Consider the following 56,650-nt stretch of genomic DNA (forward strand, 5'->3'; position numbering starts at 1 on the left):
CTCTTGCGACGGCAGTTCCGCTGCAGCAGCAGAATGGAGTGAGTGTCTGCAAAGCATTCGGCGTAGCGTCGCCGGTGCCGAAACGGTCCGTGGCTTTTTTCCGCCTTGCCGTCCTGAATGAAGCCGGTCGCGGCGTTCGCAATTACAATCGCCAGAATTACCCCGGCACATGGGGGCTTGATTCCGGACAACTGCGATGCCATCCCCAATCATGAGGCATGTCGCATCAGGCCACCCTTTCGTGGGGAATTTGCACGATTAGGCAAAAGCCCTTGCCGGGAGTGCTGTCGATGGTGAAGCTGCCACCCAGAAGGCGTGCCCGCTCCCGGATGCCAAGGAGTCCCAGCGATTTGCGTGGCCCGCTTGCGGAGGAGACCTTGTCCCAGCCCACCCCATTGTCTTGCACCCGCAACACAAGTTGGCCCTCTGACTGGGTGAGCTGAATATGCACGGTGGTCGCGTCGGCATGCCGGACGACATTGCTCAATGCCTCCTGGACAATGCGGAACATGGCGATTGCCGTCTGCGCGGGGACGTCAGCCTCGGCACCGTCCACGCTCACCGCCAATCCGTACCGGTTGGCAAAATCATCGGCCAACCACTCAATGGCAGGAATCATTCCCAACTCGTCCAGCAAGGCCGGCCGTAGGTCACTGGCAATGCGTCGGACCGAGGCAACAGTATTGTCGATGACGCCGTTTATGGCACCAATCTCGTCTAGCAGTCCTGCTGTGTCACGGCCCTCATCGACGTCCGCGCCGAGCATAGCCATGTCCATCTTAAGCGCGCTCAGGCGCTGGCCCAGGTCATCGTGCAGCTCGCGTGCAATGCGGCGCCTCTCCTCCTCGCGGGCAGCGAGTATCCCATCTGAAAGCTGTTGCAGTTCTTCCCGTGAGCGGCGCAGGGCCGCCTCCGCGCGTGCCCGCTCCGTGATATCACGCAGCATCACGGTATATAGCTTCGTGCCTTCGTGGGCCGTTTGCGAGATGGATGCTTCGATAGGGAATTCAGTGCCGTCACGACGCAGAGCGTAGAGTGCCCGTTGACGTCCCATCTGACGATCCGATACGCCCGTGATCCCAAACCGACGCACGTGCTCCTCATGAGCGGCCCGGTAGCGTTCGGGAATGAAGTCGCCGAGGGGGCGGCCAATCGCGAGTTCGGCGGGCCAGGCGAACAGCGTCTCCGCCATTGGATTGAACAGCACTACGCGTTGTTCATTGTCCACGGTGATGATCGCTTCCATGGAGGAGCGGATAATTCCCGCCAATCGCGCCTCGCTTTCCTTCACAAGCTGAAGGCTTCGGTGCAGGGCTTCCTCAGCACGCACGCGTTCGGTGATATCGCGCAGCATCACAGTGTATAACTTGGCCTCGCCGACAGAGATCTGTGAAATGGATGCTTCGATAGGGAACTCGCTTCCGTCCCGACGCATGGCGCACAGCGCCCGTTGGAGTCCCATCTCGCGGTCCGAAACGCCCGTGATCCCAAACCGGCGCACATGCTCTGCATGGGCGGCCCGAAAGCGGTGGGGAATGAAGTCGCTCAGGGAGCGCCCGATTGCGAGTTCGGCCGGCCAGGCGAATAGCGTTTCTGCCATGGGATTGAACAGTACGACGCGCTGGTCACTGTCCACGGTGATGATCGCTTCCATCGAAGATCGGATGATCCCCGCCAACTGGGCTTCGCTATCCGCCACGCGTTGGATATCACTACTCCCTGTAAGCTTCCTCAGCCGGTTCCAGTAAAGTCCCACGGCGAGTCCGATGCCCGCGCCCGTCAAGAGCACCAACGGCGCCAGGAACTGCCGATACCATTCGACGGTAGCCATCAAGAAGCATCCCCCCGCGAGGAGGAGAACGGCCGTCACACTGCCAATCGCCATGGCAAGGGAGTGAGAACGTTCGGACGAAGGCTGCACCTTGCCCGCGGGCGCCAAAGGGTTGCTCATGGAATGGACGATGATTGTCTGAGAGTGCTTCTCGCCCCCAAAATATATAGGGCGACACCGGCCAAAGCGCAATTTGAACCGAAAATGCGCCGTAATCGCCGCGTGCATCAAGGAGTGAGCGAATACGGCAGTACCGCCGACAGCCACTGCGGGTCCGCGCCGTGCCGAATCATCTCCGTGGCGCCGCGAACCGCGGCCCCTGCAGCCATCGACTATCTCCAGGGCTGGCTGGCGCGCCCTGCCTGCGGCCGAGGCTATTATCGGCCCGGTGCCTGTTGGACTAACATCACCATTACACAGTGCCTGATTCGGCGTGCAGCCGGGATTGCGCAGCCGCCAGCGCGGCAGGATCTGCGATCGCCTGAAGGCATCAGCGGGAGTATCCCAGCAACCGGCGCCAGTTACGCAGGGGATCGGGTTCGCCATGCACATCGGGTTTCGCAAGTTTGACCTCGGCTTGCTGCCAGTCGCGGCCGGCACGCTGGGCGCTGGCTTGCTGCTTTTTGCCTTCGGCGAAGCGGTCGCCGCGAGGCTCGCTTGGGCGGTTGGCGCGCTGGTCGTCGCCGGCGCGCTGATCGTCGCCATCGTGCGGTCGCTGCGCCGGAAGGAAGCGGGCGTCGATGTCCTGGCGCTGCTGGCGATCGGGCTGGCGCTGGCGCTTGGCGAATTCCTCGCGGCTGCCGTACTGGCCCTGATGATCGAGAGCGGCAGGGCCATTGAGAACTATGCGCAGGCCCGTTCCGAGCGGGAGATGTCCGCCCTGCTCAGCCGCGCCCCGCAGTCCGCCAACCGCTTCGAGGACGGAGAATGGCGCGCGGTTTCCCTCGATGTGGTCAGCCCGGGGGATCGCCTGTTGGTCCGGCATGGCGAAGTCGTACCCGTGGACGGCGCATTGCTGGGCCAGGCGACGCTGGACGAATCTGCCCTGACTGGCGAGTCGCTGCCACGGCAGCGACTCCCTGGCGAGACCGTGCGCAGCAGTGTGCTGAACGCCGGCACCCCGTTCGAGATGGTGGCAGCGACCACCGCGGCAGACAGCACCTTCGCCGGCATCGCCAGGCTGGTGCGCACCGCCCGCGCGGAGCGCCCGCCCGCGGCGCGGTTGGCCGACCGTTATGCACTGTGGCTGGTGCCTGTCACCCTGCTCGTCGCCGGGCTTGCCTGGCTTGCCAGTGGTGAACTCGCGCGGGCGCTGGCGGTGCTGGTGGTCGCCACCCCTTGTCCGTTGATCCTGGCCGTTCCGGTGGCGATTGTGTCCGGGGTGTCGCGTTGCGCCGGGCGCGGCGTGCTGGTCAAGGGCGGCGGCGCGCTTGAAAGGTTGTCGCAGGCGAGCATCCTCTTCTTCGACAAGACCGGGACGCTGACGGGCGGAAGGGCCCGCCTGGCGGCCATCGAGAGCGCGCCCGGATGGCCGGCGCCCGACGTGCTGCGCGTCGCCGCTTCGCTGTCCCAGGCCTCCGGGCATGTTGTCGCCGAAGCCATCACGACCGCGGCGCGCGAGCGAGGCCTGGCCCTGGACCTGCCGTCAGGCGTGACCGAGACCGCCGGTGCTGGCATTGCCGGGCGGGTTGGCGAGCACGTGGTGGCGGTGGGATCGCCCGCCTTTGCCGGCGGCGGCGATGCCGGGCCACCGTGGTGCCAGGCCATGTTGCAGCGCGCGGCCTTCGAAGGCGCCTCGGTCTCGCTGGTCACGGTCGACGGCGTGCTGGTTGGGGCACTGCAGTTCGTGGACCTGATTCGCATGGACACCCCGCGCGCGTTGCGCTTGCTGCGCAAGGCGGGCATACGGCGCCTGGCCATGCTCACGGGAGACCGGCTCGACGTCGCCGAGACCGTCGGCGCGATGCTGGGCGTGACCGAGGTCCATGCCAACCTCACCCCCTCGCAGAAGCTTGCCGCGATCGAGGCGGCGCGCCACGACGGCACTGTGCTGATGGTGGGCGACGGCGTGAACGATGCACCGGCGCTGGCCGCCGCGGACGTCGGCGTGGCCATGGGCGCACGAGGTGCCGCGGCATCGTCGGAAGCCGCGGATGTCGTGCTGCTGGTGGACCGGCTTGACCGGCTGGTGGACGCGGTGCGCATCGCCCGCCGGTCGCGCCGGCTGGCCGTGCAAAGCGCCATGGCCGGCATGGGCCTGTCGTTCGTCGCGATGGCGGTCGCCGCGTTCGGCTACCTGCCGCCACTGGCCGGCGCCATGCTGCAGGAGGTCATCGATGTGCTGGTCATTGCCAATGCGCTGCGCGCCCTGCGCGCCGACCCGTCGGTGCCGGCGGAACGCCTGTCCACGGCCGACGCCGAGCGCCTGAACCAGGAGCACGCCGCGCTGGCGCCGCTGATGGAACAGATCCGCAGCCTCGCGGACAGGTTGCCAGCCATGCCTGGCCACGCCGCGGGCACGGAACTGCGCCGCTTGTGCGCATCCCTCAGCGGAACACTTTTGCCCCACGAACAGCACGATGACGCGCAGCTCTATCCGCAACTCGCGCTGCTGGTCGGAGGCGAGGATCCGCTGGCGGCGATGAGCGCGATGCACCGCGAGATCTTCCGGGTGATCCGGCTACTGCAGCGGATGGCGGACGACTCACCGCCGGATGGGCCAGACGCCGGCAGGGTCAGGGAGTACCAGCGGCTGCTCTACGGGCTCGAGGCCGTATTGCGGCTGCACTGCGCGCAGGAGGACGAGCTGTTCCATGCGCTGCGCGAAGATGCGCCCACGGAGTGACGTTCTGCGCCGACGGTGGTAATTGATGGCGAAGCTGAGATGGCGTCACCAGACGGCGGTAACCGCGACGTTGCCGCGCGGCGAGCTGCAAAGCAGCCAGTCGTCCTCCAGCGTCCTCACGGGCAGGCGAAACGTCATGTCGAGTGCCTGGCCGTCGACGGCGATATCGCGGGTCCGGACCCAGCCCTGATAACCAATTGCCAGCCGATAGACGCCCGTGGGAAGCCGGAGATAGAACATCGGCCCGGTTGCGCTCGCATGCAATATCGAGCGCCCGTCCTGACTGGACACGAGGATGGCAGCATCCGGCAGCGGATCCCCGCGTGCGGCGTCCACCATGGTCAGACGTACGTTGAAGCGGTCCGCGATGGCGAGCATCGCGTCCATGCCGGCTTCGCTGTCCCCGCCCGACACATACGAGACGCCATATTGGGCCATTGGCTGCAAGTATGATCCGGCTTGCCCGTAGCGGAACGCACAACCCGCAGCAGCTACGGCAATCATCAGGGACGAGAGCATGCGTACAAAGCTCCACGTAATCTCCATTTTCGCCCCTCCGACAACGCATTGAAATGCCCGTAGTGGCGGTGATCTTCGGTTACCGGAAGGTAGCGTCCGGCCGGACATACGGGTTGATGCCTGTCAACGATCGCCGAAGTCACCGGCCAACGCAGGGTGAATGCTCCTCCTCTCCACAATGGCTGGGAAATATCGGGTTATACCGCCGCGCCCTTGTCAGGTTCCGCTGACAGCCCGGTGCGCACGGCGGACAAGCGCCGTCGCGATGCGCGTACAAGCTGCATGGCAGCAAGCCGACACGTTTTTCGGAACCGGCTGATTTCGGCGTCGCCGGCCGGCAACGATACTGCAGGCATACACGGGGCACACGGTTGCCCTCATCGGCAGGAAAACCGGGACCACCGGGGCAGGAGCGACCAGCACAACAAAGGCAACAAGGGGAAAAGCGATGAGCGACGATCACCACATCGGACACGCACAGCGCCTAGCGGCAATCTCCGCGGACATTCCTCTTGGCGCGCATCTGAAGACGGACCGCCGTGGTTATGTCCACCACGGCATTTATGTCGGCAACGGCGAGGTGGTGCACTATGTCGGGTTCAAAGGTTTCCTGCGTTGCGGCCCCGTCGAAAAGACCACCCTCGCCGGCTTTGCCGGCGGCTACGGCTTTCGCGTCGAGCCGGCCACGCAAGCGAGGTACGTCGAGGCGGAGATCGTACGGCGCGCGACTGCGCGGCTTGGAGAGGACGATTACCGCCTTCTTACCAACAACTGCGAGCACTTCTGCATCTGGTGCCTGTCTGGCGAGAGCCGCAGCGAGCAAGTGGAGGCGCTGCTGAGCCACCCGTGGCGCGCACTGCTGGCTATCGTGGGCGTACTCTGTAGCGCGGCGGGCATCCTGGGGCAGGATCTGGCCGACGTGACAGCATAGGGCGCCGCGGGGGCGAGTTGGCAGCCGGAGTCTGCGTGCCGAGGCTGCAGTTGAGGTGGCAGTTCACAACAGCGCAAGGGCGCAGGCGGCAAGGGACATGGAAAGTCAATGGGACGACGCGGCGTTGATGGCCGCCTTGCAGCAGCCGGACGCCTACCCCCACCCGGCGCCGGCAGTACAGGTCATCGAGACGCATATCTCCCGTGTCTTCCTGGCCGGGGACTTTGCTTACAAGGTGCGCAAGCCGGTGCGGTTCGACTTTGTCGACTTCTCCACCGCGCAGGCACGCCGCGACGACTGTGAGACCGAACTGCGCCTGAACCGCCGGTTCGCACCTGCCCTGTATCTGGATGTGGTGCCGATCCTGGCGGGCCCCACGCCCGGCTCGGTGCGCATCGGTGGCGGCGGCATACCTATCGAGCATGCGGTCCGGATGCGGCGCTTCGACCAGCAAGACCTGCTCAGCGCAAGAATCGTTGCGGACCGGCTGGAGCCGGGCCATATCGATGCGCTGGCGCGCAGCATTGCATCCTTTCACCAGGCGCAGCCCCCTGCCGCCCCTTCCGATAGCTTTGGCACGCCGGCCCGCATCGACGCGACGCTTGCGGAGTGCCTGGGCGGCATTGGCCGGCTGACGTCGGCCACGCACCTGGCCAGCCGCGTGGCCCTGCGGGCGCGCAGCGAGGCCACCCGGCTGACGGATGCGTTCCGGGCACGCCTGCGCAACGGCCATGTACGCGAGTGCCATGGCGACCTGCATTTGGGCAACATCGTGCTGCTGAACGGCGTGCCGACCCCATTCGACTGCCTGGAGTTCGACGCCGCCCTGCGCTGGACCGACACCATCAGCGACCTGGCCTTCCCGGTCATGGACCTGCTGCACCATGGCCGACCGGCGCTGGCCTACCGGCTGCTCAACGGCTACCTGGAGCAGTCGGGAGACTACGGCGCGCTGGCCGTGTTGCCCTTCTATCTCGCCATGCGGGCCCTGGTGCGCGCGCGCGTGCTGCTGGAGCGCGGCTGCCAGAAGCACGCCGCGGGCGCGTCCATGGCGCCGGCGCAGGCCGAGGCAGGCAGGCTGCTGGCGCTGGCATGGCGATGCCTCAGCCGCCGTCGCGGGCCGATGGTGCTGATGCATGGCCTGTCCGGCAGCGGCAAGTCCACGGTTGCGGCACAGATGAGCGAGGCCGGGTCGATGGTACGCGTACGCTCCGACGCGGTACGCAAGGGCCTGCACCGCGGCGTGATGCCCGCGGGTGGCTGGTATGCCGCGAGCGAAACGGCACGGACCTACCGACGCCTGCTCGCCGTCTGCCGGCTCGGCTGCCGCGCCGGGTTCCCGATGCTTGCCGACGCGACTTTCCTGGTCCGCGCCGAGCGCGAACGCTTTGCTGCCCAGGCGCGCCGCCTTGGCGTGCCCTTCGCCATCGTCACCTGCGAAGCCAGCCCTGAGACGCTGCGCGCCCGCATCGCCGCTCGTGCCCGGGCGGGCGGGGACCTGTCGGATGCCGACGACGGCGTGCTGGCGTGGCAGATGCGTGTCCAGGAGCCGCTGACCGAAGCCGAGCGTGCCTGCGTCGCCTCGCCGGGCAGCGTTACGGGCCCCGCCGCACCCGGCTGCGGCTGACGCCAGAGCTCGGCGCCGCCATCTAAAGCAGCGCCAGCCCCCCTTGCTTTCACACCAGGGAAGGCCCCATCGACGCTGCTTGACGGAGCGCAATCCACGGCCGGGGGCAGCGCCTACATTCGTCCATACCGGTGCCATGCGCAGAGCGCTCGCGCCGCTCTTTGCAACAAATGCGAGCATCCCATGGACGAACTGAAGCGCATCCCCTACCAGCCCATCAAGGACCTGCTGCCACGCCCCGCCTCCGGCACGAGCGAGCGGGTCATCGCCCTGCCACAGCCGGACCGCACCAATGGCCTGCCGCTGATGGGGGCGCTGTGGCAGCGCATGAGCACCCGCGAGTTCGACGAGCAGCCGCTGCCACTGCAGCAGCTGAGCGAGCTGCTGTGGGCCGCGGCGGGCGTCAACCGCTCCCAGGGCGGCGGCCGCACAGCCCCTTCGCCGCACGGCGAGGCGGTGATCGACGTCTACGCGGCGCTGCCCGCCGGCCTCTACCGCTACGACCCGATCCACCATTGCCTGGTGCTGAAGCGCGCGGCAGACGTGCGCAGCATGACCGGCTACCAGGACTTCGTCGGCATGGCGCCGCTGGACCTGGTCTACGTCGCCAACCATGGCCGGATGCAGGACGTCCCGCCCAAGCTGCACGAGACCTTCGCTGCCGCCGCGGCCGGCGCCATGGTCCAGAACGCCTATCTCTACTGCGCCTCGGCCGGGCTGGGCGCGGTGGTGCGCGGCTGGCTTAACCGGCGCCAGCTGGCCGAGCATATGTCGCTGAACGAGGACGAGGAACCGATCCTGTCCCAGACCATCGGGCGTCCGGCTCCGCATGACAGCGCGCCGGTCTAGGCATCCTGGCCGGATCGCCACCACCTGACAACAGGAGACACCGACATGATCAAGAACCTCGGCAGTGCGGAACAGATCCGCAATGAAATTCTGCGGCGTCTGCAGGAAAACGCCGACCTCGGCGACATCTGCCGCGACTGCGACATCCCGTTGCCGCAGCGTGTCGACGCAACTGCCAACGGCGGCTGCAACTGGACCATCGACGCCTTCCCTGCTGTCCCGCCGGCATGCCTGGCCACGGTCAAGGCAGTCACGACCGAAATGATGCGCGAGTACGACCTGCGCTAGCCGGTCAGCGCCAGCCTCCCGGCCGCTGCCGGGGGGCGACCGTCGTTTTCGCGGTGGCGGCCCGCCAGGCGCTCAGTTGCCCTCGGCGGCATCCTCCGACTGTCACGCATAAAGCTGCTCGTGCCGGCGCTGGCATGCGGTACAGCGCTTCGCGGTCGGATATGCCTGCAGGCGCGAGAACGGGATCAGCTGCTGGCAATCGATGCAGGTGCCGTACTGGCCGTGCTGCATCCGCGCCCGCGCGGCGGCGATGTCGGCCAGTTGCATGCGGTAGTGTTCCAGCATCGCATCGTCCTGCCGCTGCAGGATTTCTTCGTCGGCAAGGTCACCCTCGTCCCGCGCCTCACGCTGCGCCAATGGTGTCATCGGCGTGTCGGCGGAACCAACGGCGGCATGGATACGCGCTTCGTCCGCGTCAAGCTGCGCCGCCAGCGAGACGGTTTCCTGCGCTGTGAGCTTGTTCATGACGGATCTCCTGAACCCGCTGGCGCCTGGAGTGCCAGCCGGATGCCGGCTGCCAGGCGCTCTGCTACGGGAATGCGGCTGGATGGGTGCGCAACGGTGTCGCACGTGACAATGTCGGCCGCGACCGCTTGCAGCCTGTCCGGAAGAGCTTGTCCTGGCGCATGTACGCGAGGTATGGCGCCACCAGTCCGACCCGCACGGCGCCGCCTTCCCTGGCTGCGGCAGCGTGCCACAGCAGCGGCACCAGCCTGGCATCCGGACGGTCCAGCGTGCACACGACCATGGCTTCGCAACCGGCCACTGGCTGCAGCAGCCTGACGTAGGATTCGCCGTCGGGAAAGCGCCGGACCTCGGCCTCGCCCGGCCGGCCGGGCAGGCAGGCAGGCGGTGATGGCCGCGGCCTGCCGTTCATTGCCGGGCATGGCGAACACGATTGGGTCCATGCAGGCATCCTTGCAGGCTCGCATCCAGGCCTGCCGTGCCCGCGCTAACGGCGGGTGACGGCCAGCGCGACCAGGGCGCCAGCCACGGCCGCGACAGCGGCGACGGAGCCCATGCTCTCCCAGGGATGTGCGTGGACGTAGCGATCCGTGGTGTCGGCCCATTGCGAGACACGCATGCGCGCCGCCTGGCGTTGCTCGGCGAGGCGGCCCTGGAGCGCGTGCAGGCGTGCGCTCAGCTGCGCGCGTGCCTGCGCGGTCTCCACGCCGGCTTCGTCGGCAACATCCCGCAACAATGCCTGTACATCCGCCAACAGCGTGTTGGCATCACGGGCTAGTGCTTCCTTGTGCGGCAAGAGCGCGGCGCGAGTATCGTTCATTTCATTCTCCTTTTCACTGAGTCATCGCCGTGCATCGCACGGCACCATGGAAATCCTGTCGAACTACAAGTTCCCGCCAGCCGCTGCAAAATGCTGGCAGAACCATTTTCCGGCGAGCTCGCCGACCTGTTCCAGCGCACCCGGCTGCTCGAACAGGTGAGTGGCGCCGGGAATCACCTCCAGCCGCTTCTCGCATTGCATCCATGCGGTGGCGCGCGCGTTGAGCTTCAGGACCACCGGATCCGCTTCGCCTACGATCATCAGCGTCGGGGCCTGCAGTTGGCGCAGCGCCTCGTGGCCTGCCAGGTCCACGCGGCCTCCGCGCGCCACCACCGCGTCGATCCGCATGCGCGGCGGCGGCTCAGCGGCGGCACGGATGGCCGCGGCAGCCCCCATACTGGCGGCGAAGTAGCCGAGCCGCAGGTGGCGATCGCGCGTCAGGTGCGCGACCGTGACCGTGGCAGCTTTGAGGCGTTCCCCGAGCAGGGCGATGTCGAATCGCTTCGACCTCCCGGCGTCCTCGTCCGGCGCCAACAAGTCAAACAGTAGCGTGCCCAGGCCCACCCGATTCAGCGTCGCTGCGACCCCGCGGCTGCGCACGCTGTAGCGCGAACTGCCGCTGCCATGTGCGAACAGGACCAGGCCGGATGCCGCTTCCGGCAGGGTAAGGTCGCCTGGCAGCGCGATGTCGCCGATATGGATCCGCACCTGTTCGATGGTGATGTGCTCCATGAGACTTCCCTCCCCCCCTCTTCCTGTCCTTGCCAACGGCCGCGCCACCATCGCGTCCTGTGCCAGTGCACGTTCAGTTCGGTCTCGGCGATGCCGAGGTCCATCGTCAGCGCTCCCCGCAGGCATGTTGGATGGGGTTGCCGATGTCCCGCGCCAGTTGCATTTCCTTAGTCGTGCTGACGACGGGGCGCGTTCACACTGTTAAAGCTATGCGCCTGCGCGGCCATCGACTTGGGCTGGATCAAACAATGACCAGACACCTGCAGGCGACACCGCCTACATGACCCGCCGTAGCAGGTCGCGCAATGCCCCTCTTCCACCTGGATGAGACCAAGGCGCTGGAGCCGCTGGAGCCCGGGCATCCCGTGCCCGTACTGGACAGCGACCGGCCGGAATGAAGCGCGCCTGTCACAGGCGCCGGGCGCCACCCCGGGCTTGCGTTGCATCAACGTGCGGACCTGCACGGCAACTACCGTAGTAGCAAGCCCGACCCACTGATTGTCAATGCGGAGTTTTTCATGCCTGCCAGAACACTTATCTTCCACCAAGGCGCGCGCCGCATGATGCTGAGCGGCGTGGAACAACTGGCCCACGCGGTCAAGGTCACGCTGGGCCCGGGAGGCCGCAACGTGATCGTGGAGCGGCCCGACATGGTGCCGCTGGTCGCCAATTCCGGCGTGGTCGTGGCGAAGTCGGTGACGCTGGCCAATCCGTTCGCCGACATGGGCGCCCGCCTGCTCTGCGAGGCCGCGGTGCGCACCAGCGAGATCGCTGGCGATGGCACCACCACTGCGACCACGCTGGCCCACGCGATCGTGGCTGAGGGCGTGAAATACGTCGAAGCCGGCCACGACCCCATGCAACTCAAGCGCGGCATCGAGGCCGCCGGCAAGCTGGTCGCCAGCGCCTTGCTGGAAAGCGCCCGGCCCTGCAGCAGTACCGGCGAGATGCGCCAGATCGCCATGATTTCGGCCAGCGGCGACCAGACCGTCGGCACGCTGGTGGCGCAGGCTGTCGAGCGGGTCGGCAAGGATGGCGCAATCAGCGTGGAGGATGGCTCCAAGCTGGACGACGCACTCGACATCGCCGACGGCGCGCTGATCGATCGCGGCTACCTCTCGCCCTTGTTCGCGACCAACGAGAGCCGTGCCGTCGTGCTGGATTCGCCGCTGGTGCTGCTGTGCGACGCGAACATTGCCGCCATCGCGCAACTGCTGCCGGTCCTCGAGGCCGTGAGCCACGCTGGCCGGCCCTTGCTGGTCATCGCCAACGATGTGGAGGGCGAGGCCCTGGCCACGCTCGTGGTGAACAACCTGCGCGGCGCGCTGAAGAGCTGCGCAGTCAAGTCACCGGGTTTCGGCGACTCGCGCACCGAGCAGCTGGGCGACCTGGCCGCGCTGACCGGCGCCACGGTGGTCTCACCGCAGGCCGGCATCTCGCTCGAGCACGTCACGCTGGAACAGCTTGGCGAAGCCCGCCGCGTGGAGGTCAACAAGGACACCACCACCCTGATCGGCTCCGGTGACGAACGCCCGCGCGTGGCCGAGCGCATTGCCGCCCTGCGCCTGCGCCTGGACGAGGTGCGCTCGGACTATGAGCGTGAGGCGCTGCAGCGGCGCCTGGCCCGGCTGGCCGGCGGCGTGGCTGTGATCAAGGTGGGTGCGGCCACCGAGAGCGCGCTGCACGAGCGCAAGAACCGCTTCCAGGATGCTTTGCACGCCACCCGCGCCGCGGTGGACGAAGGCATCGTCGCCGGCGGCGGCGTGGCGCTGCTGCGCGCCCGCGCTGCCCTCGAAGCCTGGCAGGCACCGAACGCCGAGCAGGCCGCCGGCGGCCACATCGTCCACGCGGCACTGGCCGCGCCGATGCGGCAGATCGCCGCCAACGCCGGTGCGGATGCCGACGCAGTGGTGCACCAGGTATGCGTCGGCTCGGGCACGCTCGGCTACGACGCCGGCACCGAGCGCTATGGCGACATGCTGGAACTCGGCGTGATCGACCCCGTCAAGGTGGTACGCACGGCCCTGCAAAATGCCGTGTCGATCGCCTCCCTGCTGCTGACGACGGACTGCATGATCGCGATTCAGCGCAGCCCCGCCGGCCAGGGCGATGCCGGCATGCGCACGGGGTCGTCGATGTTCGGCGAAGAATACTGAGCAACGGTGCAGGCCTGAGCTAGCCGGGCCTGACTTCGATCTGGTTGACGACCGCGCTGACGCCCGGTGCAGACCAGGCCGCTTCGAATGCCGCCTCGCGCTCGGCCAGCGTGCGCAGAGTGCCGGTCAGCGTCACCGCGCCATCCCTCACCGTCACGGTTACCTGGTCGGCGTCGCTGGCAGCCTGGCGTGCGATGGCCGCCTGGATCCGTGCCGCCACGTCCTGCTTGTCGGCACGAGGCCGGATGGCGAGCGCATTGGTGACCCCGACCACGCCGAACAGTCCGGCCACGGCGTGCTCGGCGGCGGTGCGCTGGTAGTACCAGTCGACATCGCCGCTCAGGGTCACCACGCCGTGTTCGACCAGGATCCGGATACGGTCGGCCGGCACCGTCGCATCCCAGGACAGCACGTTGGCAGCGGCCCGGGCGATGTCGGCATCGGTGCGGCGCGCATCGTCGGGCAGGTGAACGTCCAGTTCCACGGCCAGCGCCCGCACGCCGGGAATGCGCCTGACGGCCGCTTCCGCCGAGTACTTCTCGGCAAAGGTTCCAAGGTGCCCGGTCAGCGTGACGACGCCGTCCTGGACCTGGACCCCGATCTCGTTGCCATGGACCGCAGGATCCCAGATCAGCGCCTCGGTCACGTCCTGCTGCAGCTGCCTGTCGCCCTTCATGGGTGCCCCCCGCTTGTGCGTGTCTTTACCGCCCTTTCAGGCAAGCCACGACCTCCGCATCCTCGACCTGCGAGAAGTCGCGGTAGAACTCCCCCACTGCCCGGAAGCCGGCCGGCGTCTCCAGGCATACCACCTCGTCGACATAGGGCTGCAACAGCTCCAGCGTCCGCGGTGGCGCCACCGGCACCGCGCAGACGAGCCGCGCGGGCTTCTGCTCGCGGATGGCGTGCAGCGCGGCGATCATCGAGGCCCCGGTCGCCAGGCCGTCGTCCACGATGATGACCTGTCGACCGGTGGCGCGGACCGGTTCCCGGCCCGGCGTGTAGGCGGCGCGGCGCCGCCGCAGCACCTCAAGCTGGGCCGCGCGCTCGCGGTCGATGTATTCGCTGTCGGCGCCTGCCGCGGCGGCATAGGGCGTAAGATAGGTCCACCCGCTCTCGTCTACGGCGCCGATGGCGAACTCCGGGTTGCCCGGTGCGCCGAGTTTGCGCACGAGCACGACGTCAAGGTCCGCGCCGAGCGCATCGGCAATGATGGCGCCCATCGGCACCGCACCGCGGGGCACGGCCAGCACCAGCGGCCGTTTTCCTGCGTGGCCAGCAAGCGCACGCGCCAGTTGTGCGGCGGCATCGGCCCTGTCAATGAATGGCATTACCCCCCTCCTTTGGCTGCCTGGGTGGCGGCTTACGCCGGATAGCCCACGCTCTGGGCCAGGATCACGCGCTGGTCGGGCGCCAGCCGCATGGCAGTGGCCAGCGCGCGGCGGTCCAGCAGCCCGCGCGCCACCGTGGCCAGCCCGGACGCGGCGCAGAAGAGGTAAACGTTCTGGCTGATATGCCCCGTATCCAGCGCGGTATAGAACTGGCGCAGCGGCTTGTCGGTCTCATCGAGCCTGGAGAGCCGGCTGACATAGACGAGATTCAATGGCGCCTCGGCAACATAGTCCTGCAGGCCGGTCGCCGCGCGCAGGTCTGCGCCGACGACCAGCCGAAGGCGCCAGTCCGCCGGTTCAAGCACGTACAGTCCGTCGCGCAGCGCCGCGTACAGGTCGATTTCCTGCCAGTTGCGGGTCGAGGGCGCAGTGCGCAGGCCGGTGCCCGGGCGGTTGACGCCGAAAGCCGCCCACAGCAGGGACGACAGCAGTGTGTCATCCAGGTTCCGCGGAGCAAAGTGTCGGGTCGAGCGGCGCTGCAGCAGCGCCGTCAGCAGCGGCATGCCGCCTTCGGTCTGCGGTGGCGGCAGCTTCAGGTATTCCGCGCCGGCTTCGGATAAAACGATGGGATGTGTCACGTCGTGCTCCGGATCGATGGGGTCGGCAACGCCCCCCTGGGATTAACGTAGGCGGCAAGCCGGCCCTGCCATTTGGGATGGATCAAAGGAAAGCCCGTTTGCTCGCGGCATGTAGCAGGACAGCTCGGTCCCGGCTCCTGATCGGCCTTGCCTCTGCGGGTGTCCGGCCACAATGCGCAGGCCGCCGGCCATGCGACCCCTGCGCTCTGACGAACCCGGCGCGGCTTGGCGATGCCGCGCGCCGCCCGACGCATTGCGCACTCCTTGCGATACGTCAAGCCCCGCCAAGGTTGCCCTCCTAGACTTATCCAGACCTGCGCGCCCCGGGGCAGGCCAGCCGCTTGACTATAGGAGTTCCTCCATGCCAGACCAGACCGATCCCGCCTTCGAACTCGCGCGCTGCGCCGAGCAGTCCGCCCTGCGCATTTGGCTGCGCTGGGAAGAATCGCGCCAGATGCTGCTCAGGCTCCGCCTCAAGGCCCTGGACGAGGACATCAAAGGCACCCGGCAGGCGCTCGCCCGCGTCAACGATGCGCCAGACTGGAACGCCTTCCATGGCCTGCCCGCTCAGATTCTGGCCGCGCAGGTCGAGCGCAACGCCGCACATGCACGCGACATTGGCGGTCTTTACATAGAAATGGCCTCGGCCTTCATGGAGCACCTGCGCGAGTCGACCGAAGCCTGGCAGGACTACCAGCGCAGGGTCATGGTGGAGGGAGGCGGCTACGCGCCCTTTGCGGAATCGGCGCGCGAAATGTTCGACAACGTCGGCCGCCTGATGGCCGTCCCTACCCCAGGCGCGAAGGCCCCGGCGCGCCCGGCCGGCGCGGCACGGAGCTGACGAGATGGCCGGACAACGCATTGCCCTGGTAACGGGAGGCATGGGTGGCCTCGGCGAAGCAATTGCCGTGCGGCTGCTGGCCGACGGCGCGCGCGTCGTCGTGACGCACTCCGTACACAATGACCACGTGGCCCAGTGGCTCGGCACGCAACGCTCCGCCGGCCGTGAATTCACGGCGTTCCCGGTCGACGTGACGGACTTCGCGTCCTGCCAGCGCTGCGTGTCACAAGTGCGCAGCGAGCTCGGCGGCGTCGATATTCTGATCAACAATGCCGGGGTCACGCGCGACCGGACCCTGCGCAAGATGGATAAGGCTGACTGGGACTTCGTGCTGCGCACGGACCTCGACTCGCTCTTTCATATGACGCGGCCGCTGGTTGAGCCGATGTTGGCGCGCGGTTGGGGCCGGATCGTCAATATTTCTTCGGTCAATGCCTCGCGGGGCGCCTTTGGCCAGACCAACTATGCCGCCGCCAAGGCGGGGGTACATGGCTTCACCAAGGCGCTGGCGCTGGAACTCGCACGCAAAGGCATCACCGTCAACACCGTTTCGCCGGGCTACCTGGATACGCACATGGTGACGGACATGCCCGCCGAGATCCTCGAGCGGGACGTGTTGCCGACTATCCCGGTCGGCCGGCTAGGCAAGCCGGCCGAGGTCGCGGCGCTGATCTCTTACCTGTGCAGCGACGACGGGGCCTTCGTCACTGGCGCGAATTTTGCCATCAACGGCGGGCAACACCTGCAATGAGGATCGACGACAGGACGTCACCGCCCAGCCTGTCGGCCATGCCGGAATGCGCGCCGCAGGCCGCCATACCGGCGCAAGTCTGGATGGACAAGCAGATCCGCGCCGGCCTGGCCCGTGCCACCGGGGGCCTGTCGGTGATCTCGGCAAGTCTGGCCGGACTCGACTGGGCGCTGCAGCTCGGCATCTCCCCGGCAAAGATTGTGCAGGCATGGCAGGTGTGGCTGCAGCACAGCATCGAGGACTGGCCACGGCTGTTGCCGACCGCGGCCGAGCCGCCGTCCGTTGACGTCAGCGATCAGCGCTTTGCCGATGCCGGCTGGCAGGACTGGCCTTATCGCTGCTGGCGCGATGCGTTCATGCGCAACGAAGCCTTCTGGGAGTCGCTGACGCAGGATATTGACGGCCTGTCGCGTCATCACCAGCACATCGTCGCCTTCTGCGCCCGGCAATGGCTTGACCTGCTCGCGCCCGGCAATGTTTGGTGGATGAATCCGACCATTGCCAGGACCGCCTCGAGCACCTTCGGCGCCAACTTCCTGCAAGGCGCCCATCACTGGCTGCAGGACGCCAGTGAGCTGTTGTCAAAGGTGCCTGGACTGCCTGCGGGGCGCCCCGCGCTGGAATTTCTACCCGGGCGCGACGTGGCGCGCACGCCTGGCAAGGTGGTGTTCCGCAACGCACTAATTGAACTGATCGAATATGCGCCCGCCCTTGGCGCCAATACAGTCTGGCGCGAGCCGGTGCTGATCGTGCCGTCCTGGATCATGCGGTACTACATCCTCGACCTGAAGCCCGAGGATTCGCTGGTGCGCTACCTGGTCGAGAGCGGCCATACCGTGTTCATGATTTCATGGAAGAACCCGGACGCCTCGGCCCGCGACTTCGGGCTTGACACCTATCTGGAGGCCGGGCTTCTGACCGCGCTCAACACCGTGCACGCGCGCTGCGACGGCGCGCACGTCCACGCCGCCGGGTATTGCCTGGGCGGCACCCTGCTTGCCACGGGTGCCGCCATGCTGGCCCGCGACGCCGCCGGCGGGCCACTGGCCAGCATGACGCTCTTTGCGGCAGAGACCGATTTCCATGATCCGGGCGAACTGGGCCTGTTCATCGACAAGAGCTCGCTCGCCACGCTCGACGCCCTCATGTGGAGTCAGGGATATCTGGACGGGCCTCAGATGAAGTCTGCCTTTCAGATGCTGAACGCCCAGGACCTGATCTGGTCGCGCGTAATGAGCGAGTATTTGCTCGGCCAACGTTTGCGCGCCAACGATCTGGTCTCCTGGAACCGCGACACCACCCGCTTGCCTTACCGCCTGCATTCGGAATGCCTGCACAAGCTGTTCCTGGGCAATGAGCTGGCCACCGGCAAGCTGTGCGTGGGCGGACAGCCCGTCGCCCTGTCGGACCTCGACCTCCCGCTTTTCGTGGTTGGCACCGAACACGACCACGTCTCGCCCTGGCGCTCCGTGTACAAGCTGCACTTACTGACCAAGGCTGAACTGACCTTCTTGCTGACCTCGGGCGGCCACAACGCAGGCATCGTGTCCGAGCCGGGCCACCCGGGCCGGCGCTACCATGTGCATACGCGATTGCCCGCCGCGCCCTACCTGAGCCCGGAGCAATTCCTCAACGTGGCTGTGTACCGCGACGGTTCCTGGTGGCCGGCGTGGCATGACTGGCTAGTGGCCCACTCGACAGCGCGCTGCACGCGACAGGCGCCGGGCCAGGGGCTCGCGGACGCTCCTGGTACCTACGTGCTGGAACCCTAGCCTCTTGTTCACTGTGCTGCGCCTGGCAACCTTGCGAGCGGGCAAACTTTCGGGTAGCCGGATCGAATGGAAACATGCCGTCGGACACGGGAAATGCCGGCCGACGCCTAAGGAACTCATTCCAGAAACCCCGCGCAAGCTGGTGGAGTGTTCGGTTGTGTCCCACATCCCGCTCCCTGGCAGCAGCCGAACCGCACCGCACCTCACTTCATCGCATCGCCGAGGCGCTGCGGCAATATCAGTGCGACATCAGGACCGGCACTGTCATCGACTCAAGCAACGTGCGGGTGACACCGCCAAGGACCAGCTCGTGCACCCGGCTGTGCCCGTAGGCCCCCATGACGATCAGGTCAGCATTTCGGTCCGCGGCGTGTGAGAGTAACATCTGGCCGACGTCTTCGCCGTCTTCCGCTCCAAGCGTGCAAAGCTGCACCGCCACGCCATGCCGACCCAGCCAGTCCACGGCATGCTGAGGCGGCGAAACCCATGTCCCCTTCAGAACCCCAGACGGTGTCCACGAGACCACCTCCACAGTGCCCGCGCGCTGCAGGAGCGGAAGCGCATCGCGGATGGCCCGCGCCGACTCGCGGCTGCCGTTCCACGCCACCATGATGTTCTTGCCAACGCTCGGGAACCGGCCCGCATACGGAACCACCAGCACCGGCCGCCCGCATCCCAGCACAATGGATTCAACAAAGCCGGGCTCGGCGTAGGCGGCTTCATCAGTGGGATCGCGCTGTCCGAGGATGACAAGATCCGCCCGATGCGCCTCTGCCTGGACCGTTGCCGCCGTGGCCCAGTCCGGCGCCCGCCATTCCGTAATGACGGTTACCTCGTCCGTTGCGCCCATCAGGGCGTGACGGGCCCGCTCGCCGACCTGATGCCGCCATTCGGTGTAAGAGGCAAGATTGCGGTCACCGTCCACCAGGTAGCGCACGGCGGTGGGATCCGGCTTGCCGACGGCTAGCAGGCCAACCAGCGTGGAATGAAACTCCAGCGCCAGCCGGGTGGCGAGGTGCAGCCGGTCGTACACGCGGCGGCCGGCATCGAGATGAACCAGGATCGTTGCGTAGTCCATGGATTGACTCCATCAGGCAGCCCCGGACGGAGCTTTTCTTGAATCTATATCGCCACCCCGCCCCGGATTTGTCGTGCATCAAGCCGTCTTCGTGTCCGCGCTACAGGCAATACCGCTGGCACCAGGTACGAGTTGGCCCAGGCTGCCTGCCGCCAGCGCGGCGGTGCGTGGCTTCGGCGGCCGCAGCAGGTCCGGTACGGCGGTACACGCTGTGCATAGCGGCACCAACGCGCAGGCGGCAAGCCTGCGCCATCCTGGCCGTTTCTCCGGTGTGCATGACTGCAAGCGATTCTTCATGGGTAGCTCCTTGTAAGGACGCGCACCGCCCGGTGGCGGCTGCCGCCGGCCAGGACGTGCGCCTCACACCGCGAAGCGAAAATGGCCGCTGTGCAGCACGATGTGCCGCGCACCTGTCATCTCGAACAGCGCTCCCGCGACGCGTTCAATGTCCTGGCGGTTGCTCATGAATGCCGGCAGCAAATCTTCACTGCGGTACGAGCGTGCGCCGAAATGATCCTCAAGCGCCTCGGCAGTGATCTCATAGGTCGCCGGTGTGCCATCCACCTTCACGGCACACCGCAGGCTTGGCCCGGTCGGGCAGTAATCCGGCGTCTCGCCGGAAAAGTCGATCGTATGCATAGCTCTCTGGCGTAATGCCCTCCAAAATCTGTTCGCCTGCTTACGCTTCCTCGGCGCGGAGAAGCAGGACGGGCGCGACGGCCAGGTTGATCACGCTTCGCGCGACGCTGCCCATGACGAGTCGCCGCACTCCCCGGCGGCCGTGCGTACCCATCACAACCAGATCAGCGCCCCAGCCATTGGCTTCGGCAGCGATCGTGGCAGCAACGTCGCCCTCGACCATAGGCTTACCGAGCAGCCGCGTTACGTGGCGAATACCCGCTGCGGCAAGCCGGCCGGCGGCGGCAGCGAGAACGCTTTGCCCCGCCGTCGTGAGGTCCTCTATCAATCTCACCGGATCCAGATTGCTGGCATCCAGAAACGGGCTGCGGTCATCGACCACATGGACCACCTCCACTTCGGCGTTGGCGGCGCGCGCGATGATCATGGCCTGTTCCAGGGCAAGTTCCGATGCGGCGCCGCCGTCCATGGCGACAAGGATGCGCTGGTACATAGCGGTTTCTCCGGCGATGGGAGCCTGTGGCGACTCGGGTCTGGACTGGTTAAATGCAGCGTAGGGCAACCGGCGCAACTGCTGTTGATACGTGTCAAAGCCGCGGTACCGCGCTCCAACCGCCGCTGGTCGCGCGCGCATCGGCAGTCTTCGCGCAGGGGTTGCGGCTCGCGGATTCAGGCCTGCCCACGCCGAGCGGCTCGCCTGCTTGTCCCCGAACGAAGCCTGAGCGCTTCTTCTTCCCCTTCCAGTTCCGTCGCTTCTCTTTCGCGGGATCGTCCCTGAACCGCCGCGAACTTGCTTGCGCGGTGTCGTGCCCGCGGCGACACGTCCGAGCGGCAGGCTCAGCGACGCGGACAGGGTGTCGTGGCGCAGAGCAGCCAGTCGTCCTCGAGCGTATTGACCGGCAGCCGGAACGTCACCTCGAGCGGCTCGCCAGCGACGACGATGTCGCGCATCTGGTCCCGCCCCTGGTAGCCGACCGCGAGCCGATAGGCACCCGGCCTGAGTCGCATATAGAACAGCGGCCCGCTAGCCGTAGTGTGCAGCACCGGGCGGCCCTCCTGGCTGGCCACGACCACCGTGGCACCGCCCAGCGGCTTCCCGCGCCCGGCATCCACCATCGTCAGCCGTACATTGAAACGCGCGGCGATGGCCAGCATGCTTTGCATGCCCGCCTCATCGTCTCCACCCGATACGTAGGAAACGCCGTGCTGCTCCATGATCTGCACGCCAGCGGGCGCGGCGCGAGTGGCGCAACCCGCCGCCGCAACGGCAATCGCCAGCGACGACAGGCCGAGGCCTAGGCTTCTTGAAACCTGCATTTGCGTCACTCCGGAAGAATTATTGGGGTTTTCGCAGGCCGGAACCGAACGGTCAGGGCGTATCGCCGCGCGACTGCTGCCGAACGAGCAGCACGGGGCGAACCGTCTTGCTGACCACGTGCTCCGAGACCGAGCCCAGCACCATGCGCCGCACGCCGCGATGGCCGTGTGTGCCCATGACGATCAGGTCCGCGCTCCAGTGGTCCGCTTCCGCGATGATCGCCTCGGCAATCTTCGCAGGGGTGCCGGGCGTCTCGGCCAACCTGCTGCTCCAGCGCACGCCGGCGGCACTGAAGCGCTCGCCGGCACGAGCCAGCACCTGCTTGCCATAGGCAATGATGTCGGCCATCAGCCAGTGCCGGTCACCCGGGCTGACCTCGAAGAACAGGTCGCTGTCGTCGACGACGAACATGGCGCTGACCTCGGCGTCGGTGGTCAGCGCCATCGACACGGCCTGCTCCAGGGCATTCAAGGATGAACGGCTGCCATCGAGGGCTAGGAGAATGCGGCGGTACATGGCGACCTCGGCTTTGGCTGTGGTTCATCCCAAATTAGCGGTCGCAAGGACATGCGGGTTGATGCCAGTCAACCAAGCCAGCCACACCGCTGTGATTCGGCTCATGGCAGTGCTGCTGCACCAGGGGTGGCCGACAGCAACGTGTCGGCCGATACTGGCGGCCGCGCTCAGGTCAGCACCTGCTCGGCGGGTACATGGGCGTAGCCATGGGCGCTTGCGACGGCCGCATAAGTCACACTCCCGCGACAGATATTCAGCCCGGCCCGCAGGTAGGGGTCGTCTGAGAGCGCGCGGGACCATCCCTTGTCGGCAAGGGCCATCGCATGACCGATCGTGGCGTTGTTCAGGGCAAAGGTGGAGGTCCTCGCCACCGCTGCCGGCATGTTGGTCACGCAGTAGTGCAGCACGCCGTCCACCACATAGGTCGGATCCGTATGGCTGGTCGGGCGCGATGTCTCGGCGCAGCCTCCCTGGTCTATCGCCACATCCACCAGCACCGAACCCGCTTTCATGCGCGCGACCATCGCACGCGTGACCAGCCTGGGCGCCTCGGCGCCAGGCACCAGCACCGCGCCGATGACCGCATCGGCCGAGAGCAACGCGCGCTCGATACTGTCAGCGCTGGAGTAGACCGTCACGACTCGATTGCCGTACACGGAGCCGAGATGCCGCAGTCGTTCGATATTCTTGTCCAATACCGTCACGCGCGCCCCCATGCCAACCGCGATCTGGACAGCATTGGCGCCCACCACGCCGGCGCCGATCACCACGACATGTGCCGGCGCGACGCCCGGGACGCCGCCGAGCAGCAGTCCCATGCCGCCGTTCGGCTTCTCGAGGTAGGCTGCCGCCACCTGGACCGACATGCGGCCGGCGACCTCGCTCATGGGGGCCAGCAGCGGCAGACCACCGTCAGGCCCCGTAACCGTCTCATAGGCGATGCAGACCGCGCCGGATTGCAGCAGCGCGGCAGTCAGCTCACGGTCCGCGGCCAGGTGCAGGTATGCATAGAGGATCTGCCCGGGCCTGAGCAGCGCCAGTTCGCGTGGTTGTGGCTCCTTGACCTTGACAATCATCTGGGCCCGGTCGTACACGGCCTTCGCATCGGCAGCCAGCTTCGCGCCAGCCGCTTCGTATTGCGCGTCGGAAAGGCCAAGCGCGGCCCCGGCCCCGGCCTGGACCATGACCTGGTGACCGCGGCTGACAAGTTCGCGCACGCAGGCAGGCGCCAGGCCAACCCGGTACTCGTTGTCCTTGACTTCTTTAGGCACGCCGATCCACATGGCCTTTGCTCACGCGGGTGGTAATTCCGGCAGATTCCGCACCAGGTGCTTGAATCCTCAGTCCACGGCCGGATGCACCGAGGCCTGTCCGTGGCCACACGTACGGCGACACCTGCATGGCAGCCTCGATGTCGGCAGATATCGAAATAATTATAGGGCCCAAGGGTTACATAGCTGCCCAGCCATTTCACATCCAAATATCGCCATTCTCGCCCCCTCGGCGGACGCCGCAAGATGTGATTGATGTTTGCCATCACCACTTGCCGGAAGCACCACCACCGCCAAAGCCGCCGCCACCGCCGCCGAATCCCCCGGGGCCCGACCGGCCGCCATATCTTCCCGAGCGGCCGCCGATAGCCAGCAAGCGCATGTGCGGGCCACCCATCAGCGTGAACAAGAGCGCGATTGCCCCTGCAACGATGCCGGCAAAGATGGCGCCAGAAAGCATCCACGCGACCACTCCAACGGCCCCACCCGTCGCGACTGCACCCGGGAAGCGCCCCAGCATGGAACGCAGTAACCCACCCAGAACCAGAGTGAGCACAAGCAGGATTGGCATCAGTTGCCGGACGGGGTCACCCGTATCCCCTGCTCTTTCCTCCGGAGGTGGCAGTGGCTCCCCTTCGATGACCCCAAGCATGCGGTCGATGCCCGCAGACACACCGCCATAGAAGTCGCCCCGCTTGAATCGGGGCACGATATCATCACTGATGATGCGCTTGCTCGCGGCGTCAGTCAGGACGCCTTCGAGCCCGTAACCCACCTCAATACGAAGCGTGCGGTCGTCCTTGGCGATGATGAGCAGCGCGCCGTCATCAACGCGGTTACGTCCCAGCTTCCATTGCTCGACCACGCGAAGCGAATACTGTTCGATGGTTTCCGGTTGGGTAGTGGGAACCATGAGAACTGCAACCTGAGCTCCCTTCCTGGCTTCGAAGGCCTGCAGCGTCTGGTCCAGGGACGCCTGCTGTGCGCGCGTTAGCGTACCAGTCAGGTCAGTCACTCGCGCCGTCAATGACGGAACGGCAACCTCGGCGATGGCTCCGGGAAACACGAAGGCAGTCAGCACCAGAAGCAGGCCTCGCGCGGCCGTGCGCAGGTTCAACTGGCACCACCGAGGGCGCTGGCCGCAGCGGCCCAGACTAATGGCTGGCATGACGAGCACCGCCCACATCTTGCGCACGGCACACCTCCGCAACGAAAGGTCTCTTGACTTCCCTCAGCGGACCCAGGTGTCAGCAGCTGACAAGATCCGTATGTCCGAAGCCCTTGGAATAGTCGAGCACGGAAATGACTGTCGGGGTCACCCTGAATATTCGGACGTCCTCCGCGGTTGGCATCGGCACTGGCAAGGCAATCTGCTCCGGATACTTCAATGGGAACATCCGGAGGATTCTCTCCGCTACGGCCACATCGACCACCGGTTGCGCGTGCGCCGCCATGGACAGGCCGGTAATCGCCATGAGATCTGGCGTGTCGTGATCAATTGTCAGCGAGACACGGTCATCCAATGCCAGATTGGCCGCCTTTTGGCTGCCCGGACCACAGAGGAAGTAGAGCGTGAGACCCTCATTCACATAACCCACAGTGGTAGCCTGAGGCCAGCCATCCGGCCTCAAGGTGGCAAGCGTCATGATCCTGTGTTGGTTCAACAAGGTCAGGATCTTCTGTCTGGTCTCTTCGTCCATATTTGGTCACCTGTTACGCCAGTACAAACAACACCAACGGGGCCGGCACGGCCGGGGGAGCGATCTCCAGCCGGCACGTTCCTGGACAAATGCCCCGCATCTTCTTCATTCCACGACAGCAATGGCTGGTTCAGGCCCATGTCTTGCCTCTCCCCCCAGCTACCTCGGCTTCGGCTATGGGCTATTTCCAAAGTAGCGGTCGCAAGCGCATGCGTGTTGATGGCTGTCAACGAAGCCCAGAGTCCCCTTGGCCGGCCGACCGCCCGCCCGCTGACCCGCATCAACCGGCCTACCCCCCGCCTAAGCCGGAAGCAATGTCTGCGCTCCCGCACCCGGGAACCGCTTCCGGCACCTGGTGATGGGCAGCGTGGCCGAGGGGGAGGTGTGCAGATCGACGGTGCCGGTGCTGCTGGTGCGGGCGGCCGCTGCCGGCCGCCCACTGGAGCTATTCGATGCGGAAGGGGTCATGCGCCAGGGCGTAGCTGAACGCATATTCCAGTTCGCCGGACGCCTGGGCATGCAGCGTACAGAGCGGTGCGCCGGCTACGACCTCGTCGCCGGCGCGCACATGCAGTTCCAGCCCGGCCACCTGCCGGCGCGGCGCCCCGGCCAGCTTCGCCGTGCGCGCGACGTGCCGGTTGTCGACGGACGTCACGATGCCGCTGCGGGCTGCGACCACGTCGCGCCGGAACACCGCCTGCCCCGGGGTGCGCAGCCCCCCTTGCGCTTCACAGATCGCCTGGAACCGGGCCCAGGCGGCACCACTGTCGAGCAGGCTGCCGGCCAGCAGCCGTCCCTGCCCGGGCGGTATTGCACCGCAGAACTCCAGCAGCTCGCCCGCCAGCAGCAGCGAGCGTTCGCGCAGGTCGGCGGGCGCCGTCGGCTGGCACTGCAGCACGGCCAGCACGTCGAGCGCCTCGAGCGCAGGGCCGACGCCCCGGCCCACCGGCTGCGAGCCGTCGGTGCGCAGAATCCGGAGCTTCAGCCCGAACGCGTCCGCGACCTTGGTCATGGCGAGATCCAGGCGCCCCAGATCGCTGTCTTCGCGGATCTTGGCCGTCGGCCCCACCGGCACGTCGATCAGCACGTGGGTGGAGCCGGCGGCAATCTTCTTCGACAGGATTGAGGCCACCAGCTGCGCATCGCTGTCGATATCCAGCGCGCGTTCCACGCGGATCAACACGTCGTCCGCGGGACTCAGGCTCAGCGCGCCGCCCCACACCAATGCAGCCCCGACCTGTTCTACCACGCGCCGCAGTTCCGTCGAATCCAGCGTCACGCGGGTCAGGGCTTCCATCGTATCGGCGGTGCCGGCGGGTGAGGTGATCGCGCGCGATGAGGTCTTGGGCAGCAGCAGCCCGGCCGCTGCCGCGATAGCCACGACGACCGGCGTGGTGCGATTGCCCGGCAGCCCACCGACGCAATGCTTGTCGGCAACCACCTCGCGGTCCCAGTTCAAGCGCTGGCCGGACCGGACCATGGCCCGGGTCAGGTCGACAGTCTCGCGCAGGCTCATGCGACCGTCCGCGCAGGCGGTGAGGAATGCCGCAATATGCACGTCGGCGTACCGCCCTGCACTGATGTCGCCGATGATGCCGTCGAGCTGGACGCTGTCCAGGTGGCAGCCATAGATCTTGGCACGCAGTGCGCGCACCGACTCCAGCGCGGGCGCATGGGTGACATGCACGACATCGCCGGCGCGTGCCGAAAGCGTCCGTGCCGCGCTCAACGACAGGCTCGCTTCGCCCGTGTTCAATAGCGGCGCGCCCAGCAGCGTCAGCGTGGCGATCAACGACCTGTCGCCGATCTGCACGCGCACGCGCGCCTGCGCGGAAAAGCCCTCGGCGCGGCAGACGGGGCAATCCGGATGCATATAGATGACATGCTCCTGCCACGTATCGATCTCGAGCGGCCGGAACACCAGCGCCCCCACTTCGCGGGGCGCGGCGGCGGCCACGACATCGCCGGGACGGCCGGGAATTCCGGGATCAGAACTGGCATCGTTCACGTCATGCCTTGCCGCGTATGACGCCGCTAGCGAGCGTCCAGGGCGTCCAGATTGAGCAGCTCGATGGACTTGCCCTGCACTGTCAGCAGCCCTTCCTGCTGGAACTTGGACAAGGTCCGGCTCACGGTTTCCAGGGTCATGCCAAGGAAGCTGCCGATGTCTTCACGAGTCATGCGCAGCACAAAGGACGTGGCCGAATAGCCGCGTTCGCGGTAGCGTGCCGAGACGTTCAACAGGAATGCCGCCACGCGCTGCTCGGCGGACATGTTGTTGCCTAACAGCATCATCTGGCGCGATTCCCTCACGATCTCGGCACTGAACATCTTGTGCAACTGGCGTTGCAGCGGCTTGATCTCGCGGCATAGCGCCTCGAGCTGGTGAAACGGGATCACGCAGACCACGCTGTCTTCCAGGGCAATCGCATCGCAGTTATGGGTTTCCTGGCAAACGCCGTCCATGCCGATTGAGTCCCCGGCCATGTAGAAGCCGGAGATGGTCTCCTTGCCCCGCTCCGGTGCCACCACGGTCTTGAACGAGCCGACGCGGACCGCATAGAGGCTGCGGAACGGGTCGCCCGCCCGGTACAGCCGTTCGCCCTGCTTGACCGAACGCCAGCTCCGCACGACGGAGTCCAGACGGGCCATTTCGCCGGCCTCCAGGCTGGCGGCCATGCAGATGTTCCGCATCATGCAAGTTGTGCACCGCGCCCGCGCGGGATCCGGCGCCGGCTCCGCAAACGTCTCATCCTCACGCCTGGAGAGCGCGACGGACATGTTGGGGGCGTCACAAACAGCATCAGCTTCAGTATGCAAGTCAAACATGGTTGTCTCCAGCCTGCCGGCCTTTCCCTTATCCCGACCCTCGCCTTCACCCGTGTCGTCTGGCGGACCGCATGTTCGTGCGCGCCGCGATGTGTTTGACTGAAGTATTGGCCTGCCCGCGCTCCGCGCCTAGAAGGCTGCGCTGAGTTGCGTGTCAGAAATGCAGCGTCACTTGTCAGGGTTCCCTGACGCCGGTCATGCCGAACGCCCTGGCTGTCCAAGCTGGCGCATGTGACGTCATGCCGTTATCCCGTGCAAGCAGTCGGGGCAATGTGCCGGCGTTTGATGCAAAGCAAACCGCAACCGCCCCGGCTTGCCAAAGTAAGAAAACACGGCGCGCACGGCGCCGTCATCCAGGAGACCATGATGAGCAACATCAAGCGCTACGACCCGTTCTCGATCGAACCGCTCGGCGACATGCTGCAGAGCATGCTACGCAATTGGCGGATCGGGCCAGACACCGAGCTGCCATTCAAGGTCGATGTGGCCGAGTCCGACAGCAGCTTCACCATTACCGCCGACCTGCCAGGCGTGAAGAAGGAAGACATCAACGTCAGCGTAGACCGTGGGACTGTGATGATCTCCGCCAAGCTCGAGAAAGCTTCCGAGGTAAAAGAAGGCGACCGCGTGATCCGCCAGGAGCGCTACAGCGGCTCGATGCAGCGTGCCTTTACGCTGGACGGCAACATCGACACGGAAAAGATCGATGCCAGCTTCCAGGACGGCGTGCTGCGCCTGGTGCTGCCCAAGAAGGAAAGCTCAAGCCAGCAACGCATTACCGTCCGTTAGGCAACGTTGCGCAAAAAAGGAGACCGGGATGCTAGTCCAGGATATTTGCTCAGCGAAAGCCGTGCATGTCCCGCTGTCCTGCACCCTGCAGGAAGCTGCCGTCCAGATGCGGGACCGCCACGTCGGTGCGCTGATCGTGACAGAGAACTCACCGGCAGGGACGCGCGCGGTCGGCATGGTCACGGACCGGGACATCGTCATCGGTGCGACAGCCACCGGTGCGGATCCATGCCGGACCGACGTGGTCGAGGTGATGACGCGTGGCCTGGTGGCGATCCAACGGGATGCCGTTGTCGCAGAGGCAATGCAGTTGATGCTGACGCACGGCGTACGACGCCTGGCGGTGCTCGATGGCGAGGCAGTGACCGGAGTGGTTGCGCTCGATGATCTGTTCGCCGCTCTCGCAACCGACTGGGGCATGCTGTTTTCGCTGGTGCGCAAGGCGCAGGAACGAGAGCGTTCTGGCAGCGCACAGGCTCTATCGCAAACGTAGCGCCCAGAGACGCACCGGGGCCAACCCGTGGCGCCGCTTGCGGCGCCCTGCCTTTGAAGAGGCCAAGCATGAAAACAGATCATCAGATCCAGAAGGACGTCACCGAGGAACTCGACTGGGATCCGGCGATTGACGCGGCGTCCATCGGCGTCGAGGTCCATGAGGGCATTGTCACGCTGGACGGACACCTGTCCAGCTATGCGGAGAAGCTCGCCGCCGAGCGCGCCGCGGAACGCATTTCAGGCGTACGAGCGGTCGTCGTCAAGCTCGACGTGCATCCGCCCGGCGCCTTCCTCGACGAGGCCATTGCCGAGGCGGCTCGCGGTGCGTTGCAATGGCACGTGCATGTGCCCTCGGACGTCATCAAGGTCCGCGTCGAGCGCGGCTGGGTCACGCTGTCTGGCAACGTCGACTGGGGCTATCAGAAAAAGCTGGCCGAACGCACGGTCAGCCAGTTGCGCGGCGTGATCGGCGTCGTCAACAACATCCGGATGAATGAGAAGACCGCGCCCCCCGACGTGGAGAAGCGCATCGAAGAGGCGCTGCTCCGCCATGCCGTGCGCGAGGCCCACCATATCAGCGTCAAGGTCAAGAACGGCACCGCCACGCTGAGCGGCCACGTGGATTCGCTGGCCGACCGCCGCGCCGCCATCGGTGCCGTATGGTCGGCGCCGGGCATCTCGGCGGTCATTGATCAGCTGGAAACGCGGCCGTGACGCCGATGCCGCGTGCCCGCGCTGGCACGCACGGAGCAGGCGGCACGCGCCGCGATCGCGCCCGAGGGCGCCAGGCAAACAGGAGACAACCAACATGAAAGGCGATATCCAGCTCAAGCAGCATGTGGTCGAGGAACTGGCCTGGGACCCGGCCGTCGATGCCACCGAGGTCGGTGTCCAGGTCAAGGACGGCGTGGTGACGCTGACCGGCCATCTCAGCAGCCATGCCGGCAAGTACGCTGCCGAGAAGGCCGTCAGGCGCGTGCCCGGCGTGAAAGGCCTGGCCGTCGAAATCGACGTGCGCCTGCCCGATGACGCGCAGCGCACGGACGCGGACATCGCACGCGCAGCGAGCAACATCCTGGCGTGGACCTCGGTGCTGCCCGCGGATCGCATCCAGGTGATGGTCGAGGACGGCTGCGTCACGCTGACCGGCACGGTCGACTGGAACTACCAGCGCCTGGCCGCCGAGCACGCGGTGGGCGGCCTGTACGGCGTGGTCAGTGTAGCCAACGCCATCGTGGTCCAGCCTGCGATCGCGGCCCACGACGTGAAGGAACGGATCGCCAGGGCCATCGAGCGCCAGGCGGCGGACGACGCGACCCATGTCGCGGTCGACGTCAAGGACGGCGTGGTGACGCTGCGCGGTAGCCTGCGCAGCTGGGCCGAGCGCGAGGCCGCTTCCGAAGCCGCCTGGGCGGCGCCTGGGGTGAGCGAAGTATCGAACATCATCCAGGTGAATCTCTGACTTCCCGACCGGGCCCTGTCGGGAGGGTTGCCGCCGGTTGCCATGAGGGCCAGCCATGACTGTCCGTAATCTCGATGCCCTGTTCCGTCCGCGCTCGGTCGCGCTCATCGGCGCGACGCTGCGGCCGCATAGCGTGGGGGCAACGGTGCTGGCGAACCTGTCCGCGGGCGACTTCACCGGCCAGCTGTACCTGGTCAACCCGAAGTATGCGACGCTGGCGGGCCAGCCCTGTTACGCGCGCGTCGGCGCGTTGCCGGCACCGCCGGACCTGGCGGTGCTATGCACGCCCGCGCCCACCATCCCGGGGCTCATCGCCGAGCTTGGCGCCGCCGGCACGCGCGCGGCTATCGTGCTGACCGCCGGCTTCGAGGGTCCCGAGGACAGTGCCGCAGGCGCCCTGCGGCAGGCCATGCTGGACGCGGCGCGGCCCCATCTGCTCAGGATTCTCGGGCCAAACTGCGTCGGGCTGCTCGCTTCGGGAATCAGCCTCAATGCCAGTTTCGCGCCCGGCGCGGCCCGGCAAGGCAAGCTGGCATTCGCCACCCAATCCGGCGCGCTGGCCACCGCCGTGCTGGACTGGTCGCGCTCGCGGCAGATCGGCTTTTCCCATTTCATCTCGCTGGGCAACAGTGCCGATGTGGACGCAGCCGACGTGCTCGACTACCTCGCCGGCGACGCCGGGACGCATGCGATCCTGCTCTACGTGGAAGCGATCCGCCATGGCGCAAAGTTTATGTCTGCGGCACGCGCCGCCGCCCGCAACAAGCCGGTGCTGATCGTCAAGGGCGGACGCTCGGCGCAGGCTGCACGCGCCGCCGCGTCCCACACAGGCGCCATGGCGGGTGCCGACGACGTCTACGACGCCGCCATCCGGCGTGCCGGCATGCTGCGCGTGGACAGCACCGAGGGCCTGTTCGACGCCGTCGAGATGCTTGCCCGCATGCAAGGGCTGCGCGGCGAGCGCCTCGCCATCCTGACCAATGGCGGCGGCGCCGGCGTGATGGCGACGGATGCGCTGGCGGATGCCGGCGGGACCCTGGCCCGACTGTCAGACCAGACCCTGGCCCGGCTGGACTTGGTGCTGCCCGCCACTTGGCCGCGCGCGAATCCAATCGACATCATCGGCGACGCGCCCGTCGAGCGCTACCTGCAGGCCTACGCCATCCTGTGCGAGGCGCCCGAGGTTGACGCTGTGTTGATGATCCATGCGCCCACGGCCATCGTGCCAGCCGCCGAGATCGCAGCCGCGCTCGTCAGCGCGCCGTCGGGCGGCAAGCCGCTGCTGACCGCATGGCTCGGGGCGGATGCCGTGCTGCAGGCACGCCGCTTGTGCCGGCATGCCGGCGTGCCGACCTTCGATACCCCGGAGCGGGCAGTGCGCGGCTTCCTGCAGGCCTGCGAATACCACAGGAACCAGCAATTGCTGATGCGCACGCCGCCCGCAGACGACACGTACACGCAGGCCGACAAGGAACAGGTGCGCACGATCATCGGCAATGCCCTGCGCGCCGGCAGGGCGTTGCTGACCGAACCGGAGGCCAAGGCCGCGCTGGCCGCCTACGGCGTCCCCGTGGTCGCGACCCGGACCGCGGCAAGCGTCGATGAGGCTGTCGACCAGGCCACACGGATCGGATATCCGGTAGCGCTCAAGATCCTGTCCCCGGACATCACGCACAAGTCTGCCGCGGGCGGCGTTGCACTGGACCTCGCCGATGCCGCCGCGGTGCGCAGCGCCGGCAGCGCCATGCTCGAGCGGATCTGGCAGCAAGCCCCGGAGGCACGGCTGGAGGGCTTCACCGTCCAGCCGATGGCCGGGCACGGCGATGGCTTCGAGCTGATCGTCGGCGCCGCCACCGATCCCGTGTTCGGCCCCGTCTTGCTGTTCGGCCATGGCGGCGTCAACACCGAACACATCGGCGACCATGCGGTTGCGCTGCCGCCGCTCGACGCGCTGCTCGCGCAAGACCTGGTGTCGCGCACCCGCATCGGGCGCCTGCTGGAAGGCTGGCACGGACACCCGGGCGTCGACGGGGACGGCTTGCTCCAGGTACTGGTACAGGTATCACGCCTGGTCTGCGACATTCCCGAGATCGCCGAACTCGATATCAATCCCCTGCTGGCGAGCGCGACAGGCGTCATCGCGCTCGATGCCCGCATCGCCATCAAGGCGCCGGCGCCGGGCACGCGGCTGGCCATCCAACCCTATCCGGAAGCGCTGGAGGAACGCGTCGAGCAGGACGGCCGCACCATTGTGCTGCGGCCCGTGCGCCCGACCGACGAGGCAGCCTACCAGGCGTACTTCCGCCAGCTGACGCCGGAAGATATCCATGCACGCTACTTCTGCACGTTCCGCGAGCCGGAACACAGCCAGTTGGCAAGGCTCACGCAGATCGACTACGCGCGCGAGATGGCGTTCATCGCGACGACTACCGATGCATGTGGCCAGGCTTCCATCCTGGGAGAGGTCCGGGCGGTTGCGGATCCGGACAATGTCCAGGCAGAGTTCGGTATCGCCGTGCGCTCGGACTGCAAGGGACAAGGACTGGGAAAGCTGCTGCTCGACAAGCTGATCCGCTACGCGCGCGAAAAGGGCATCGGCGCGCTGGTGGGCTGCACCATGCAGCACAACCGGGCCATGCTGACGCTGGCGCGCACCTGCGGCTTCAGGACCAGCATCGCGGCCGGCGCCGACGGTGTCAGTCTGCACCTTGCGCTGCGCGAGGAGAATGCCAGCGTTCGCACGCAGGGTTGAGGCATCGCAATCGGCACGCGCGCGCAAGGCGTTGGCAATTTCGATCGCCTTCAGGCGCACTGCCGGCGGCGGCCGCTTTCCTGAGACAAGCCGGTAGCCGACAACCTCGGTTGCAGACGCCACCCAGCCGGCTTGCTTGTCGAAACTGTCGTACTCGCTACTGCCAAGCCGGCAAGGCGTGCGCGCGCATGTCAGGGATCACTGACAGTGCCTTCTGCCCCCCTGACGCGACTCTCAGCCGCCCCTGATTTGCCACCGCAAGGGGAGCCGCGATACTAGGACCATGCCAGACCGCAATCCTGCCCGCCTGCTTACCGTGTACTTGCTCGAGCATGCCAATGCGATCCGAACCAGGCAGCTCGGCCTGCTTGGGCGAATGCCTGGCATCCGAGTCGCGGGTGCGGGCGCCAGCGCAGCCACGGAACTTGCCCCGCTCCTGCGTCATCGCCCCGACGTCGTCCTGATCAGCCTGGGCACGGGCTATGCTCATGCGCTCCAGGAGGTCAGGACGCTGAGGTCGACGCTACCGGATTCGATCGTGATCGTGCTGGCCGACAACCTCGGCCCGCCGCTGCGCCGCGCCTGCCTGAAGGCAGGCGGGAGCTACTGCTTTGACAAGACGCTGGAACTCGATGCGCTGCGCCAGACCCTGGCCGGGCTGGCTGCGACTTCGGGGCGATAGGGCACAAAGCCAGCGGCCGACCGACGCTGCACTGTGGCACTACAGGTCCGCATCGTCGTCGAACAGATGATTGCGCATGGCATAGCGCAACAGCATGGCTTCATTGGGCATCTGCATTTTTTCCATCAGCCGCATCTTGTAGGTGCTCACGGTCTTGGCGCTGACGCACAGTGCCGTGGCGATCGCCGTGATGGGCTCGCCCAGCACCAGCCGCCGGTAGACTTCCAGTTCGCGGTCCGAGAGCCTCAGGTGCGGCAGGTCGTCGCTCTGGTCCTTCAGCCCGCTTGCCAGCTTCGTGGCCATCGACTGGCTCACATAGGTGCCGCCCCGGGCTACCTGGCCGATGGCGGACACCAGTTCCGTAGCCGCGCTTTCCTTGGTCAGATAGCCCGCCGCTCCAGCCTGGAACGCACGAACGATGTATTGCTCCTCGGCGTGCATGGTCAAGACCAGGATGCGCAGGGCCGGGTGCTCGCCGCGCAGCAAGCGGATCAGTTCCAGCCCGCTCCTGCCGGGCATGGAAAGGTCAAGCAGGAGCACCTGCGGGGTGCATTCCCGTACCATCCTGGGCACTTGTGTACCATCTGCCGCCTCGCCGACGACCTCGAACACACCGGCCCGTTCCAGGATATGCCGCAGGCCATCCCGTACCACAGCATGGTCATCCGCAATCATCACCCTTGTCATGCCCGTTCCCCTGCTCTCGCGGAAATCGCACGACCAGGCGAAAGCCATCGTCGGGCGAACTCTGGACAAGGCTGCTCGCCTGCGGAGCGGATGAAGACGCCTTCAGGGGCATGCTCTCGTCACTATTACCTTGCCAATGGACTATAGAGTTTGTGCGCGGAAAGGCAACGGCATGGGAAGCGAGATGCGGCTCAGAACCGGAAATTCGCAGGTACCGGCGACGTCGGAGCCACAACCCGTGTGCCGACACCGGCTGAGCCACGCACGTTGGAAACTAGCTCAGGATGCGGCTCGGGTATGTCGGCAAACCAACATTCGGCCGGCACGCAATGTGCCGGCCGAACGAGCCTGCGGCCAGGCCATGCGCTGCCACTGCCCCACCGGCAGCGGTCACCCGTCAGTGCGACATGAAGACTGGCAACGATGACTGACGCACCAGGGCGCGGGTGGTGCCACCCAGCACCAGCTCCTTCAGCCTGGAACGGCCATAGCCGCCGGCGACCAGCAGGTCGGCCTGTACCTTGCAGGCAAGTTGCGGCAGAACGTGGTCGGGGTCGCCCTCCCCGACAACCAGATCGGCATTGATGCCATGGCTGGCCAGCCACGCTGTCAGCCGGTTCCCGCTGTCACGGCAGGTCTCTTCGTCAATGGCAGCCGCGCTGACCACCAGGGCGGTAACAGCACTGGCATGCGCGAGCCACGGCAATGCGTCCGCTACTGCCCGCGCGGCCTCTCGACCGCCGTTCCATGCGATCGCGACATGACCACCAAAGCGCGGGCCGGCCGCGCCCGGCACCAGCAGGATGGGCCGTCCGGCATTGAGCATCGCATACTCCGCAACCCCGGCCAGCAGCGCCGGCACATCGGCATCCGCCGACGGCGGTGCGGGAAGGATGAGATCGGCGAAACGCCCCTCGTCGGCAAGCGCCCAACCGGATTCAGCGTCGATAATGATGTGCCGGGTGGGGATGTCCGGCGACACTTGCCTGGTCAGCGTGTCGAGGGTCTCCTTGTGACCGGCAACCAGCTTGTGCAGCTGGCTGGCGGCAAGGGCCGCGTATTGTCCGGCTTCTTCGCCCGCCCCGCGAAACGGCTCCAGGTTTGTTCCAGTCGCAGTCAGCCCGACCACGCTGCCGCCGAATTTCGCGGCAACCCGTGCGGCTGTTTCAATGCGTGCCGACCGGGCAGAATCTTCGCTGAGGTCGACGAGGATGGTTCTGAAGTCCATGACGTGATTCCGGTTTGGCAGACGTAACGAAAGGCGCACATATCAGGCGCCGGCCTGGATCAGTCGAGCGGATAGGAGCGCCGATATTCCGGCATGGTGACCGCCCAGCGCAGGTCGCGCTCGATGTGCTGGCGCAGCGCATCGCTTGCCTGTGGCTCGCCGTGCACGACAAACGTACGCCGCGGCGCCTGGTGAAAGCCGCCGAGCCAGGTCATGAGTTCCGCGGCATCGGCATGTGCGGACAGGTTCTCCACCTGCTCCACCGACGCATGCACGGCGATGTCCTTGCCATGGACGCGGATGTCGCGCCGGCCTGCGGCCAGCGCTGCGCCGCGCGTACCCGCCGCCTGGAAGCCGGAAAGCAGAACGGTGTTGCGAGGGTCCGGGCCGTAGGCGGCAATATGGTGGACCACACGACCACCGGTAGCCATGCCGCTGCCAGCCAGGATGATCTTGGGACTTCGGTCGTGGTTCAGCCAGATCGACTGCTCCATGCTCTGCACCGGGGTGGCGAGATTGCAGGCTGCGGCGCACTCTTCGCGGCTGATGCGCAGCTCTTCCGGATGCAGCGAGAAAATCATGGTCGCGTCGATGGCCATCGGGCTGTTGAGGTACACCGGCACGTCGGGGATTCGCTTGAGTTCGCGCAGGCGGTGCAGGCAGTACAGCAGGCTCTGCGTGCGCCCTACCGCAAAAGCGGGGATGATCAAGCTGCCGCCGCGGCCAATCGTCCGGCTGACGATCTCGCCGAGCACATCGAGCGGGTCGTCGTCCGGATGCCGCCGGTCGCCGTAGGTTGACTCCACCAGCAGGTAATCCGCCTGACGCACCATCTCCGGCGCGCGCATGACGATGTCCTGCTGCCGCCCGAGGTCGCCTGAGAAGACGATGCGCTTGCCGTCGACGAACAACGTGACGATAGCCGCGCCGATGATATGTCCGGCCCGGGCAAACTCGGCCTCTACGCCGGGCACTACCTGGAAGCGCTTGCCGAACTGCATCGGCTGGAGCCGCCGCATTGCTCGTGCAGCGTCGGCTGCTGTGTAAAGAGGCAATGCGGGCCGATGACGCGAGAAGCCCTTGCGGTTCGCATAATCGGCGTCTTCTTCCGCCAGGTGGGCGCTGTCTGGCAACAGGATTCCGCACAGCTGCGCGGTGCCCATGGTGCAGTGCACGCTGCCGCGGAAGCCGTTGCGCACCAGCAGGGGCAAATACCCGCTGTGGTCGATGTGGGCATGGGTCAGCACCACGGCGTCGAGCTTGGCCGGATCGAGCGGCAGTGGGTCCCAGTTGCGCAGGCGCAGGGTCTTGTATCCCTGGAACAAGCCACAGTCGACCATGACCTGGTGACGGCCGGTATCGAGCAGGTACTTGGAGCCGGTGACCGTATCGGTCGCGCCGAGGAATTGCAGTTGCATGCTGGTGTCCTTTGACGCTTGCGCAAGGCCGTTGGCCCCGCCACGGGTGCCGCTGGCCGATACAGCCAGTCTAGGAGGGGGAACCGGGTGGTGGTTGATCCGGATCAATCATGCGGAAACGCGAGTACCTACGCTTGAACAGTGTCCGGACCCGCCCGCCGCACGTGGCGTACGCCCAGGGTGTGCACGCGTGGCTCCGCGCCGGGCATACCTTGGGAAACCTCATGCAAAATCGCTCCAGCGCGTTGCAAACGGATCGCCCCCGATCTCACGAAGAACATTCCGGCACCCGGGATCGCGTCGATCCGGGACATGTCCCACCCGGCCTGACCACCGCGCAGGCTAATGCGCGGCTGGCCGAGGTGGGCCGCAATGTGCTGCCTCAGGCGGCCCCTAGGTCGGTGGCCGCGGTGTTTCTGCGCCAGTTCCTCAGTCCGCTTATTTACATTCTCCTGGCCGCGGCAGCGGTGTCGCTCGCGTTGGGTGACCTGAAGGATGCACTGTTCATCGGGGCAGTACTGCTGATTAACGGCGTCATCGGCACCGCACAGGAGCATACGGCCGACAAGGCGGCCGTGGCGCTGCGCAAGATGGAGCAGCCCCGTGCCACGGTGATCCGGGACGGCATCCAGCAGGAGATCGATGCAAGTACGCTGGTACCGGGCGACCTGGTGGTGCTGGAAGCCGGCAACCGAGTGCCGGCCGACCTGGAACTGACCTCCGCCATTGACCTGCAGTGCGATGAATCCCTGCTGACTGGCGAATCGCTGCCGGTGCGCAAGCTCTCAGCATGTGATGCCAGCAACGCCCCAGCGAGCGCCCGCCAGTGCCTGACCTTCGCCGGCACGGTGGTGCTCCGCGGCAGGGGCCACGGCATCGTCGTGGCAACTGGCGCTGCCACGCAAATTGGCCGGATTGCGCGGGAACTGGGCCGCGAATCCATCTCGCAGCCACCTTTGATTCTCAGGCTCCAGCGTTTTTCCCGACTGATCGCGGTGGCGGTAGGCGTGGCTGTGGCGTTGCTGGTGTTGGTGGGTATGCTGCGCGGCATGGCATTGCGCGAACTGTTCATGATGTCGGTCGGACTGGCGGTGAGCGCGATCCCCGAAGGACTGCCCGTCGCCATTTCGGTGGCGCTGGCGATCAGCATGCGGCGGATGGCGAAGGCCCATGTGATCGTGCGCAAAATGCCCGCCGTGGAGTCGCTTGGATCCTGCACCATGATCGCCACCGACAAGACCGGCACCCTGACCATGAACGAGCTTGTCGTCACCGATATCCGGCTTCCCGACGGCACGGCGTTTTGCTGCGACGTCGGACACGATCTGGACAACTGCACGATCCGCGCCGCCGGCACCACCGACCATGACGCGAGAACGCGGGTAGCGGCCCTGCTAAGGGCCGCGGCGCTGCCAAACGAGGCCCAACTATCCAGGGAGCGTGATGGCTGGACTGGCACCGGGGACAGCGCGGACGTGGCGCTGCTGGCCGCAGCGCACAAGGGGGGCACCGTAGCCAATGAGATCCGACAGCGGTACCCCTTGGTGGCCCGTATCCCGTATGAGCCAGACCTGCGGTACGCGGCCTCGTTCCACCGGCACGAAGAGACGATCCGCGTGTTCGTCAAGGGAGCGCCCGAGACTCTGATTGCCATGTGCGACCAGGCGGACGTTCGCGGCCATGCCGTGCCGATCCGGCGCGAAGGACTGCTTCGGGAAAAGGCAGCGCTGGCCGCGCAAGGACTACGCGTGCTGGCGTTCGCAGAAGGCACGATTGATGCAGAGCCGGACGGGTTCTACGGACACGGGCACCTGGTCAACCTGACCTTTCTGGGAATGGCAGGCATGAAGGATCCGGTTCGCCCGGAGGTCCCGGACGCTATCCGACGCTGCTACAGCGCCGGCATCGACGTGGCGATGGTGACTGGCGACGATCCGTTGACAGCCAGCGCAATTGGCGCGCAGGCGGGGCTGCGCTTTACCACGGACCAGGTCGTGACGGGCGAGCAGGTGCGCCAGGCCGAGAGCAAGGGGCCGCACGGACTCGACCAACTGACCCGCCGTGCGCGCATCTACGCCCGCGTCAGTCCGGATCAGAAGCTGTCCATTGTCCTGTCGCTGGCAAGAACCGGCCATTTCGTGGCAGTCACCGGCGACGGCGTCAACGACGCTCCTGCGCTCAAGCACGCACACGTCGGTGTGGCCATGGGCCGAAAGGGAACTGAAGTAGCGAAGGAAAGCGCAGACATAGTCCTCACCGATGACAACTTCGCGTCCATCGTCAACGGCATAAATGAAGGCAGGGTGGCGTACGCGAACATTCGCAAAGTCATCTTCATGGTGGTTTCCACGGGCGCGGCCGAAATGGTTCTGTTTCTGCTGGCGATTCCCCTGGGCCTGCCAATGCCATTGCTGCCGGTGCAGCTGCTGTGGCTCAACCTCGTAACCAATGGCATCCAGGATGTGGCTCTGGCTACCGAGCATGCGGAAGGCGACGAACTGTCATATCCGGCGCGCAAGCCCCGGGAGCCGATCTTTGACCGCGTAATGATCCGCCGCATCTGCTATTCGACTCTTGTCATGGGCGTAGGGGGATTTGCAACTTTCTACTGGCTGCTCGACCGCGGCTATCCCCTAAACGAGGCACGCAACCAATTGCTGCTGCTGTTTGTGCTGTTTGAGAACTTGCAGACGTTTAGTAGCCGTTCAGAGCGCCACTCCGTATTCCGACAGGGGGTCTTCGCCAATCCGATGCTGGTGGTCAGCGTACTGGCTGCCCAGTTACTCCATATCGCTGCCATGTACATACCCGGGCTAAGCGACACGCTCGGTCTCACACCTGTGTCGGCTACGACGTGGGCTGGACTGTTGTCGCTCGCGCTCACATTGACGATTGCAGTGGAGCTGGACAAATGGTGGAGCCGGCGGTGCAAGCTGTAGCGGGAGACCGGTGCTCGCCAACTCAGAATTCCATCACCCCGTTGGCCACGGAGCACAGGCGCCGCTCTTCCCACAGAAGCCAATAGGGCATGGAGGGGACACCACTTCTATATACGCCAGTGCGCGACATGAAGCTGTCGGCGGTCATCGAGAACTGGGATACCGCATGCTCAGGCAATACGGCCGGGTGTGCGCACACGCACTCGTCCGTGCGCATTGCCCGTTCCGGTAATGCCGCCACGATCGCCGGTTACATGGGCCCAGGACAAACCTCTGACGGCGCGATCCGCGAGTTCGCCACCGAGTACTGCTCCCAGGGGAAGGCGGCTGAATGTATTTGGTATCTCGTTTGCGATGCATCAATGGGACAGTGCGCATGCGAGCTACGCTTCAAAATAGACGGGCGATATTTTGCGCGCCGCAAAGGAGGATTGTCATGACCGCGAAGCTGCAGCGTGGACACGAGGAAAACCTCCAGGCTCCCGTTAGCCACCATCGATCACTTGCAATGCGCGCCAGCAAGGTTGAGCGTGCAGCTGCCGCCGCGCTGCTCCTTGGTACCGCACCGCTTCTCCACGCGCAGATCCTCGCAACGCATCCAACGCCGCCGGAAATCCACCAATCCGCTGGCGTCCGGTATGTCTCGGGCGGGATGGGGCGCGAAGCCTTGCGGCAAATGCAGGCTATCGCCGGCCAATTCAATGTGCGGCTCAGCTTCCAGGACCCTTCAGAAGGCAACCCCGTTTCTGGCGTCACACTGATCCTGGTCAACGAACAGGGCAACCGCCTGCTACAGCTGGTCTCGGACGGTCCCCTGGTCTACCTCAAACTGCCTCACGGCCGCTATTACCTGACGCTGATTTATCAAGACGTCGATCACGAGCAATGGATTACGGCTGAAGCCGAGCCGATGGACCTCACATTTCTTTTCAACCTGATCAACCTGGAACGAGACTGGCTGCACGCACGGACACGAACGCCCCAGTACCCGACTCCCACATAAGAAAGGCCTCATTGCGAAGGGCACCGGCTGCAAGGCGGCGCACGTGTCGTGACAGCCAAACGCATATGAAGCCGGCACGCATCGTTGCGGGCCAATGGCCTGTCAATCTTTTCTTTGATGTAGCCAAAACTCCGGGATTTTCCAGATCCTATAGCCAGTGGCTTGCCAAATTTGGGGACTGCAATGTTGGGGCAACAAATGAGCACAGCTTCGCCGCCCCGTTCCACTCCGAACGGATTGATCACCCTGCTGTTTCACCTGAGTCACGCAGCATCTCAAGGACAGCTCGATCCTGTTCTCGTGCGTGAGCTCGGCAAGCGCATCTACACCGAGATTGATGCTTGCAAGGCGGACGACGCCAAGAGCCAGGTCGAGTTGAATCTGCTGTCAGAGGCAATGGCGCGATTTGAGGAGACTTTGCTGGCGGCGCGGAGCCACATGCTGATCGCGGCCATCCGGCGTGCAGGGAGCACTGAACGTCCGCACCGTGAAGCGGATCAAGCTCCCGGCACTCATGAAGGTGGCGCACCGCTACCGGAAAATCGTCCGTTCGATCCTTCGCCCGTCAGCGGCCGCTGCACGGATTATCTCGGGCGGCTCGCCACGCTCGGCCAAGGTGGTCCGCCCTTGGGATGACGGCACCGGCAAGGAAAAGGAGCGGGACTCCTAATTGGGGACTGGCTCTTGGCTGCAACCGCTCTTCGTTTTGGAGATGGTCATGACCACTATGTCACTCGCGCCCACGGTCGTTTCACGAACGTACTCTGTCGGTCGTGCGCTTCTCGGCTCTCTTTTTTTATTTTCCGGACTCCTGAAGATTGGCAGCTTCGCGGCCTATTCTGCGTGGATTGCCAGCGCTGAACTGCCGAGCCCGGATTTGCTGCTGGTGCTAACCATCGCAGTTGAAATTGGTGGTGGACTGACTTTGATCTCGGGCTGGAGCGCACGCTTGGGCGCGCTGCTTCTTGCACTGTTCCTGGTACCCACCACCATCATCTTCCATGGCTTCTGGCGCGCCGATCCCGCAGACTTCATGAATCAGCTTAACCACATTCTGAAGAATGTCTCAATCCTGGGCGGCATGCTGGTGGTATTCGCCATTGAATCGTCACGTATGCAAGCAAGAGTCCCATAAGATGGCTGCCCGGTACGCACCTGGCGCCCGCCACCTTGCGAGATGAGAATCGCCATGAGCAACGAAGCAGAGAAGAACCACCTCGACGAAGCGCAGGCGGGCCACGTGTGGTTGCGGTTGACGACCCGGACGCCGGGCGCGGGCATCCACGCCCAGTGGCATTGTCCTGGAAGCGGATTCTGACATTAAAGCGCGGCGCCAGTTTTTTTCATGCGCGCCACGTCTTCCGTGCCGACGCCACCGGAAACATAAAGGATCCCGGCCGATTCGCGGATCTGCGCGGTGCCTGGAGCGGCAATTCCTGCGCATGGCACAGGGCCATGGCGGTCGCCGCCAAGGTCAGTGCCATTGCCTGGTGGAATAGGGTTGAATGCATGTGGCGTTCCTCGTCAGCAAGCCAAAGGGATGGGACGTTCAAGTCTTCAGACGTGATGCTTGCACTCACAACTTCTGTGGACGGAAGGACCAAGTTCGATTGGCTGGCGAGCATCGTTGGGGCGGGGTCGCCATAAGGGCGCTCCGTGTGCAACGACGCCGAAGTCATTTCGATGGCATCTATCAGTGGCAGAATAAGCGGACCGCCGATCGCCCGAACTACATCGACTATGTGTCCTGCGTCTGATGCCCCCGGTTCGTCCACCCCGCCGGATACCGGCAGGGCCAATGACGTGGCGCTGACACGAAGCCAACGGCTCGGGCGAGATGTGATCGCCGGCTGCTCTATTGCCGGTCTGCTTCTGCCGGAAGCCGTTGCATACGCCGGCATCGCCAATCTGCCTGCGCAAGCTGGCTTGGTCGGCCTGCTAGTCGGGCTGGTGATATACGGCATTGTGGGCACGAGCCGCTTCGCGGTGGTGTCGGCCACCTCATCTTCCGCTGCGGTGCTGGCCGCGGCCACGCTGTCGACGAGCGGCGCCGATGCCGCGCTGCGCCTGGCGCTTGCCGCCGGGTTCGTGACGCTGGCCGGTGTCTTCCTGGTTCTGGCGGGCATGGCGCGTTTGGGCGGCATCACCGACTTCATTGCCAAGCCGGTGCTGCGCGGCTTCACATTCGGACTAGCGGTCATTATCATCCTCAGGCAAATTTCGAGCATCGCCGGGATCCACCCGACGCACAGCGACCTGCCACGTTTCACTTACCAGTTCCTGCACGAATCGGCGAGTTGGAACGTCAATGCGCTCGCCGCGTGCCTGGCGGCGCTGGCCTTGTTGTTCGCGCTGGCGCGCTTGCGGCGGGTGCCGGGACCGCTGGTGGTGATCATGCTGGGCATCACAGCAGCCTATGCCACCGATCTGTCGCACTACGGCATTGCCGAAGTGGGCACGATTGATCTGGCAAATGTCACCATCGGCCTGCCCGACCTGCAGCGCGTACAGTGGTTGCGCGTTGGCGAGCTCGCCTTCGCGCTGGTGCTGATCCTGTATGCGGAATCGTACGGCTCGATCCGCAGCTTTGCGCTCAAGTACGGTGATGTGACCTCACCCAACCGCGACCTGGTCGCACTGGGTCTGGCCAATATTGGCTCCGGTTTGCTACATGGCATGGCAGTCGGGGCGGGCTATTCCGCCACGTCTGCAAATGAAGCAGCCGGCGCACAGTCACGCCTGGCGGGTTGGTGCGCCGCAGCAGTCATCGCGCTGATTGTCGCCGCCCTGCTGCCGCAGCTTGCACGCACGCCCGAACCCGTGCTCGCGGCCATCGTGATACATGCCGTGAGCCATACGTTGCGTCTCGATGCATTCAGGCCCTACTGGACATGGCGCCGCGACCGGCTGCTGGTGGTTGCCGCATGTGTCGCCGTGGTCCTGCTTGGCGTGCTAGACGGACTGCTGGTGGCAATCGGGATCAGCCTGATGCTGACACTGCGTAGCTTCTCCGAACCAAGAGTCAGCGAATTGGGGCGCCTTGGCTCTAGCCACGACTACGTTGACATCGCGGCTCACCCTGAGGCCCGGACTCTGTCGGGCGTGCTGATCGTTCGACCGGAAGCGCCGATGTTCTTCGCCAATGCGGAACGCATGCTGGCCAGGGCGCGACACCTGCACGAGGCAGCCGGGCCGGGGCTCCATACGCTTGTTTTCAGCATGGAGGAGACGCCGGACATCGATGGCTCGACGATCGAGGCGCTGCATACTTTCGCGTCCGAGGTGGCCGCCAAAGGCCAGCGCCTGCTGCTGGTGCGGCTTAAGCCACCCGTGCTGGCTGTCCTGACACGCGCGGCCAGCGAAACGCTGCCGCGCGAGTCACTGCATGAACTGAGCGTGGATGAGTGCGTCCGGTCACTGGGCCAGACGTGGGAACCTGCTTAGGGTGGCCTGAAGCTGCCATCGGTGGCCAACGCCCAAGACGCCGCCGGCAGCGCCACCCGGGGCGCCGTCACGGCCGCCCTCTCCCTCGAAGTCAACGGCAAGCCGCTCGCAGAGGTGTTCCGCGTGACATGCGTCCCCGGCAGGGTAGCGCTTCGGGACGCCCCATGCCGTCCTGGCTCGTTGTGAAAGCAGCTTCAGCAGCCGTGCTTCGTCGGCACGCAGGCGGCTGACGATGACGATCATGCCCCGGCGTGACATCGTCAAATACTAGCTTCAGCATCAGCGGCACCGCTACGGCGCAGGCGTCCATTCCAAGACGGTGGAAGACCTGATCCGAACAGCTGTCGGATGCGCAGTGTCACCAAGCGCCGCGCACTTATGCGATTTCTGCATAACCATGCGCTGCGCCGCGACACTCCATGAAATCTTGGCATCGAACGCGCTCCGGGCACGGCCGATTCCCTAGACTTCGGCCATAGTGCTGAAACCAATTTACGCGAGGAGCGTAACCATGACTGCCGGACTCTTCAGAACCGAACATGACCTCCTGGGTGACCGTGAAGTCCCTGTCCAGGCCTACTACGGCGTGCATACGTTGCGCGCCGTCGAGAATTTCCCTATCACAGGCACCCCGATCTCCATCTACCCGGAGCTGATCAAGGCGCTGGCTGCGATCAAGCAGGCCGCGGCGCAGGCCAACCATGAGCTGGGCCTGCTCGACCAGGCGCGCTGCGACGCAATCGTCGGCGCCTGCCAGGAGTTGATTGCCGGGAAGCTGCACGACCAGTTCGTCGTCGATGTCATTCAGGGCGGCGCCGGCACCTCGACCAACATGAACGCCAACGAGGTGATCGCCAACCGCGCGCTCGAACTGCTCGGCCATCAGAAGGGCGAGTACCAGCACCTGCACCCGAACGAGCACGTCAACATCGGCCAGAGCACCAACGATGTCTACCCGAGCGCGCTGAAGGTCGCTACGTGGTTCGGTATCGCCGGTCTTGTGGACGCCATGGCGGTGCTGCGACGGGCCTTCGAGGCGAAGGCCGACGAGTTCGCTCACATCATCAAGATGGGCCGCACCCAGTTGCAGGACGCCGTGCCGATGACGCTCGGCCAGGAATTCAGCACCTACGCCGTGATGCTCGGAGAAGACGAGGCGCGCCTGCGCGAAGCCGCGATGCTGATCTGCGAGATCAACCTCGGTGCCACCGCGATCGGCACCGGCATCACCGCGCATCCGTCGTATGCGCCGGTGGTGCTGCGGCGCCTGCGCGAGATCACCGGCATCCCGCTGGAGACCGCGCCCAATCTGATCGAGGCCACGCAAGACTGCGGCTCCTTCGTGCAGCTCTCCGGCGTGTTGAAGCGCGTTGCCGTGAAGCTGTCGAAGACCTGTAACGACCTGCGGCTGCTATCCAGCGGTCCACGCGCTGGCCTGGGCGAGATCAACCTGCCGCCGATGCAGGCCGGCTCGAGCATCATGCCCGGCAAGGTGAATCCGGTGATCCCCGAAGTCGTGAATCAGATCGCCTTCGAAGTCATCGGCAATGACGTCACTGTCAGCTTTGCGGCCGAGGCCGGCCAGCTCCAGCTCAATGCGTTCGAGCCGATCATCGCACACAGTCTGTTCAAGAGCGTCAGCCATCTGCGCAACGGCTGCCTGACGCTCGCCGAGCGCTGCGTCAAAGGCATCACCGCGAATGCCGACCGGCTGCGCGCCACGGTCGAGAACTCGATCGGCGTCGTGACGGCGCTCAACCCCTACATCGGCTATGCGAACGCGACCGCCGTTGCGCAGGAAGCGCACGCCACGGGCGGCAGCGTCTATGAAATCGTCTTGCGCAAGGGCTTGCTGTCGAAAGAGGAACTCGACCGCATCCTGCGCCCCGAGACGCTGACCCAGCCGGTGCCGCTGGACTTGCATGGGAAGTCGTTTGTCCGATGACAACCCGAGCCCGCTTCAATGGGAAGACTGGCCCGCCGGTCAGGCTCCAGGATACAAGTCCCGCCGCCCTGCGATTCCGTGCAGCAAGCCCTGTGCAGCAAGTGGCGGCCTTATTAGCCCGACGAGCGCTGCAAGCGCATCGATACCGAAAAGCTGTCGGCGGGATGCACCGTCACCGAGACTTCAAAGGTCTCGCCCGCCGCATCCATATAGCGCCGCACGATCTTCGGCGCCGCGGCTCCAGGCTCCAGCCTGAGCGCGTCAGCGACGTGCCGGTCGCTGACCGCAACCGCGCGCACATCGTGCGGGACTCCGAATAGAAAAAGCCCGCAGTTACGCGGGCTCAAAGCTAGTTTCTTGCTATTTGGTGCCGGTCTATGCCGGACGCCGGATCACTCCCACTCTATCATCAGCAGGCCGCCAAAAGCCGCGTGGTTAAAGGGATGCCTGAGATCGACTTCAGGCCTTACCGTCGCTTTTACCGTCAACCGCGCAGGGCATTTGCTGGCGCGGGAGATGGAGCGAATGCCTCGGCAGCGGCACAAGCGGCTTCCGGATGCGGGCGCCAACGCATGTGTCAGCTATGCACGGCCAGGTTGCGCCAGCGTCCGGTGGCGCCCTGCCCGTGATTGGAGATGCTGCCCTTGCCGCCTTCGATAGGCTTGAGCGTCATCAGCCCCACGCCAGGCGTGACGCTCCGGACCTCCACCGGGATATCGGACACGGCATACATGCGCTTGCCGTCCAGCCACCATTCGCAAGCGCGCGCCTTCCGGTCGAAGCGGATCTCGTACCGGTGAAACCCGCCTGGACGGGGCTGCGCCATCAGCGGGGACTGCACCACATGGATCCAGTCCGCGCCCGTGGGTACGATGCCCGGCAAAGCGAGTCGCTCATAGACGACGCCGATGCATTTTCCCGACATGATGAAATCGAACACCATGCCAGTTTCGAAGTCCCCGAGGCTTAAAACGGCGAAGCCATCGAGCAGGTCATCGGGATTGCCGTTGTGGTTCTCGCAGGCCATCTCCCATGAAATCGTCGTGCCGCCCGTCTCCGAGAGCGGCACCGGCTTCTGCATCACCATGAGCAGCTTCGGGTTGTCGAACATCTGCACGTGGTCATGCCGGATCCGGAACGTTTCGATGCTCGCCTCCAGCACGCCGTCCGAGGCATTCAGCTGCAGGTTGGGATCGCGAAACGTCCAGGTAGCGCCGTCGCCGGCGGGCAACTCAAGCGTGCGCCAGGTTTCCGGCGCCGGCTGCCCGGAAGTGAATGGATCGAGAATGGTGGTTGGCATGTCGTGGTCTCCGTAGCGCTCTAGTCAGGAAAAGCTGCGGCCTTCAAAGGCCGCCACCTGCGATTGGCCGACCGGCCAACCCGCGACCGTTTCCGCCACGAAATCCTCATAGCTGCGCGGGGAGCGCCCGAGCAGACTGGCCAGACGGCCGAGTTCTTCGTCGGTGGCGACCAGGCCATCGGTCTGCCAGGCGGTGAACATCATCTTCAGGTCCATTGCGAACCACTGGGGAGCCCCATGGGTGAGCTGTTGCTGCTCCCACTGCTCCATGTCATGGCCGCCATACGTAATCGCCTTGCCCAGCACGGCCGACCATAGTGCCGCGGCACGCTTGCCGGTAAATGGCTCCGGTCCGGCAATGGTGTAGGCCTGTCCGTCATGGCCATCGGTGGTCAGCACGATGGCCGCGGCCTCGGCAATATCCCGCACATCGCACAGCGATGCGCCCAGGTCACCGAGCGGCTGCGGATAGATGGCATGCCCAAGCAACGCGTCCCGGTACCAGTAGTCGTTCTGCATGAACACATTGGGACGGAGAAAGGTGTAGGGCACACCGGAGTCCCTTATCACCGACTCGATCAGCAGCTTCGAGCCGATATGCGGCACATGGCGCGGGGGCCTGGCGGTCTGGTGCACCGACAGATAGACGATGCGCTTCACGCCGGCCGCGCGCGCCAGCGCCACGGCTGTCAGCCCTTCGTGCGCCTCGCTCGGGACGCCCGCCAGCAGCAGAAAGAGCGCGTCGATATCCTCGAACGCCGGCCGGAGATCGGAGGGGCTGAGAAGGTCGCCCACCACGGCCTCCACGTGCGGCGAAATGGCCCTGGCGCGTTCCGCGCTGCGCGTCAGGACCCTGACCTGCACGCCTCGCACGAGCAGCTCGCGCACCACCCGGCTGCCGGTCGTGCCGGTACCGCCTGTCACCATGATTTTCATTGCCGCTCCTCTTCTCTATGTGTTGGTGTTGGATTTCAGTGCCGGACGCCGGGTGCGCCGTCGGCGATTGCATCAACGGGCACCGGCGATCTTCCGGCCCTGCCTTCCGGCAGCAGCACCCATGCCAGCGCCGGCAGCAGGATCAGGGCGCCGAGCATGTTCCACAGGAACATGAAGGCAAGCAGGACGCCCATATCGGCCTGGAACTTGATTGGCGACAGCATCCAGGTGGTCACGGCAATTGCCAGCGTCACGCCGGTCAGCATCACCACCTTGCCGGTGAAGCGCAGCGCGCGCCGGTAAGCCTGCGGCAGGCTGGCGCCGGCGCGCAGTTCGGCCAGCACGATCGTCATGATGTAGAGCGCGTAGTCCACGCCTATGCCGACGCCCAGTGCGATGACCGGCAGCGTCGCCACCTTGACGCCAAGACCCAGCGCCACCATGAGTGCCTCGGCCAGCACCGAGGTAAGCACCAGCGGCACCACAGCGCACACTGCCGCGCGCCAGGAGCGGAATGTCAGCATGCACAGGACGATCACCGCGCCGTAGACCCAGAACAGCATCTCGCGGCTGGCTTGCCGCACGACAATATTGGTGGCCGCCTCGATCCCCGCGCTGCCCGCCGCCAGCATGAAGCGTGCGTGCTGGCTGTCGTGCGATGCGGCGAAGGCTTCCACCGCGCTCACCACCCTGGCCAGCGTCTCGGCGCGGTGGTCCTGCAGATAGACATAGAGCGACAGCAGGTTGCACGCCTGGTTGAAGCTCTCGCGTGGCGATCGGTTGGCGGCCGTATTGAGCGTGGCCTGGTTCCGCACCAGCTCGTACCACTTCGGGCTGCCCTCGGCCATGCCCGCGACGATACGGCGCGCCAGCAGCGCCAGCGAGTTGGTGCCTTCCACGCCCGGCAGCTGCCTGAGCTGCCACTCGAGCGCATCCACCTGCCTGAGCGTGGCGTAGTCCGCGCAGTGCCCGTCCGGCGTGCGCACCATCACCACCAGCAGGTCGCTGCTGGCTGCGTAGTTGGCCCTCATGAAGCGGTCATCGCGGTTGTAGCGCGAGTCTGCGCGCAGTTCCGGCGCGCCTTCATCGAGATCGCCTACCTGAAGATGCTGGCTGACCAGATATCCGCCCAGGCCGAGCACGGCTGCCGGCAGCAATGCAGACAGGGCCCACCGCGCAGTGGTAAAACGCTCCAGGAAACGCCACGGACCGCCGACCTGTGCCGGGGTGTCTTGCGAGCGCAGCGCCCTGGCGGCCGCATTCGCGTCCACGCCGGTGTATGACAGCAGCACCGGCAGCAACACCAGATTGGTGAAAATCAGAATGGCCACGCCCAGGCTTGCCACTACCGCCAGCTCCTGGATCACCGGAATGCGGATCACGAGCAGCACCGCGAAGCCGACTGCATCGCACAGCAAGGCGGACAACCCCGCCATGAACAAGCGCCGGAAGGTATAGCGCGCCGCCACGAGCCGGTGCATGCCGCGCCCGATGTCCTGCATGATGCCGTTCATCTTTTGCGCGCCATGGCTCATGCCGATGGCAAACACCAGGAAGGGCACCAGCACCGAGTAGGGATCGAGCGCATACCCCAGCAGCGGCAGCAGCCCAAGCTGCCAGACCACCGCCAGCAGCGATGTCAGCACCACCAGCAGCATGCTGCGCAGGCAGCGCGTGTACCAGAGCACCGCCGCAGCGGCAATCGCCACGGCCAGGGCGAAGAACACCATGACCTCGCCGATGCCGGTGATCAGGTCGCCCACCACCTTGGCGAAGCCGGTGACGTGAATGCGGATATCCCTGGTCTCGTACTTCTGCCGCACGGCTTCGAGCGCATCCGAGAAGCGCTTGTAGTCGAGCGCCTGTTCGTCCCTGGGGTCTCGCTCCAGCAGCGGCAGGAAGATGATCGACGACCGATAGTTGCCGGCGACCAGCTGGCCGATTTCGCCCGACCGCTCCACATTGCGCCGCACCTGCTCCACGGTCTGCGCCGAGCCGTCATAGTCGTCGGGAATCACCGTGCCGCCTTCCAGGCCCTCCTCGGTCACGCCAAGCCAGCGCGTGTTCGCGGTCCAGAGCGACTTCTGGTAGGCGCGGTCGACACCGGGAATGAGGAAGAGCTCGTCGTTGATCTTCTTGAGCCGGTCCAGATACCCGGCATCGAATATCGTCCTTTCACGCGTCTCCACCGCGACGCGCACCGAATTACCCAGACCGCTCAGATCCGCCTTGTTCTGCAGGTAGTTCTGGATATACGGATGCGCGGCGGGAATCATCTTCTCGAAGTCGGCGTTCAGCCGCACCCGCATCGCCTGCCAGCCGAGCAGCACGGTGATGATGACGCACAGCGCCACGATCCAGGCGCGGTGATTGAAGATGAGACGTTCGACCATCGAGCCCGAGCCGGCGTCGAAATCCTGGATATGCTGCACCACCTGCCAGTTGGCCTGGCCTGCCTTGCTTTGCTTCTCATGCATGAGAGGAAACTCCGGTTTGCATCACTGCCTGCCGGCTGTTGCTGGCGCCGCCGAACTGCCGCGTGCGCCCACCAGCACGATCCTGTCGCCCTGCTGCGCCGCCCCGGCGAAGGGTTGCGGATGATCCGGCACCACGCGCACGAAGGCCTCCGGGCGCACCAGCTCGCTCACGAACAGTTCGCCGGCCTGGGTCGCCAGCGCTGTCCGGCCGTCTGCAAGGGCCACGCCGCCGGTGATTGCGGCGGTGGTGCCGAGTGCCAGCTTCGACCAGTTCGCGCCCTGGTCGGTCGAGCGGAAGGCATTGCCGCGCAGGCCGTAGACGATGACGCCGCCATCGGCCTGCACCAGTACGCCGAAGAACGTGCCCCGATATGGCGAGACCAGCGGCCGGAAGGTTTCGCCAGCATCGGCCGAGCGCAGCAACAACCCTTGCTCGCCCGCGATGTACAGGTCGCGCCCCGCTCCCGCAATGCCATAGAGATGCAGCGATTTGGGATTGGGAATCCGGTCCTGCCACGGCACCCAGCGCCTGCCGCCATCGGTGGTGCGAAACGCAAGGTTGAAGGCGCCCACCACCAGTGCAGTGCTGGCGTCGGCCGTGTACAAGTCGAGGAATGGCTTGTCCGGCCCGTCCTCCACCAGTTGCTGCGCCTCGGCTCGCCGGGCGGGATCTTTCCCCGCGGCTGCCAGCATCAGACGGGCGGCGGCTTCACCATCAAGCTGCCGCGACCATGTGAGGCCGCCATCGGCTGTGTGCAGCACCGTGCCGGCGTGGCCGGTTGCCCAGCCCTCCTGCGGCGTGGCGAAGTGGACTGAAGTGAGCGTGACATCGGTTGGCGCACTAGCGTGGCGCCAGTGCCGGCTGCCATCGTCGGACAGCACCACCGTGCCGCGCTCGCCTACCGCCACCAGGCGCGTGCCGGCGCTCGCCACGCCAACCAGCGCCGCATCCTGGCGGAAAGCGCGTACCGGGTCCGCCGCCGCGGCGCCCTGCACCAGCGCGGCCGCCGTGGCGGCGCCAGCCAGCAGCAGGGCCAGGCGGCCCGCGCCGCGCCGCCGCGGCGTTTTCGTGCATGCAAACATGGCATTCGTCTCCACGTGGACCATCGCCGGCGTGCTAGCGCACGCCCTCGCCGGCCAGGGCCTCTGGCGAGAAGTAGCTGGAAGGAATGCGGTCGAGCAGCTTGTAGTGATAGCGGAAGCCGGGGCTGCCATAGTCCGGGAATGCTGCGGCCAGGTAGGCACCGGAAAGCAGGTTGTAGATGCACCACGAACTGGTGGCGTTGACGAAAGGGCCCTCGGGCACCACATACGGCATGGCGACCTGTACGCGCCACAACTGGCCCTGTGCATCCCAGCCCTCGCCCAGCACGGCGGCCCAGGTGTCCTCATCGAGATACAGGCGGCGCTTGGGCACGACATGGCGCTTGCCCGGCGCCAGCTCGGCCTCCACCACCCAGACGCGATGCAATTCCCAACGCATCGAATCGGGGTTGGCATGATGCGGCATCAGCAGCTGTTCAAGCGAAAGGCCCTTCTGGTAAACCTTGTTGTTGTTGTAGGGGATGTAGATCTCTTTCTTGCCAACCAGCTTCCAGTTGTAGCGGTCCAGCTCGCCCAGGAAGACAAAGGCCTCGTCGAAGTAACTCTGGCCGGAATTGATGTCGTCCGGCGTGTCGTAGCCAAGCGTGGGCGCCTTGCGCACGCGGCGCTGCCCGGTGAGATATTCCCAGGCCTGGCGCGGCCGGTTTACCGCATCGACCAGCAAGAACTGCGAACCGGCCTTGAGCGGCGGCTCGGTGGTGAAGATGCGCAGCTGCTGCGACTCGCCGGTGAACTTGTCCACGGCACCGCCCTTCTCGTAGTACGGGTACTGCGACTTGTTGTAGCCCTTAGTGGCCATGATCAGCTTGCCGTCCGGCGTGCCGACGTAGTTCACGAAGTAGCTGGAAATGGTCTCGCCCGTCCATTGCAGCTTGTGGTTCCACATGGCCTCGTTGCCGTTCTTCGGAATCGGAAATGGAATGCCGCCATAGGCGCCTTCCACCCACAGGCCGTTATCGGTAGTGCGGGCACGGGTGGCGTTCTGGAAGGTGTTGTCGTAAACCCATTGCGGCGCGGCCGCCGTGCGCCGGGTCGGGTAGACGTCAAGCCTGAATGTGTCGGGATACTTCTTCAGCAGTCCCTTGACGCCCTCGCTGAGCTTGTCGGCGTACTGCGCGGCGTTCTTCGCGTCGATCTTCAGGAGCGGCTTGTCGGCAGCGAACAGGTCGGGCGGCGGATCGCCGCTCTTGTAGTTCGGCGGCATCTGGGTATGCCCGCCCGTCCATGCGGGAATGCTGCCGTCCTTGTTGCCTGCGCGCTCGGCGCCCAAGGGCGTGAGCGTGGACTTGAGCGCGGCAGCTTCCTGCGCGCTGACCATGGCCAGCGCGGGCTGCGCCGCCAGCATGGCTGCGGCGAGCCAGGGCGTCACGATGGTCACGATGGAAAAGGGCTTCATCAATTGTCTCCTCTGTTTCAGAACGCGCGCTGGATCGTCAGCGACACGAAATCCCGGTCCTTGAAAGTCTGGCCGTAGGAATACGCCTGGCTGGCGGCGTTCGGCGGGGTCAGCACGGTCGCGGCCGGGCCGAAGTAATGGGTGTAGTTGAGGCCAATGTTCCAGACCTGCTCGTAGACGCCATTGACACCCACGCTCAGGTCGCCGCCGCGATGCACGCCGAAGCCTGGGTTGAGCACCGACGACTTGCCGAACAGGCCGTAGCCAATGCCGATCGGCACGTTGATGTCGAGGCCGTTGATGACCTGGTAGTAGGCGGGCTGGAACACCATGCGGATGGCCCCCGCATCGCGCGTCGCGTTGGGGTCCAGCGCGCCGGCATTGCGGGTTACGCCCAGGCGCCGGTTCCACGCAATCTCGCCGACGATGCTGCCGCCCTCCCACAGCGCCGTGGGCGGCAGCAGGTTGATCCACGAAATCTGCCCATGCAAGGTGTCACCCACCGGGTACAGCGGATTGCCGGCGTTGTTGGCGCTCATGCCGGGCGGCACGAACACCGAGCCACCGCGCGCGACCAGTGGCATGTTGTGCCGGTAAGAGAGCTCGCCAGCCACGTTGGCAGTGCCCAGCGTGGTGGAGAAGCTGGTGCCGATCACCTTGATGTCTTCCGGGAACACCAGCTGGTACTGGCCGAGCTTGCCGGCAGCCAGGTCCTGCCCGGCAAAGCTGGTGTACACGACCGGATCCTTGGAGTGGAAATTCGCCGCGTAAAGCCCGAACTCCGCATCAAGGCCGCGCGGACGGTAGCGCAGCTGCATACCGCCCTGGCCGGACGACTTCGCCTTGATGTCGCCGGTGCGGCTGAAGTACGCGCCGGGACCGGCAAGAATGCGCTCGCCACCGGCGTCGAGGATATCCACAGCGGAAAAATAGCTGCCCACGCCCGGCAGGCGGTTGCGCTCCCAGTCGAACTGGTAGTAGCCGCCCGCGGCCAGGTTCGGCGTGACCTGGACTTGCCCTGAGACCTGTGGCACCGGCCGGATCAGTTCCTTGAACTGTGTGTTCGGCACCGACAGCAGCTTGACCAGGTCGATCGGCGACTGCGCCGCCGCAATGCCGTTGTTGCCGAAAAAGAGGCTCTCGCCGTACAGCACCGAATGCTGCCCCAGCCGCATGCTCACGGGCATTCCGCCCACTTCGACCTTGCCGAAGGCAAAGGCATCCAGCAGCTCCACATTGCGGCCGTTGATGGTACGCGTACCGCTGGGGAAGCGGTCGTGCGGCACCGATGCGGCGTTGGCGGTGGCGGCAGAGTCGTTGTCGTTGCCGCGGTTGTAGACGTCGTCGTACCATGCCGCGCCGCTCACGCGCACGCCGAAATTCCGGTAGCTGACGTCGAACTCCGAGAGCAGGTCGACCCGGTTCGAGATCAGCCCCCAGCGGCGGAAGTTGCGGTCGCCATCGTCGGCGTTGGCATCGGCCGTCAGGGTGGCAGAGCGGTCCTTGAGGCGCTGGGCCACGCTGTACTTGATGGTGTTGTCCCAGCGGATCGTCAGGTCTTCGTTATCGGTCGGAATCTGGAAAGCATGTGCAGGCGGTGCGGGCAGTGCGCACAAGGCCAGGGCCAGCGCGCTGGCGGCGCGGGCCTGGAAGGTGTTGGCGTTCAAGATGGTCTCCTCGCTACTTTATTTTTGTGTGTGCCGTATCGGCGGCGGCTCCCCGCTTTGTGGGCGCTTACCGCTGCATGGCCGCCTCGCTCGGATGGATGCCGTACTCGCGCGTATCGAGCAGTGCGGATGCCTCCAGCGCTACCGGCGTAAGGCGCAGCGTCGGCCGCGTCTCCAGCAGCCATGCCTGGTAGCCTTGCGGCACATTCTCGCTGGGCCCCTGGTGGATGACTCCCTTCGGCACCCAGCTCACCGTGCCGGGCTCGCTCACGTCACCCCATGCGCCCGGACCGGCGTGGTAGAGAATCACTTCGTCGAAATCGGCATTGACATGGATCGGCGGGCGCTGCGTGGTGCGCGCGCAGAGCGTGTAGATCATGATCTCGCCGTCGTCGGAGGTGATGAACTGGAACGGCGGGCCGCCATGCGGCAGGTACGTGCCGACCTGCACGTTGGCCAGGTTCACCTTCCACACCGGCACGTTCCCGTACACGTGCGCCACCGCGCGCAGCGGGTCCTGCGGCAGCCGGAACACCGTGGGACCATCCTCGGCCTTCAGCACCAGCGTCACCTCTGTCGGCACGTGGCCGTCTTGTTGCGGTTCAACCCTGGCGTAGTGCACGTCGCGCGCGAAGTTGATCATGCCGGACGGGGTCTGGGGGTTCAGGCGCAGCGGCGAGGGGCTTTCGACGATGAACCGCCACGCCGGGCCGCCCTGCGGCGTCGTGCGGTAGGCCACCGAGCGCGGAATGCAGACAAAATCCCCGGCCTGCGCGTCCAGCACCCCGCAATCGGTTTCGAATCGCACCTCCCCGCGGTGCACGAAATGCAGTTCGTCGGCCTCGACGTTGCGTACCACAACGGAGGCCCCCTGATCCTGGTGCGCGGCGCTCAGTTGCACCCCTTTGCGCGAGCTGGCAACCGGCACCGGCATGGCAAGCGCATCATCGCCGTGAGACATCGCCAGCTTGTCCAGCTGGAAGCGGCGCGGCGCGTGCGGCCCCTGTGCCGACAGGTAGGCCGGCGCGTAGTGCGGGCGCAATACCATCGAGCAGGTGCCGTTGAAGCCGTCACGCGTCCACAGCTCGCCCTGCCCCGCCGCGTCGCCATCGCCGGGCGCCGGCCCGAATCGGTTGTCTTTCACGCTACCCCTCCTTCTTACGTTGTGCTTCGGACAAATAC

Annotated in this window: 53 protein-coding genes; 23 read left to right on the forward strand and 30 right to left on the reverse strand. The window is 65.7% G+C overall.

The features are described 5' to 3' along the window. Positions 1-226: 226 nt before the first annotated feature. Positions 227-1,831, reverse strand: coding sequence for a PAS domain-containing sensor histidine kinase (locus tag AC1Q6V_RS20780; protein WP_058698037.1), 1,605 nt, complete (start codon positions 1,829-1,831; stop codon positions 227-229). 544 nt (positions 1,832-2,375) lie between these two features. Between AC1Q6V_RS20780 and AC1Q6V_RS20785 the strand changes: the two genes are divergently transcribed. Continuing rightward, entirely contained in the window at positions 2,376-4,676 is a 2,301-nt protein-coding gene (locus AC1Q6V_RS20785) for a heavy metal translocating P-type ATPase (protein ID WP_454750945.1), read from the forward strand. A gap of 45 nt (positions 4,677-4,721) precedes the next feature. On the opposite strand, the gene AC1Q6V_RS20790 is transcribed toward AC1Q6V_RS20785, so the two are convergent. After that, on the reverse strand, positions 4,722-5,195 hold the full coding sequence (locus AC1Q6V_RS20790) for a peptidase associated/transthyretin-like domain-containing protein (protein WP_058698021.1): 474 nt from the start codon (positions 5,193-5,195) through the stop codon (positions 4,722-4,724). Between the two features lie 448 nt (positions 5,196-5,643). Here AC1Q6V_RS20790 and AC1Q6V_RS20795 point away from each other — a divergent pair, with 448 nt between their 5' ends. The 4 genes from AC1Q6V_RS20795 (at position 5,644) to AC1Q6V_RS20810 (ending at position 8,890) form a co-directional block, all read left to right on the forward strand. Next, entirely contained in the window at positions 5,644-6,126 is a 483-nt protein-coding gene (locus AC1Q6V_RS20795; protein ID WP_010809972.1) for a lecithin retinol acyltransferase family protein, read from the forward strand. A gap of 97 nt (positions 6,127-6,223) precedes the next feature. Beyond that, the gene (locus AC1Q6V_RS20800) at positions 6,224-7,753 is read left to right on the forward strand and encodes a bifunctional aminoglycoside phosphotransferase/ATP-binding protein (protein ID WP_010809971.1); all 1,530 of its coding nucleotides are present in this window, start codon (positions 6,224-6,226) and stop codon (positions 7,751-7,753) included. 183 nt (positions 7,754-7,936) lie between these two features. Further along, a complete protein-coding gene (locus AC1Q6V_RS20805; protein ID WP_010809970.1) occupies positions 7,937-8,602 on the forward strand; it encodes a SagB/ThcOx family dehydrogenase in 666 nt (221 codons plus the stop codon). A 45-nt stretch (positions 8,603-8,647) separates the two neighbouring features. Beyond that, positions 8,648-8,890: a hypothetical protein gene (locus tag AC1Q6V_RS20810; protein ID WP_454750946.1), complete on the forward strand. Its 243-nt coding sequence runs from the start codon at positions 8,648-8,650 to the stop codon at positions 8,888-8,890. Positions 8,891-8,992: 102 nt separating this feature from the next. Here AC1Q6V_RS20810 and AC1Q6V_RS20815 read toward each other — a convergent pair whose 3' ends face one another. From AC1Q6V_RS20815 to AC1Q6V_RS20830, 4 genes are all read right to left on the reverse strand, one after another. Beyond that, entirely contained in the window at positions 8,993-9,355 is a 363-nt protein-coding gene (locus AC1Q6V_RS20815) for a TraR/DksA family transcriptional regulator (protein ID WP_454750947.1), read from the reverse strand. 64 nt (positions 9,356-9,419) lie between these two features. Beyond that, a complete protein-coding gene (locus AC1Q6V_RS20820; protein ID WP_454750948.1) occupies positions 9,420-9,767 on the reverse strand; it encodes a ribose-phosphate pyrophosphokinase-like domain-containing protein in 348 nt (115 codons plus the stop codon). 75 nt (positions 9,768-9,842) lie between these two features. Continuing rightward, positions 9,843-10,175 carry an ElaB/YgaM/YqjD family protein gene (locus AC1Q6V_RS20825; protein ID WP_010809966.1) on the reverse strand — a complete coding sequence of 111 codons (333 nt, stop codon included), beginning with the start codon at positions 10,173-10,175 and terminating at the stop codon, positions 9,843-9,845. Between the two features lie 63 nt (positions 10,176-10,238). Beyond that, entirely contained in the window at positions 10,239-10,907 is a 669-nt protein-coding gene (locus AC1Q6V_RS20830; RefSeq protein ID WP_010809965.1) for a dienelactone hydrolase family protein, read from the reverse strand. A 518-nt stretch (positions 10,908-11,425) separates the two neighbouring features. Here AC1Q6V_RS20830 and groL point away from each other — a divergent pair. Continuing rightward, positions 11,426-13,063 (forward strand): chaperonin GroEL, encoded by a 1,638-nt coding sequence (gene groL, locus AC1Q6V_RS20835; RefSeq protein ID WP_454750949.1) that lies wholly within the window; start codon positions 11,426-11,428, stop codon positions 13,061-13,063. A gap of 19 nt (positions 13,064-13,082) precedes the next feature. Here groL and AC1Q6V_RS20840 read toward each other — a convergent pair whose 3' ends face one another. Genes AC1Q6V_RS20840 through AC1Q6V_RS20850 form a run of 3 tightly spaced genes read right to left on the reverse strand, consistent with a single transcriptional unit; the run spans position 13,083 to position 15,029 of the window. Beyond that, complete coding sequence (locus AC1Q6V_RS20840) at positions 13,083-13,739, reverse strand: BON domain-containing protein (protein ID WP_010809962.1); 657 nt, start codon at positions 13,737-13,739, stop codon at positions 13,083-13,085. A 25-nt stretch (positions 13,740-13,764) separates the two neighbouring features. Continuing rightward, positions 13,765-14,391 carry a phosphoribosyltransferase gene (locus tag AC1Q6V_RS20845; RefSeq protein WP_010809961.1) on the reverse strand — a complete coding sequence of 209 codons (627 nt, stop codon included), beginning with the start codon at positions 14,389-14,391 and terminating at the stop codon, positions 13,765-13,767. A gap of 32 nt (positions 14,392-14,423) precedes the next feature. Continuing rightward, on the reverse strand, positions 14,424-15,029 hold the full coding sequence (locus AC1Q6V_RS20850; RefSeq protein ID WP_454750950.1) for a nitroreductase family protein: 606 nt from the start codon (positions 15,027-15,029) through the stop codon (positions 14,424-14,426). A 361-nt stretch (positions 15,030-15,390) separates the two neighbouring features. On the opposite strand from AC1Q6V_RS20850, the gene AC1Q6V_RS20855 reads away from it, so the two are divergent. From AC1Q6V_RS20855 to AC1Q6V_RS20865, 3 genes are read left to right on the forward strand one after another with little or no spacing between them, the layout of a single operon-like run. After that, positions 15,391-15,870 (forward strand): hypothetical protein, encoded by a 480-nt coding sequence (locus AC1Q6V_RS20855; protein WP_454750951.1) that lies wholly within the window; start codon positions 15,391-15,393, stop codon positions 15,868-15,870. A gap of 4 nt (positions 15,871-15,874) precedes the next feature. Continuing rightward, a complete protein-coding gene (gene phbB, locus AC1Q6V_RS20860; protein WP_454750952.1) occupies positions 15,875-16,621 on the forward strand; it encodes an acetoacetyl-CoA reductase in 747 nt (248 codons plus the stop codon). Beyond that, positions 16,618-18,393: a PHA/PHB synthase family protein gene (locus AC1Q6V_RS20865; protein ID WP_454750953.1), complete on the forward strand. Its 1,776-nt coding sequence runs from the start codon at positions 16,618-16,620 to the stop codon at positions 18,391-18,393. Before phbB ends, AC1Q6V_RS20865 begins: the two co-directional genes overlap by 4 nt. Before the next feature lie 238 nt (positions 18,394-18,631). Here AC1Q6V_RS20865 and AC1Q6V_RS20870 read toward each other — a convergent pair whose 3' ends face one another. The 10 genes from AC1Q6V_RS20870 to AC1Q6V_RS20915 all read right to left on the reverse strand — a co-directional run bounded on the left by AC1Q6V_RS20870 (position 18,632) and on the right by AC1Q6V_RS20915 (position 27,696). Further along, positions 18,632-19,471, reverse strand: a complete 840-nt coding sequence (locus AC1Q6V_RS20870) for a universal stress protein (RefSeq protein WP_439667946.1) — start codon at positions 19,469-19,471, stop codon at positions 18,632-18,634. A 360-nt stretch (positions 19,472-19,831) separates the two neighbouring features. Further along, entirely contained in the window at positions 19,832-20,110 is a 279-nt protein-coding gene (locus AC1Q6V_RS20875; RefSeq protein WP_010809955.1) for a DUF1488 family protein, read from the reverse strand. A gap of 40 nt (positions 20,111-20,150) precedes the next feature. Further along, positions 20,151-20,603: a universal stress protein gene (locus AC1Q6V_RS20880; protein ID WP_058698013.1), complete on the reverse strand. Its 453-nt coding sequence runs from the start codon at positions 20,601-20,603 to the stop codon at positions 20,151-20,153. Between the two features lie 344 nt (positions 20,604-20,947). Beyond that, the gene (locus tag AC1Q6V_RS20885) at positions 20,948-21,427 is read right to left on the reverse strand and encodes a carboxypeptidase-like regulatory domain-containing protein (protein ID WP_010809953.1); all 480 of its coding nucleotides are present in this window, start codon (positions 21,425-21,427) and stop codon (positions 20,948-20,950) included. A 52-nt stretch (positions 21,428-21,479) separates the two neighbouring features. Further along, positions 21,480-21,944, reverse strand: a complete 465-nt coding sequence (locus AC1Q6V_RS20890; RefSeq protein WP_011615450.1) for a universal stress protein — start codon at positions 21,942-21,944, stop codon at positions 21,480-21,482. Between the two features lie 167 nt (positions 21,945-22,111). After that, complete coding sequence (gene ald, locus AC1Q6V_RS20895; protein WP_010809951.1) at positions 22,112-23,227, reverse strand: alanine dehydrogenase; 1,116 nt, start codon at positions 23,225-23,227, stop codon at positions 22,112-22,114. 253 nt (positions 23,228-23,480) lie between these two features. Next, the gene (locus tag AC1Q6V_RS20900; RefSeq protein WP_454750955.1) at positions 23,481-24,332 is read right to left on the reverse strand and encodes a TPM domain-containing protein; all 852 of its coding nucleotides are present in this window, start codon (positions 24,330-24,332) and stop codon (positions 23,481-23,483) included. 130 nt (positions 24,333-24,462) lie between these two features. Beyond that, on the reverse strand, positions 24,463-24,915 hold the full coding sequence (locus AC1Q6V_RS20905) for a pyridoxamine 5'-phosphate oxidase family protein (RefSeq protein WP_010809949.1): 453 nt from the start codon (positions 24,913-24,915) through the stop codon (positions 24,463-24,465). 445 nt (positions 24,916-25,360) lie between these two features. After that, complete coding sequence (locus AC1Q6V_RS20910) at positions 25,361-26,872, reverse strand: thymidine phosphorylase family protein (protein ID WP_439667948.1); 1,512 nt, start codon at positions 26,870-26,872, stop codon at positions 25,361-25,363. 77 nt (positions 26,873-26,949) lie between these two features. Continuing rightward, entirely contained in the window at positions 26,950-27,696 is a 747-nt protein-coding gene (locus AC1Q6V_RS20915; protein ID WP_454750956.1) for a helix-turn-helix domain-containing protein, read from the reverse strand. Positions 27,697-28,110: 414 nt separating this feature from the next. On the opposite strand from AC1Q6V_RS20915, the gene AC1Q6V_RS20920 reads away from it, so the two are divergent. The 6 genes from AC1Q6V_RS20920 to AC1Q6V_RS20945 all read left to right on the forward strand — a co-directional run bounded on the left by AC1Q6V_RS20920 (position 28,111) and on the right by AC1Q6V_RS20945 (position 33,924). Beyond that, on the forward strand, positions 28,111-28,533 hold the full coding sequence (locus AC1Q6V_RS20920; RefSeq protein ID WP_010809946.1) for an Hsp20/alpha crystallin family protein: 423 nt from the start codon (positions 28,111-28,113) through the stop codon (positions 28,531-28,533). Between the two features lie 28 nt (positions 28,534-28,561). Further along, a complete protein-coding gene (locus AC1Q6V_RS20925; protein ID WP_010809945.1) occupies positions 28,562-29,026 on the forward strand; it encodes a CBS domain-containing protein in 465 nt (154 codons plus the stop codon). A gap of 68 nt (positions 29,027-29,094) precedes the next feature. Further along, the gene (locus AC1Q6V_RS20930) at positions 29,095-29,742 is read left to right on the forward strand and encodes a BON domain-containing protein (RefSeq protein WP_010809944.1); all 648 of its coding nucleotides are present in this window, start codon (positions 29,095-29,097) and stop codon (positions 29,740-29,742) included. Positions 29,743-29,836: 94 nt separating this feature from the next. Then, a complete protein-coding gene (locus tag AC1Q6V_RS20935; protein WP_011615455.1) occupies positions 29,837-30,490 on the forward strand; it encodes a BON domain-containing protein in 654 nt (217 codons plus the stop codon). Positions 30,491-30,545: 55 nt separating this feature from the next. Further along, positions 30,546-33,242 carry a bifunctional acetate--CoA ligase family protein/GNAT family N-acetyltransferase gene (locus AC1Q6V_RS20940; RefSeq protein WP_492316396.1) on the forward strand — a complete coding sequence of 899 codons (2,697 nt, stop codon included), beginning with the start codon at positions 30,546-30,548 and terminating at the stop codon, positions 33,240-33,242. A gap of 283 nt (positions 33,243-33,525) precedes the next feature. Further along, positions 33,526-33,924 (forward strand): response regulator, encoded by a 399-nt coding sequence (locus AC1Q6V_RS20945; protein ID WP_011615457.1) that lies wholly within the window; start codon positions 33,526-33,528, stop codon positions 33,922-33,924. A gap of 39 nt (positions 33,925-33,963) precedes the next feature. On the opposite strand, the gene AC1Q6V_RS20950 is transcribed toward AC1Q6V_RS20945, so the two are convergent. From AC1Q6V_RS20950 to AC1Q6V_RS20960, 3 genes are all read right to left on the reverse strand, one after another. Then, the gene (locus AC1Q6V_RS20950; protein WP_010809940.1) at positions 33,964-34,611 is read right to left on the reverse strand and encodes a response regulator transcription factor; all 648 of its coding nucleotides are present in this window, start codon (positions 34,609-34,611) and stop codon (positions 33,964-33,966) included. Between the two features lie 397 nt (positions 34,612-35,008). Further along, positions 35,009-35,839 carry a universal stress protein gene (locus AC1Q6V_RS20955; RefSeq protein ID WP_011615458.1) on the reverse strand — a complete coding sequence of 277 codons (831 nt, stop codon included), beginning with the start codon at positions 35,837-35,839 and terminating at the stop codon, positions 35,009-35,011. 59 nt (positions 35,840-35,898) lie between these two features. Next, positions 35,899-37,257 carry an MBL fold metallo-hydrolase RNA specificity domain-containing protein gene (locus tag AC1Q6V_RS20960; RefSeq protein WP_010809938.1) on the reverse strand — a complete coding sequence of 453 codons (1,359 nt, stop codon included), beginning with the start codon at positions 37,255-37,257 and terminating at the stop codon, positions 35,899-35,901. Positions 37,258-37,481: 224 nt separating this feature from the next. On the opposite strand from AC1Q6V_RS20960, the gene AC1Q6V_RS20965 reads away from it, so the two are divergent. The 8 genes from AC1Q6V_RS20965 (at position 37,482) to aspA (ending at position 46,588) form a co-directional block, all read left to right on the forward strand. Then, entirely contained in the window at positions 37,482-40,196 is a 2,715-nt protein-coding gene (locus tag AC1Q6V_RS20965; RefSeq protein ID WP_454750409.1) for a cation-translocating P-type ATPase, read from the forward strand. A gap of 128 nt (positions 40,197-40,324) precedes the next feature. Then, positions 40,325-40,636, forward strand: coding sequence for a hypothetical protein (locus AC1Q6V_RS20970; RefSeq protein WP_439667953.1), 312 nt, complete (start codon positions 40,325-40,327; stop codon positions 40,634-40,636). Continuing rightward, positions 40,633-41,199 carry a hypothetical protein gene (locus AC1Q6V_RS20975; RefSeq protein ID WP_454750408.1) on the forward strand — a complete coding sequence of 189 codons (567 nt, stop codon included), beginning with the start codon at positions 40,633-40,635 and terminating at the stop codon, positions 41,197-41,199. The genes AC1Q6V_RS20970 and AC1Q6V_RS20975 overlap by 4 nt, the downstream gene beginning before the upstream one ends. A 198-nt stretch (positions 41,200-41,397) precedes the next feature. Beyond that, positions 41,398-41,835, forward strand: coding sequence for a hypothetical protein (locus AC1Q6V_RS20980; protein ID WP_439670607.1), 438 nt, complete (start codon positions 41,398-41,400; stop codon positions 41,833-41,835). An 82-nt stretch (positions 41,836-41,917) separates the two neighbouring features. After that, a complete protein-coding gene (locus AC1Q6V_RS20985) occupies positions 41,918-42,334 on the forward strand; it encodes a DoxX family protein (RefSeq protein WP_231881343.1) in 417 nt (138 codons plus the stop codon). A gap of 54 nt (positions 42,335-42,388) precedes the next feature. After that, entirely contained in the window at positions 42,389-42,517 is a 129-nt protein-coding gene (locus tag AC1Q6V_RS20990) for a hypothetical protein (protein WP_439670608.1), read from the forward strand. A gap of 422 nt (positions 42,518-42,939) precedes the next feature. Continuing rightward, positions 42,940-44,643, forward strand: coding sequence for a SulP family inorganic anion transporter (locus AC1Q6V_RS20995; protein WP_439669034.1), 1,704 nt, complete (start codon positions 42,940-42,942; stop codon positions 44,641-44,643). Positions 44,644-45,154: 511 nt separating this feature from the next. Beyond that, positions 45,155-46,588, forward strand: coding sequence for an aspartate ammonia-lyase (aspA, locus tag AC1Q6V_RS21000; protein WP_010809932.1), 1,434 nt, complete (start codon positions 45,155-45,157; stop codon positions 46,586-46,588). Between the two features lie 113 nt (positions 46,589-46,701). Here the strand turns inward: aspA and AC1Q6V_RS21005 are convergent, their stop codons facing one another. The 8 genes from AC1Q6V_RS21005 to AC1Q6V_RS21040 all read right to left on the reverse strand — a co-directional run bounded on the left by AC1Q6V_RS21005 (position 46,702) and on the right by AC1Q6V_RS21040 (position 56,612). Then, entirely contained in the window at positions 46,702-46,887 is a 186-nt protein-coding gene (locus AC1Q6V_RS21005) for a UTRA domain-containing protein (protein ID WP_010809931.1), read from the reverse strand. A 278-nt stretch (positions 46,888-47,165) separates the two neighbouring features. Further along, the gene (locus tag AC1Q6V_RS21010) at positions 47,166-47,888 is read right to left on the reverse strand and encodes a DUF6081 family protein (RefSeq protein ID WP_439670609.1); all 723 of its coding nucleotides are present in this window, start codon (positions 47,886-47,888) and stop codon (positions 47,166-47,168) included. A gap of 24 nt (positions 47,889-47,912) precedes the next feature. After that, the gene (locus tag AC1Q6V_RS21015) at positions 47,913-48,824 is read right to left on the reverse strand and encodes an SDR family oxidoreductase (RefSeq protein WP_454750407.1); all 912 of its coding nucleotides are present in this window, start codon (positions 48,822-48,824) and stop codon (positions 47,913-47,915) included. Positions 48,825-48,859: 35 nt separating this feature from the next. Then, positions 48,860-51,301 (reverse strand): efflux RND transporter permease subunit, encoded by a 2,442-nt coding sequence (locus tag AC1Q6V_RS21020; RefSeq protein ID WP_454750406.1) that lies wholly within the window; start codon positions 51,299-51,301, stop codon positions 48,860-48,862. A 21-nt stretch (positions 51,302-51,322) separates the two neighbouring features. Further along, entirely contained in the window at positions 51,323-52,384 is a 1,062-nt protein-coding gene (locus AC1Q6V_RS21025) for a WD40/YVTN/BNR-like repeat-containing protein (protein WP_439670611.1), read from the reverse strand. A gap of 34 nt (positions 52,385-52,418) precedes the next feature. After that, positions 52,419-53,801, reverse strand: a complete 1,383-nt coding sequence (locus AC1Q6V_RS21030) for a DUF1329 domain-containing protein (protein ID WP_010809926.1) — start codon at positions 53,799-53,801, stop codon at positions 52,419-52,421. Positions 53,802-53,818: 17 nt separating this feature from the next. Beyond that, complete coding sequence (locus AC1Q6V_RS21035) at positions 53,819-55,468, reverse strand: DUF1302 domain-containing protein (protein WP_058698007.1); 1,650 nt, start codon at positions 55,466-55,468, stop codon at positions 53,819-53,821. Between the two features lie 67 nt (positions 55,469-55,535). After that, positions 55,536-56,612: a homogentisate 1,2-dioxygenase gene (locus AC1Q6V_RS21040; protein WP_010809924.1), complete on the reverse strand. Its 1,077-nt coding sequence runs from the start codon at positions 56,610-56,612 to the stop codon at positions 55,536-55,538. Positions 56,613-56,650: the final 38 nt, after the last annotated feature.

The organism is Cupriavidus sp. GW823-FHT07B10, from assembly GCF_058794355.1.

Bases quoted from the DNA above. Each gene is read 5' to 3' on its own strand.
- AC1Q6V_RS20990 (WP_439670608.1), top strand. From the start codon at position 42,389: ATGAGCAACGAAGCAGAGAAGAACCACCTCGACGAAGCGCAGGCGGGC.
- AC1Q6V_RS20870 (WP_439667946.1), bottom strand. From the start codon at position 19,471: ATGGACTACGCAACGATCCTGGTTCATCTCGATGCCGGCCGCCGCGTG.
- AC1Q6V_RS21020 (WP_454750406.1), bottom strand. From the start codon at position 51,301: ATGCATGAGAAGCAAAGCAAGGCAGGCCAGGCCAACTGGCAGGTGGTG.
- AC1Q6V_RS20790 (WP_058698021.1), bottom strand. From the start codon at position 5,195: ATGCTCTCGTCCCTGATGATTGCCGTAGCTGCTGCGGGTTGTGCGTTC.
- AC1Q6V_RS20795 (WP_010809972.1), top strand. From the start codon at position 5,644: ATGAGCGACGATCACCACATCGGACACGCACAGCGCCTAGCGGCAATC.
- aspA (WP_010809932.1), top strand. From the start codon at position 45,155: ATGACTGCCGGACTCTTCAGAACCGAACATGACCTCCTGGGTGACCGT.
- AC1Q6V_RS20935 (WP_011615455.1), top strand. From the start codon at position 29,837: ATGAAAGGCGATATCCAGCTCAAGCAGCATGTGGTCGAGGAACTGGCC.
- AC1Q6V_RS21030 (WP_010809926.1), bottom strand. From the start codon at position 53,801: ATGAAGCCCTTTTCCATCGTGACCATCGTGACGCCCTGGCTCGCCGCA.
- AC1Q6V_RS20890 (WP_011615450.1), bottom strand. From the start codon at position 21,944: ATGTACCGCCGCATTCTCCTAGCCCTCGATGGCAGCCGTTCATCCTTG.
- AC1Q6V_RS20980 (WP_439670607.1), top strand. From the start codon at position 41,398: ATGAGCACAGCTTCGCCGCCCCGTTCCACTCCGAACGGATTGATCACC.
- AC1Q6V_RS20855 (WP_454750951.1), top strand. From the start codon at position 15,391: ATGCCAGACCAGACCGATCCCGCCTTCGAACTCGCGCGCTGCGCCGAG.
- AC1Q6V_RS20810 (WP_454750946.1), top strand. From the start codon at position 8,648: ATGATCAAGAACCTCGGCAGTGCGGAACAGATCCGCAATGAAATTCTG.
- AC1Q6V_RS20830 (WP_010809965.1), bottom strand. From the start codon at position 10,907: ATGGAGCACATCACCATCGAACAGGTGCGGATCCATATCGGCGACATC.
- AC1Q6V_RS20925 (WP_010809945.1), top strand. From the start codon at position 28,562: ATGCTAGTCCAGGATATTTGCTCAGCGAAAGCCGTGCATGTCCCGCTG.
- ald (WP_010809951.1), bottom strand. From the start codon at position 23,227: ATGTGGATCGGCGTGCCTAAAGAAGTCAAGGACAACGAGTACCGGGTT.
- AC1Q6V_RS20985 (WP_231881343.1), top strand. From the start codon at position 41,918: ATGACCACTATGTCACTCGCGCCCACGGTCGTTTCACGAACGTACTCT.
- groL (WP_454750949.1), top strand. From the start codon at position 11,426: ATGCCTGCCAGAACACTTATCTTCCACCAAGGCGCGCGCCGCATGATG.
- AC1Q6V_RS20820 (WP_454750948.1), bottom strand. From the start codon at position 9,767: ATGAACGGCAGGCCGCGGCCATCACCGCCTGCCTGCCTGCCCGGCCGG.
- AC1Q6V_RS20815 (WP_454750947.1), bottom strand. From the start codon at position 9,355: ATGAACAAGCTCACAGCGCAGGAAACCGTCTCGCTGGCGGCGCAGCTT.
- AC1Q6V_RS20955 (WP_011615458.1), bottom strand. From the start codon at position 35,839: ATGGACTTCAGAACCATCCTCGTCGACCTCAGCGAAGATTCTGCCCGG.
- AC1Q6V_RS20975 (WP_454750408.1), top strand. From the start codon at position 40,633: ATGACCGCGAAGCTGCAGCGTGGACACGAGGAAAACCTCCAGGCTCCC.
- AC1Q6V_RS21015 (WP_454750407.1), bottom strand. From the start codon at position 48,824: ATGAAAATCATGGTGACAGGCGGTACCGGCACGACCGGCAGCCGGGTG.
- AC1Q6V_RS20875 (WP_010809955.1), bottom strand. From the start codon at position 20,110: ATGCATACGATCGACTTTTCCGGCGAGACGCCGGATTACTGCCCGACC.
- AC1Q6V_RS20865 (WP_454750953.1), top strand. From the start codon at position 16,618: ATGAGGATCGACGACAGGACGTCACCGCCCAGCCTGTCGGCCATGCCG.
- AC1Q6V_RS20885 (WP_010809953.1), bottom strand. From the start codon at position 21,427: ATGCAGGTTTCAAGAAGCCTAGGCCTCGGCCTGTCGTCGCTGGCGATT.
- AC1Q6V_RS20825 (WP_010809966.1), bottom strand. From the start codon at position 10,175: ATGAACGATACTCGCGCCGCGCTCTTGCCGCACAAGGAAGCACTAGCC.
- AC1Q6V_RS20970 (WP_439667953.1), top strand. From the start codon at position 40,325: ATGAAGCTGTCGGCGGTCATCGAGAACTGGGATACCGCATGCTCAGGC.
- AC1Q6V_RS20920 (WP_010809946.1), top strand. From the start codon at position 28,111: ATGAGCAACATCAAGCGCTACGACCCGTTCTCGATCGAACCGCTCGGC.
- AC1Q6V_RS20880 (WP_058698013.1), bottom strand. From the start codon at position 20,603: ATGTACCAGCGCATCCTTGTCGCCATGGACGGCGGCGCCGCATCGGAA.
- AC1Q6V_RS20915 (WP_454750956.1), bottom strand. From the start codon at position 27,696: ATGTCCGTCGCGCTCTCCAGGCGTGAGGATGAGACGTTTGCGGAGCCG.
- AC1Q6V_RS20945 (WP_011615457.1), top strand. From the start codon at position 33,526: ATGCCAGACCGCAATCCTGCCCGCCTGCTTACCGTGTACTTGCTCGAG.
- phbB (WP_454750952.1), top strand. From the start codon at position 15,875: ATGGCCGGACAACGCATTGCCCTGGTAACGGGAGGCATGGGTGGCCTC.
- AC1Q6V_RS20840 (WP_010809962.1), bottom strand. From the start codon at position 13,739: ATGAAGGGCGACAGGCAGCTGCAGCAGGACGTGACCGAGGCGCTGATC.
- AC1Q6V_RS20930 (WP_010809944.1), top strand. From the start codon at position 29,095: ATGAAAACAGATCATCAGATCCAGAAGGACGTCACCGAGGAACTCGAC.
- AC1Q6V_RS20940 (WP_492316396.1), top strand. From the start codon at position 30,546: ATGACTGTCCGTAATCTCGATGCCCTGTTCCGTCCGCGCTCGGTCGCG.
- AC1Q6V_RS20780 (WP_058698037.1), bottom strand. From the start codon at position 1,831: ATGGCTACCGTCGAATGGTATCGGCAGTTCCTGGCGCCGTTGGTGCTC.
- AC1Q6V_RS20905 (WP_010809949.1), bottom strand. From the start codon at position 24,915: ATGGACGAAGAGACCAGACAGAAGATCCTGACCTTGTTGAACCAACAC.
- AC1Q6V_RS20995 (WP_439669034.1), top strand. From the start codon at position 42,940: ATGTGTCCTGCGTCTGATGCCCCCGGTTCGTCCACCCCGCCGGATACC.
- AC1Q6V_RS20805 (WP_010809970.1), top strand. From the start codon at position 7,937: ATGGACGAACTGAAGCGCATCCCCTACCAGCCCATCAAGGACCTGCTG.
- AC1Q6V_RS20845 (WP_010809961.1), bottom strand. From the start codon at position 14,391: ATGCCATTCATTGACAGGGCCGATGCCGCCGCACAACTGGCGCGTGCG.
- AC1Q6V_RS20950 (WP_010809940.1), bottom strand. From the start codon at position 34,611: ATGACAAGGGTGATGATTGCGGATGACCATGCTGTGGTACGGGATGGC.
- AC1Q6V_RS21010 (WP_439670609.1), bottom strand. From the start codon at position 47,888: ATGCCAACCACCATTCTCGATCCATTCACTTCCGGGCAGCCGGCGCCG.
- AC1Q6V_RS20785 (WP_454750945.1), top strand. From the start codon at position 2,376: ATGCACATCGGGTTTCGCAAGTTTGACCTCGGCTTGCTGCCAGTCGCG.
- AC1Q6V_RS20965 (WP_454750409.1), top strand. From the start codon at position 37,482: ATGCAAAATCGCTCCAGCGCGTTGCAAACGGATCGCCCCCGATCTCAC.
- AC1Q6V_RS20800 (WP_010809971.1), top strand. From the start codon at position 6,224: ATGGAAAGTCAATGGGACGACGCGGCGTTGATGGCCGCCTTGCAGCAG.
- AC1Q6V_RS20960 (WP_010809938.1), bottom strand. From the start codon at position 37,257: ATGCAACTGCAATTCCTCGGCGCGACCGATACGGTCACCGGCTCCAAG.
- AC1Q6V_RS21025 (WP_439670611.1), bottom strand. From the start codon at position 52,384: ATGTTTGCATGCACGAAAACGCCGCGGCGGCGCGGCGCGGGCCGCCTG.